The sequence below is a fragment of the Pseudomonas sp. P4795 genome, from assembly GCF_048822895.1.
Classification (GTDB): domain Bacteria; phylum Pseudomonadota; class Gammaproteobacteria; order Pseudomonadales; family Pseudomonadaceae; genus Aquipseudomonas.
Genome location: NZ_JBMFBT010000008.1, coordinates 57672 through 113622, shown reverse-complemented (window position 1 = coordinate 113622; position 55951 = coordinate 57672). Strand labels below are relative to the sequence as shown.

General features: G+C 59.3%; 52 protein-coding genes and 1 pseudogene (2 of these 53 only partly in view). 31 read left to right on the top strand and 22 right to left on the bottom strand.

The window, feature by feature from the left end; genetic code table 11:
* On the bottom strand, window positions 1–334 hold the 5' portion of the coding sequence (locus ACOI8A_RS22080; RefSeq protein ID WP_420649827.1) for a hypothetical protein. It extends 8 nt beyond the left edge of the window; the window shows 334 of its 342 coding nt (coding positions 1–334); its start codon is at window positions 332–334; its stop codon lies beyond the left edge, outside the window.
* A gap of 188 nt (window positions 335–522) precedes the next feature.
* Between ACOI8A_RS22080 and ACOI8A_RS22075 the strand changes: the two genes are divergently transcribed.
* A complete protein-coding gene (locus ACOI8A_RS22075; RefSeq protein ID WP_420649828.1) occupies window positions 523–1368 on the top strand; it encodes a Ku protein in 846 nt (281 codons plus the stop codon).
* Window positions 1369–1454: 86 nt separating this feature from the next.
* Here the strand turns inward: ACOI8A_RS22075 and lpxO are convergent, their stop codons facing one another.
* Window positions 1455–2354, bottom strand: a complete 900-nt coding sequence (gene lpxO, locus ACOI8A_RS22070) for a lipid A hydroxylase LpxO (protein ID WP_420649829.1) — start codon at window positions 2352–2354, stop codon at window positions 1455–1457.
* 311 nt (window positions 2355–2665) lie between these two features.
* Here lpxO and ACOI8A_RS22065 point away from each other — a divergent pair, with 311 nt between their 5' ends.
* Entirely contained in the window at window positions 2666–4252 is a 1587-nt protein-coding gene (locus ACOI8A_RS22065; protein ID WP_420649830.1) for an ABC-F family ATPase, read from the top strand.
* An 84-nt stretch (window positions 4253–4336) separates the two neighbouring features.
* Here the strand turns inward: ACOI8A_RS22065 and ACOI8A_RS22060 are convergent, their stop codons facing one another.
* The gene (locus ACOI8A_RS22060) at window positions 4337–5374 is read right to left on the bottom strand and encodes an alpha/beta hydrolase family protein (RefSeq protein WP_420649831.1); all 1038 of its coding nucleotides are present in this window, start codon (window positions 5372–5374) and stop codon (window positions 4337–4339) included.
* Window positions 5375–5542: 168 nt separating this feature from the next.
* A complete protein-coding gene (locus tag ACOI8A_RS22055) occupies window positions 5543–6154 on the bottom strand; it encodes an FMN-dependent NADH-azoreductase (protein ID WP_420649832.1) in 612 nt (203 codons plus the stop codon).
* 127 nt (window positions 6155–6281) lie between these two features.
* Between ACOI8A_RS22055 and ACOI8A_RS22050 the strand changes: the two are divergent.
* Together ACOI8A_RS22050 and ACOI8A_RS22045 are read left to right on the top strand one after the other, a co-directional pair.
* Window positions 6282–7190 (top strand): annotated as a pseudogene (locus ACOI8A_RS22050) (LysR substrate-binding domain-containing protein).
* On the top strand, window positions 7187–7546 hold the full coding sequence (locus ACOI8A_RS22045) for an MmcQ/YjbR family DNA-binding protein (RefSeq protein ID WP_420649833.1): 360 nt from the start codon (window positions 7187–7189) through the stop codon (window positions 7544–7546). The pseudogene ACOI8A_RS22050 and the gene ACOI8A_RS22045 overlap by 4 nt, the downstream one beginning before the upstream one ends.
* On the opposite strand, the gene ACOI8A_RS22040 is transcribed toward ACOI8A_RS22045, so the two are convergent.
* Together ACOI8A_RS22040 and ACOI8A_RS22035 are read right to left on the bottom strand one after the other, a co-directional pair.
* Entirely contained in the window at window positions 7543–7971 is a 429-nt protein-coding gene (locus tag ACOI8A_RS22040; protein ID WP_420649834.1) for a DUF1294 domain-containing protein, read from the bottom strand. The genes ACOI8A_RS22045 and ACOI8A_RS22040 overlap by 4 nt on opposite strands.
* The gene (locus ACOI8A_RS22035) at window positions 7968–8798 is read right to left on the bottom strand and encodes an undecaprenyl-diphosphate phosphatase (protein WP_420649835.1); all 831 of its coding nucleotides are present in this window, start codon (window positions 8796–8798) and stop codon (window positions 7968–7970) included. Before ACOI8A_RS22035 ends, ACOI8A_RS22040 begins: the two co-directional genes overlap by 4 nt.
* Window positions 8799–9106: 308 nt before the next feature.
* Here ACOI8A_RS22035 and ACOI8A_RS22030 point away from each other — a divergent pair, with 308 nt between their 5' ends.
* From ACOI8A_RS22030 to ACOI8A_RS21990, 9 genes are all read left to right on the top strand, one after another.
* Window positions 9107–10741 carry a methyl-accepting chemotaxis protein gene (locus ACOI8A_RS22030; RefSeq protein ID WP_420649836.1) on the top strand — a complete coding sequence of 545 codons (1635 nt, stop codon included), beginning with the start codon at window positions 9107–9109 and terminating at the stop codon, window positions 10739–10741.
* Between the two features lie 139 nt (window positions 10742–10880).
* Window positions 10881–11444: a nicotinamide riboside transporter PnuC gene (gene pnuC / locus ACOI8A_RS22025; protein ID WP_420649837.1), complete on the top strand. Its 564-nt coding sequence runs from the start codon at window positions 10881–10883 to the stop codon at window positions 11442–11444.
* Window positions 11441–11965 carry an AAA family ATPase gene (locus tag ACOI8A_RS22020; protein WP_420649838.1) on the top strand — a complete coding sequence of 175 codons (525 nt, stop codon included), beginning with the start codon at window positions 11441–11443 and terminating at the stop codon, window positions 11963–11965. The genes pnuC and ACOI8A_RS22020 overlap by 4 nt, the downstream gene beginning before the upstream one ends.
* A gap of 357 nt (window positions 11966–12322) precedes the next feature.
* Complete coding sequence (locus tag ACOI8A_RS22015; protein WP_420649839.1) at window positions 12323–12775, top strand: hypothetical protein; 453 nt, start codon at window positions 12323–12325, stop codon at window positions 12773–12775.
* Window position 12776: 1 nt separating this feature from the next.
* Complete coding sequence (locus tag ACOI8A_RS22010; RefSeq protein ID WP_420649840.1) at window positions 12777–13349, top strand: adhesin; 573 nt, start codon at window positions 12777–12779, stop codon at window positions 13347–13349.
* 68 nt (window positions 13350–13417) lie between these two features.
* A complete protein-coding gene (locus ACOI8A_RS22005; RefSeq protein WP_420649841.1) occupies window positions 13418–14395 on the top strand; it encodes a heme utilization protein in 978 nt (325 codons plus the stop codon).
* 63 nt (window positions 14396–14458) lie between these two features.
* Window positions 14459–15139 carry a C39 family peptidase gene (locus ACOI8A_RS22000; protein ID WP_420649842.1) on the top strand — a complete coding sequence of 227 codons (681 nt, stop codon included), beginning with the start codon at window positions 14459–14461 and terminating at the stop codon, window positions 15137–15139.
* Window positions 15140–15183: 44 nt separating this feature from the next.
* Complete coding sequence (locus tag ACOI8A_RS21995; RefSeq protein ID WP_420649843.1) at window positions 15184–15930, top strand: hypothetical protein; 747 nt, start codon at window positions 15184–15186, stop codon at window positions 15928–15930.
* A 45-nt stretch (window positions 15931–15975) separates the two neighbouring features.
* On the top strand, window positions 15976–17280 hold the full coding sequence (locus ACOI8A_RS21990; protein WP_420649844.1) for a hypothetical protein: 1305 nt from the start codon (window positions 15976–15978) through the stop codon (window positions 17278–17280).
* Window positions 17281–17369: 89 nt separating this feature from the next.
* On the opposite strand, the gene ACOI8A_RS21985 is transcribed toward ACOI8A_RS21990, so the two are convergent.
* Window positions 17370–18695 (bottom strand): sigma 54-interacting transcriptional regulator, encoded by a 1326-nt coding sequence (locus ACOI8A_RS21985; RefSeq protein ID WP_420649845.1) that lies wholly within the window; start codon window positions 18693–18695, stop codon window positions 17370–17372.
* A gap of 345 nt (window positions 18696–19040) precedes the next feature.
* Between ACOI8A_RS21985 and ACOI8A_RS21980 the strand changes: the two genes are divergently transcribed.
* From ACOI8A_RS21980 to nhaB, 3 genes are all read left to right on the top strand, one after another.
* Window positions 19041–19307: a hypothetical protein gene (locus ACOI8A_RS21980; RefSeq protein WP_420649846.1), complete on the top strand. Its 267-nt coding sequence runs from the start codon at window positions 19041–19043 to the stop codon at window positions 19305–19307.
* Between the two features lie 281 nt (window positions 19308–19588).
* On the top strand, window positions 19589–20878 hold the full coding sequence (locus ACOI8A_RS21975) for a hypothetical protein (protein WP_420651453.1): 1290 nt from the start codon (window positions 19589–19591) through the stop codon (window positions 20876–20878).
* Between the two features lie 74 nt (window positions 20879–20952).
* On the top strand, window positions 20953–22455 hold the full coding sequence (gene nhaB / locus ACOI8A_RS21970; protein ID WP_420649848.1) for a sodium/proton antiporter NhaB: 1503 nt from the start codon (window positions 20953–20955) through the stop codon (window positions 22453–22455).
* Window positions 22456–22622: 167 nt separating this feature from the next.
* On the opposite strand, the gene ACOI8A_RS21965 is transcribed toward nhaB, so the two are convergent.
* Genes ACOI8A_RS21965 through gnd form a run of 3 tightly spaced genes read right to left on the bottom strand, consistent with a single transcriptional unit; the run spans window position 22623 to window position 25929 of the window.
* The gene (locus tag ACOI8A_RS21965) at window positions 22623–23432 is read right to left on the bottom strand and encodes an HAD family hydrolase (protein WP_420649849.1); all 810 of its coding nucleotides are present in this window, start codon (window positions 23430–23432) and stop codon (window positions 22623–22625) included.
* Window positions 23429–24952, bottom strand: a complete 1524-nt coding sequence (gene zwf, locus ACOI8A_RS21960) for a glucose-6-phosphate dehydrogenase (RefSeq protein ID WP_420649850.1) — start codon at window positions 24950–24952, stop codon at window positions 23429–23431. The genes ACOI8A_RS21965 and zwf overlap by 4 nt, the downstream gene beginning before the upstream one ends.
* Window positions 24949–25929: a phosphogluconate dehydrogenase (NAD(+)-dependent, decarboxylating) gene (gene gnd, locus ACOI8A_RS21955; protein WP_420649851.1), complete on the bottom strand. Its 981-nt coding sequence runs from the start codon at window positions 25927–25929 to the stop codon at window positions 24949–24951. The genes zwf and gnd overlap by 4 nt, the downstream gene beginning before the upstream one ends.
* Window positions 25930–26202: 273 nt before the next feature.
* Between gnd and ACOI8A_RS21950 the strand changes: the two genes are divergently transcribed.
* The 4 genes from ACOI8A_RS21950 to ACOI8A_RS21935 all read left to right on the top strand — a co-directional run bounded on the left by ACOI8A_RS21950 (window position 26203) and on the right by ACOI8A_RS21935 (window position 31119).
* Window positions 26203–26385, top strand: a complete 183-nt coding sequence (locus ACOI8A_RS21950) for a DUF6026 family protein (protein WP_420649852.1) — start codon at window positions 26203–26205, stop codon at window positions 26383–26385.
* A gap of 211 nt (window positions 26386–26596) precedes the next feature.
* Window positions 26597–28345, top strand: a complete 1749-nt coding sequence (locus ACOI8A_RS21945) for a phosphoethanolamine transferase CptA (protein WP_420649853.1) — start codon at window positions 26597–26599, stop codon at window positions 28343–28345.
* A gap of 146 nt (window positions 28346–28491) precedes the next feature.
* The gene (locus tag ACOI8A_RS21940) at window positions 28492–30738 is read left to right on the top strand and encodes a TonB-dependent siderophore receptor (RefSeq protein ID WP_420651452.1); all 2247 of its coding nucleotides are present in this window, start codon (window positions 28492–28494) and stop codon (window positions 30736–30738) included.
* Between the two features lie 174 nt (window positions 30739–30912).
* Entirely contained in the window at window positions 30913–31119 is a 207-nt protein-coding gene (locus ACOI8A_RS21935) for a hypothetical protein (protein ID WP_420649855.1), read from the top strand.
* Window positions 31120–31198: 79 nt separating this feature from the next.
* Here ACOI8A_RS21935 and ACOI8A_RS21930 read toward each other — a convergent pair whose 3' ends face one another.
* From ACOI8A_RS21930 to ACOI8A_RS21910, 5 genes are all read right to left on the bottom strand, one after another.
* Window positions 31199–31696, bottom strand: a complete 498-nt coding sequence (locus ACOI8A_RS21930) for a GNAT family N-acetyltransferase (protein WP_420649856.1) — start codon at window positions 31694–31696, stop codon at window positions 31199–31201.
* A 94-nt stretch (window positions 31697–31790) separates the two neighbouring features.
* Entirely contained in the window at window positions 31791–32372 is a 582-nt protein-coding gene (locus tag ACOI8A_RS21925; protein WP_420649857.1) for a DinB family protein, read from the bottom strand.
* Between the two features lie 18 nt (window positions 32373–32390).
* Window positions 32391–33509, bottom strand: coding sequence for a cell division protein ZapE (zapE, locus tag ACOI8A_RS21920; RefSeq protein ID WP_420649858.1), 1119 nt, complete (start codon window positions 33507–33509; stop codon window positions 32391–32393).
* A 15-nt stretch (window positions 33510–33524) separates the two neighbouring features.
* Window positions 33525–34484 carry an agmatinase gene (gene speB / locus ACOI8A_RS21915; RefSeq protein ID WP_420649859.1) on the bottom strand — a complete coding sequence of 320 codons (960 nt, stop codon included), beginning with the start codon at window positions 34482–34484 and terminating at the stop codon, window positions 33525–33527.
* 15 nt (window positions 34485–34499) lie between these two features.
* Window positions 34500–35591 carry a polyamine ABC transporter substrate-binding protein gene (locus ACOI8A_RS21910; RefSeq protein ID WP_420649860.1) on the bottom strand — a complete coding sequence of 364 codons (1092 nt, stop codon included), beginning with the start codon at window positions 35589–35591 and terminating at the stop codon, window positions 34500–34502.
* 99 nt (window positions 35592–35690) lie between these two features.
* On the opposite strand from ACOI8A_RS21910, the gene ACOI8A_RS21905 reads away from it, so the two are divergent.
* The 3 genes from ACOI8A_RS21905 (at window position 35691) to ACOI8A_RS21895 (ending at window position 38802) form a co-directional block, all read left to right on the top strand.
* Complete coding sequence (locus tag ACOI8A_RS21905; protein WP_420649861.1) at window positions 35691–36584, top strand: LysR family transcriptional regulator; 894 nt, start codon at window positions 35691–35693, stop codon at window positions 36582–36584.
* Between the two features lie 219 nt (window positions 36585–36803).
* On the top strand, window positions 36804–38261 hold the full coding sequence (locus ACOI8A_RS21900; RefSeq protein ID WP_420649862.1) for a nucleobase:cation symporter-2 family protein: 1458 nt from the start codon (window positions 36804–36806) through the stop codon (window positions 38259–38261).
* Window positions 38262–38328: 67 nt separating this feature from the next.
* The gene (locus tag ACOI8A_RS21895) at window positions 38329–38802 is read left to right on the top strand and encodes an LEA type 2 family protein (RefSeq protein ID WP_420649863.1); all 474 of its coding nucleotides are present in this window, start codon (window positions 38329–38331) and stop codon (window positions 38800–38802) included.
* Between the two features lie 32 nt (window positions 38803–38834).
* Here ACOI8A_RS21895 and ACOI8A_RS21890 read toward each other — a convergent pair whose 3' ends face one another.
* Window positions 38835–39758 (bottom strand): carbon-nitrogen hydrolase family protein, encoded by a 924-nt coding sequence (locus ACOI8A_RS21890; protein ID WP_420649864.1) that lies wholly within the window; start codon window positions 39756–39758, stop codon window positions 38835–38837.
* Between the two features lie 83 nt (window positions 39759–39841).
* Here ACOI8A_RS21890 and ACOI8A_RS21885 point away from each other — a divergent pair, with 83 nt between their 5' ends.
* A complete protein-coding gene (locus ACOI8A_RS21885; RefSeq protein ID WP_420649865.1) occupies window positions 39842–40756 on the top strand; it encodes a LysR family transcriptional regulator in 915 nt (304 codons plus the stop codon).
* A 7-nt stretch (window positions 40757–40763) separates the two neighbouring features.
* Here the strand turns inward: ACOI8A_RS21885 and ACOI8A_RS21880 are convergent, their stop codons facing one another.
* Window positions 40764–41018 (bottom strand): hypothetical protein, encoded by a 255-nt coding sequence (locus ACOI8A_RS21880; protein ID WP_420649866.1) that lies wholly within the window; start codon window positions 41016–41018, stop codon window positions 40764–40766.
* A 153-nt stretch (window positions 41019–41171) separates the two neighbouring features.
* Between ACOI8A_RS21880 and ACOI8A_RS21875 the strand changes: the two genes are divergently transcribed.
* Window positions 41172–41489: a DUF883 family protein gene (locus tag ACOI8A_RS21875; protein WP_420649867.1), complete on the top strand. Its 318-nt coding sequence runs from the start codon at window positions 41172–41174 to the stop codon at window positions 41487–41489.
* A 108-nt stretch (window positions 41490–41597) separates the two neighbouring features.
* Here the strand turns inward: ACOI8A_RS21875 and ACOI8A_RS21870 are convergent, their stop codons facing one another.
* Window positions 41598–42629 (bottom strand): Ldh family oxidoreductase, encoded by a 1032-nt coding sequence (locus tag ACOI8A_RS21870; protein WP_420649868.1) that lies wholly within the window; start codon window positions 42627–42629, stop codon window positions 41598–41600.
* A gap of 188 nt (window positions 42630–42817) precedes the next feature.
* Between ACOI8A_RS21870 and ACOI8A_RS21865 the strand changes: the two genes are divergently transcribed.
* Window positions 42818–47602 carry a dermonecrotic toxin domain-containing protein gene (locus ACOI8A_RS21865; RefSeq protein ID WP_420649869.1) on the top strand — a complete coding sequence of 1595 codons (4785 nt, stop codon included), beginning with the start codon at window positions 42818–42820 and terminating at the stop codon, window positions 47600–47602.
* 60 nt (window positions 47603–47662) lie between these two features.
* Here ACOI8A_RS21865 and ACOI8A_RS21860 read toward each other — a convergent pair whose 3' ends face one another.
* Window positions 47663–47932 (bottom strand): PepSY domain-containing protein, encoded by a 270-nt coding sequence (locus tag ACOI8A_RS21860; protein WP_420649870.1) that lies wholly within the window; start codon window positions 47930–47932, stop codon window positions 47663–47665.
* A 153-nt stretch (window positions 47933–48085) separates the two neighbouring features.
* Here ACOI8A_RS21860 and ACOI8A_RS21855 point away from each other — a divergent pair, with 153 nt between their 5' ends.
* Window positions 48086–49087, top strand: a complete 1002-nt coding sequence (locus ACOI8A_RS21855) for a FecR family protein (RefSeq protein WP_420649871.1) — start codon at window positions 48086–48088, stop codon at window positions 49085–49087.
* Window positions 49088–49137: 50 nt separating this feature from the next.
* Here the strand turns inward: ACOI8A_RS21855 and ACOI8A_RS21850 are convergent, their stop codons facing one another.
* Window positions 49138–51483, bottom strand: coding sequence for an acylase (locus ACOI8A_RS21850; protein WP_420649872.1), 2346 nt, complete (start codon window positions 51481–51483; stop codon window positions 49138–49140).
* Between the two features lie 293 nt (window positions 51484–51776).
* Here ACOI8A_RS21850 and ACOI8A_RS21845 point away from each other — a divergent pair, with 293 nt between their 5' ends.
* Window positions 51777–52154, top strand: coding sequence for a fe2+ zn2+ uptake regulation protein (locus ACOI8A_RS21845; RefSeq protein ID WP_420649873.1), 378 nt, complete (start codon window positions 51777–51779; stop codon window positions 52152–52154).
* A gap of 18 nt (window positions 52155–52172) precedes the next feature.
* Here the strand turns inward: ACOI8A_RS21845 and ACOI8A_RS21840 are convergent, their stop codons facing one another.
* Both ACOI8A_RS21840 and ACOI8A_RS21835 read right to left on the bottom strand, forming a co-directional pair.
* Window positions 52173–52361 (bottom strand): hypothetical protein, encoded by a 189-nt coding sequence (locus ACOI8A_RS21840; protein WP_420649874.1) that lies wholly within the window; start codon window positions 52359–52361, stop codon window positions 52173–52175.
* A 101-nt stretch (window positions 52362–52462) separates the two neighbouring features.
* A complete protein-coding gene (locus ACOI8A_RS21835; RefSeq protein ID WP_420649875.1) occupies window positions 52463–52630 on the bottom strand; it encodes a hypothetical protein in 168 nt (55 codons plus the stop codon).
* Window positions 52631–52737: 107 nt separating this feature from the next.
* On the opposite strand from ACOI8A_RS21835, the gene ACOI8A_RS21830 reads away from it, so the two are divergent.
* The 3 genes in view from ACOI8A_RS21830 to ACOI8A_RS21820 are tightly spaced (at most 14 nt apart) and all read left to right on the top strand, a layout consistent with a single transcriptional unit that may run on beyond the window.
* The gene (locus ACOI8A_RS21830; RefSeq protein WP_420649876.1) at window positions 52738–53985 is read left to right on the top strand and encodes an MFS transporter; all 1248 of its coding nucleotides are present in this window, start codon (window positions 52738–52740) and stop codon (window positions 53983–53985) included.
* Between the two features lie 14 nt (window positions 53986–53999).
* A complete protein-coding gene (locus tag ACOI8A_RS21825) occupies window positions 54000–55130 on the top strand; it encodes an acyl-protein synthase (RefSeq protein WP_420649877.1) in 1131 nt (376 codons plus the stop codon).
* Window position 55131: 1 nt separating this feature from the next.
* Window positions 55132–55951, top strand: partial view of an acyl-CoA reductase gene (locus ACOI8A_RS21820; RefSeq protein WP_420649878.1) — the beginning only. The gene runs 1634 nt beyond the window's last position; the window shows 820 of its 2454 coding nt (coding positions 1–820); the start codon lies at window positions 55132–55134; the stop codon falls past the right edge of the window.

Below are 55951 nucleotides of genomic sequence, written 5' to 3'. Positions count from 1 at the left end.
TGCTGCCGGTGCTACGGGGCGCTGGATTGGGAATGAATTTGGGTGGCGTGCTCGGCACCGAGCGCATCGGCTGGCCATTGCCGATACCGCCGTTTTCGAGGGTCGGCGGGCGAGGCACCGGCACAGTGTTCGGGCCACGGACAGGCGGCGTACTCGGTTGGGTGCCCTGCATGCTGTTGGGATTGGCCCGGCGAATCGGGCTGTTGTAGGGATTGTTGCTGTTGCCGGTCGGACTTTGCGCCAGCAACAGCGCTGAGGACGCAGCAGTTACGTCTGCATGAGCCAGTCCGCCACTCAGGGCCAGGGCTGCGATGCCAAATAGAAAACGGTTCATGAGCGGCCTCTCTCGATGCGCTTGGACTAGAGCCTTCGAGTCCACGCTACGCCGTGGGTTCGGATTTGTTAACCCGTCACCGCTAAACAAGATGTAACACGACTTGACCGGCCGACCGCCGAGATCTAAACACTCGAAACTTTTGCGCCGCGCCGCAGGTCACCTGAACATCACTCGGAGGACGCACCATGGCTCGGGCAATCTGGAAAGGCGCAATCAGCTTCGGACTGGTGCACATCCCTGTGGCGCTGGTTTCGGCGACCTCATCGCAAGGCGTGGATTTCGACTGGCTGGACAGCCGCAGCATGGATCCCGTGGGCTATAAACGCGTAAACAAGGTCACCGGCAAAGAAGTGACCAAGGAAAACATCGTCAAAGGCGTGCAGTTCGAAAAGGGCCGCTATGTGGTGCTCAGCGAAGAGGAAATTCGCTCGGCGCACCCGGTGTCGACCCAGACCATCGATATTTTTGCCTTCGTCGATAGCGAACAGATCCCACTGCAAAACATCGACACGCCGTATTACCTGGCTCCGGACAAACGCGGTGGCAAGGTCTACGCATTGCTGCGCGAGACCCTGACCAAGACCAATAAAGTCGCCCTCGCCCGGGTTGTGCTGCACACCCGCCAGTATCTGGCAGCGTTGATGCCACTGGAGTCAGCGCTGGTGCTGGTAAAACTGCGTTGGCCGCAGGAAGTGCGCAGTCTTGATCAACTGGAACTGGGCAGCGAAGTGACCGAGCCAAAACTGGCCAAGGGTGAGCTGGACATGGCCAAACGGCTGGTGGAGGACATGAGTGCGGACTGGACGCCTGAGGATTACAACGACGAGTTCGAAGACAAGATCATGGCGCTGGTCGACAAGAAGGCCCACGAAGGCAAGATCGAGGATGTCGAGACGGCGACTGGCGAGGAACAGCGCAAGTCGGCGGATGTGATCGACTTGACCGAGTTGCTTAAACGCAGTCTGGGTGGGAAAGCGCCGGCCAAACCGAAGGCCAAGGCTGCGCCGGCCAAGAAGGCTAAAAAGGCTTGAAACCAGGCAGAAGGCAAATCTTCAGTGGTTTTGATGGCCTCATCGCTGGCAAGCCAGCGATGGCGTGCGCCCAAACAACAGCAATTTCAGATCAAAATGAAAACAGCGAGCAGCCCACCAAAGATCGCCCACTTTTCCATGTAATACCGCGTGCGATTACGCTTTTTCAGCTCTTTGCCGCGCAACCGCACTTTGTAGATCTTGGTAAACAGTCGGTTGATCCCCCCGGTGCGGTCACCCGCATCATTCGGCGCACCCGCCGCCGACATTACAGTGCGACTGAACCAACTGTTGAACGCCGCCGCCCAGCGATACTTCATCGGCCGCTCAACGTCACAGAACAGGATGATGCGGTTCTGCTCCGTGGTGTTCTCGGCATAGTGAATGAAGGTCTCATCGAACATCACCGCTTCACCGTCGCGCCAGTGGTAGTTCTCACCATCAACGTTGATGTAGCAACCGGCATTGTTCGGCGTGTCCAGACCTAAGTGATACCGGTAAGAACCGGCATACGGATCGCGATGGCGCACCAGTTTCGACCCCGGTGGCAGCTCGGCAAACATCGCAGCCTTGATCGAGCCGATGCTCTGCACCAATTCAGTGGTGCGTGGGCACAGCTTCATCGCCGACGGGTGGCTTTCGCCATACCACTTCAAATAGAAGCGCTTCCAGCCAGACTTGAAAAAAGAATTGAAGCCGACATCGTCGTACTGATTCGAACGCTTGATCTCACCGGCGCGCAGCAGATGCTGGCCTTCGGCGCGGATTTCTTCCCAGTGCGTCTGCAACGGGCTCAAGTCCGGAAAGTCCTTCGGATCGAGGTACGGCTTGTTGGGGATCTTCGAGAACAGATAAAGGAAGCAGTTGATCGGCGCCAGAAACGTCGAATGGTCGCTCAATTGGCGACCGAGCTTGTGCCGCACACGGCCACGTAGATGCACGTATGCAATGGAAATGACATAAACAGCGGCAATGATGAGTTTCACGGAAATCGTCACACGTCAGAAGTGAACAAACTGCGCGCCTTTTAGAGGCGTTAGGCGAATGGATGGCATTTTAGCCACAGTTTGTAACCAACCGTGAACACTCATCTGTGAAAAACTGTCCCGCGATCACCCCAAACGCTGATCGGGTGCTCACTGCCCTATCGTTTAAAGAGCCAGACCAGTACAATCGCCGCCAAACTTTAGCGCCCCCCTTGGTTGATGACGGGAATTCCCGCCTCAGCGCACTTCGACTCGGGCCAAGCGCTCCGGCCGCACCCTCGCTATCCAAGCATGCTCCACAGGAAAAACCTTTGATTTCTACAGCTAACATCACGATGCAGTTCGGCGCCAAGCCGCTATTCGAAAACGTTTCGGTCAAGTTCGGCGCGGGCAACCGCTACGGTCTGATCGGCGCCAACGGTTGCGGCAAGTCGACGTTCATGAAAATCCTCGGCGGCGACCTCGATCCGTCCGGCGGTCAGGTCATGCTCGAGCCGAACGTGCGTCTGGGTAAATTGCGCCAGGACCAGTTCGCCTACGAAGAATTTACCGTCATCGACACCGTGATCATGGGTCACGAAGAGCTGTGGAAGGTCAAAGCCGAGCGCGACCGCATCTACTCGCTGCCGGAAATGAGCGAAGAAGACGGCATGGCCGTCGCCGAGCTGGAAACCGAATTCGCTGAAATGGACGGCTACACCGCCGAATCCCGTGCCGGCGAGCTGTTGCTGGGCCTGGGTATCGGCATCGAGCAACACTTCGGCCCGATGAGCGAAGTGTCGCCGGGCTGGAAACTGCGCGTATTGCTGGCGCAGGCGTTGTTCTCCGATCCTGAAGTGCTGTTGCTCGACGAACCGACCAACCACCTCGACATCAACACCATCCGCTGGCTGGAAAACATTCTGACCCAGCGCTCCAGCCTGATGATCATCATCTCTCACGACCGTCACTTCCTGAACAGCGTGTGCACCCACATGGCTGACCTGGACTACGGCGAGCTGCGCCTGTTCCCGGGCAACTACGACGAGTACATGACCGTGGCGACCCAGTCCCGCGAGCAATTGCTGTCGGACAACGCCAAGAAGAAAGCGCAAATCTCCGAGCTGCAATCGTTCGTCAGCCGCTTCTCGGCCAACGCCTCGAAAGCCAAGCAGGCCACCTCCCGCGCCAAAGCGATCGACAAGATCCAGCTGGCCGAGGTCAAGCCATCGAGCCGCGTGAGCCCGTTCATCCGCTTCGATCAGAACAAGAAGCTGCACCGCCAGGCCGTCATGGTCGAAAAAATGGCCAAAGGCTTCGACGGCAAGCCGTTGTTCAAAGATTTCAGCTTCCAGGTTGAAGCTGGCGAGCGCGTGGCGATCATCGGCCCGAACGGTATCGGCAAGACCACTCTGCTGCGCACCCTGGTCAACGAACTGACCCCGGACGCCGGCAGCATCAAGTGGACCGACGCCGCCGAACTGGGCTACTACGCCCAGGATCACGCCCACGACTTTGAAGACGACATGACGCTGTTCGACTGGATGGGTCAGTGGACTCAGGGCGAACAGATGATTCGCGGTACTTTGGGCCGGATGCTCTTTTCCAACGACGAGATTCTCAAGTCGGTCAAGGTGATCTCCGGTGGTGAGCAAGGTCGCATGCTGTTCGGCAAGCTGATCCTGCAACGGCCGAACGTGCTGATCATGGACGAACCGACCAACCACTTGGACATGGAATCCATCGAAGCGCTGAACCTGGCGCTGGAAAACTACCCGGGCACGCTGATCTTCGTCAGCCACGACCGTGAGTTCGTATCGTCCCTGGCCACTCGAATCATCGAGCTGAGCCCGACCGGCGTGACCGACTTCAGCGGCACTTACGATGACTACCTGCGTAGCCAGGGCGTAGTGTTCTAAGGGCGGTACAAGCCTTTAGCTGCAAGTTGAAAGCCCGGTCCATGTGACCGGGCTTTTTGCATTCAAGGGATTGATCTGCGGCTTTTATTGATCCGCAGTCTGCATGCCGGCGCGGGTTGGCGCGCCCAGCGCATGCGAGAAGAAGCGCCCGGCTTCGGAAATCAGATTGCGATGGATGTCCTCGCGGTCGACTCCGTCGGCGTCGGTACACAGCGCCGGCATGGCGAGGATTTGCGCTTCATTGCACGGCGCCATGAACACAAAGTGACCTGCCCCGGCCAACAGCTTGAAGTCCGGCGCGGTCGGCAATTTGCGCGCAAGAGCCGCAGCGTTTTTGTCGAAGGCCACAAGCTTGTCGCCGTCGCCGCTATAGAGCAGCACCGGCACATGCACATCGGCCAGGGTATGCCGGCCGAATTTCAGGCTCAGTGGCGCCATCAGCAGCAACGCATGCACGCGTGGATCGGCCACCGGTTGCAGGTCATCGCGGTCGACAATCAACTCGCCCTTGGTGTTGCAGGCATCGCGGTCGTCCGGACGTTCTTCGCAGTAGCGGCGCAGGCGATCCAGATCCGGCTGCGCGCCCGAGAGAATCAACGCGGTTTCGCCGCCGGCCGAGTAGCCAATTACACCGACCTGATCGGCGTTCACAAACGGCGCGAGCATGCGGTCACCCAACGTGGCGGTAATCGCTTCGGAAATCTGAATTGGCCGCCCGTACAGATTGCTCAGAGTGCCAAGTCGGCTGTGATCTTTGGAGTTGTCGCCGGGATGAATCACTGCCACTACGACAAAGCCTTTACGCGCCAGCGAGGTGGCGAGGTCATGCAGCGCCAGCGGTGTGCCGGTGTTGCCGTGCGAGAGCATGAGCATTGGAAAGCGCCCGATGGCGATCCTGGTGTCTTCACCAGCCTCGACCGAATAGCCCTCAAGCAGGCTCTGGTGTTCGCGGTCGCTGGAAGGATAAAACGCGATGGCGCGCATCGGTTGCAGATCCAGCGGATCGAGGAAAGTCATCTCGTGATAACCGACGCTCCAGCGCGGGTGTACGCCCGGCGCAGCGTGCACTGAATTCAGGCTGCCAAGCAGGCAAATCAGTAACGTTGCACAAAGACGCATCATGGGATGGCCCACCCTGTTGATTGCGAAGATCGTCAGAACATTAATTGCATAACCCGCGCCAGATTATGTAACAGCCAGAAACAAAAAACTCCGTATTCGGCCCTTGCGGAACCAGAATACAGAGTTTTTTTGGAATTGCCTGAACGGAGGCTGTTCTTTACGCAGGCCTTACGCCGCGGCGAACAGTTGTTCGCTGATCTGCGTGTGGGCAGCGCTCAGTGCGTTGTTACGCACTTCATCACCATACGCCAGGCCTTCGGCACGCACGATTTCGATGTCGGTGATGCCGAGGAAGCCGAACAGCAGTTTCAGATATTCCTCGTGAGCAACGCCCGAAGCCTGACCGGCGTGGATACCGCCGGCGGTCGACACGATCACCACTTTCTTGCCACCGCACAGGCCTTCCGGGCCAGCTTCGGTGTAACGGAACGTCTGGCCGGCAACGGCGATGCGGTCAATCCAGGCTTTGAGCTGGGTAGGCACGGTGAAGTTGTACATTGGCGCGGCGACGACGATGGCGTCGGCAGCGATGAATTCGGCCAGCGTCGAAGTGCTCAGCTCGGCTTCGTGCTGTTGTGCGGCGTTGCGCAGTTCGGCGGTGGTGCCGGCAGCTACCAGTGTGGTCGACGAGAAGTGGCTGATGGCGTCGGCGGCCAGGTCACGGTAAGTGACGACAGCGCTTGGCTCGGCCGCTTGCCAGGCTGTGACCACTTCACTGCTCAACTGACGGGAAGCCGAGTTGTCGCCCAGAATGCTCGAATCGATATGCAACAGTTTCATGAGGAATCTCCTATAAGGAATCGTCGGGGTCGACGCGATGGAGACAATCCTACAGACGAAACCAATACTCGATTAGCCGCCGACAATGCGATAGTTTGTCCCACTGATAGAACAGTTGGATTTCCCCATGCAAGACCTCAATGATCTCTACTATTTCGCCAAAGTGGTCGAGGCCGGTGGATTCGCTGCCGCCGGCCGCTTGCTCGGTATCCCCAAGTCGCGGCTGTCGCGGCGAATTGCCGAACTCGAAGAACGCCTCGGCGCCCGTTTGCTGCAACGCACGACCCGGCAATTGAAACTGACGGCGGTCGGCGAACGTTATCTGCGCCATTGCCAGGCGATGTTGCTGGAAGCGGAAATGGCCGATGAAGCGGTGGCGAGTATGTCCAGCGAACCGCGTGGACGCTTGCGCGTGTCGTGCCCGACCGGGCTGGCGCATGAGATGTTGCCGTTGGTGATCAGCAGTTTCCTCGACAAATTCCCGCAGGTGCAGCTTGAGGTCATCCTGCTCAATCGCCGGGTGGACCTGATCAACGAAGGTATCGACGTCGCGCTGCGCGTGCGCGAACACGGCGATGAAGACCCGATGCTGGTCACCCGGCGGTTGCGTCAGGCACAAATGGTGGTGGTCGCCAGTCCCTCGTTTATTCAGGATGCAAAAATCCATCATCCGCAGGATCTGAAAAGTCTGCCGGTGCTCGGCGCGCTGGAACCTGATCGCCTGGTGCATGTGCGCCTGATCGATCAGAACGACGAAAGCTGCGATCTGGCGCTGGAAGCCCGGTTGGGCATTGACGATTTTGTGGTGCGCAAGGCTTGCGTGCTGGCGGGTCAGGGTTTCACGTTATTGCCGATGATGTATTGAGAAGCCGAACTGGAAAGCGGCACGCTGGTGCGCTTGTTGCCCGAGTGGTCATTGCCCGGTGGCTGGCTGCAAGCGGTGTATCCGCATCGGCGCGGGGTGATGCCAGCGGTGCGCGCGTGGATCGACCACTTGGTCGAATCGTTCAATGCCTGCGGGGAGCGGCTGATATGAAAAAAGCAAAGATGAGCGAAACGGATGTTGCCGACTTCTGCCTGGCATTGCCCGGCGCACGCGAGGATTACAAATGGGGCGGCGTGCGGGTGTTTTCAATTGCCGGCAACAAGATGTTCGCCTTGCAGGGGCTGCGCGGCGATTCACTGGCATTCAAGGTCGACAAGGATTTGTTTCTCGGCCATTGCGACCGTCCGGGCATTCACCCGGCGCCGTATCTGGCGCGGGCGCAGTGGATCATCATGCACCCGCCCTACCCGCTGGGCGCCGAGGAACTGCAAGGGCTGTTGCAGCGCTCGCATCAATTGGTGGTGGGCAAACTGCCGAAGAAAACTCAGGTCGGACTGCTGCTTTAGAACTTCGCCGCAAACTTCAAACCAATGAACAACTGATCAATCCAGAACACTTGGTGCAGCAGCACGATCAGCCAGAACAGCACTTGAAACGACACCTTGCGCGTCTTGTGCCGGAACACTTGCTGGGCGATCAATGCGCCGGGCCAGCCGCCGGCCAGTTCCACTGCGTGCAGGGCATTTTCCGGTATGCGCCAAGCGCCAGTACGGGCCTTGTGTTTGTCCGCCCAATACAGGAAAAACGCCAGCACGCTGACCACCGCATAGGCCGTCAGCGCTACCCGCGAGATCCCGTCCAGCCACATCGACGCGGCGCCAAACAGTGGCAACGCGCAGACGATCAGCAACACCAGCAGTTTCAACTTCAGGTACTGAATGTTGCTCCCCGATGAACGCTGATCCGGGCGGCGTGAGCGGGCATCATTCATGGCTTGGCTGCCGCCCAATCCACCCAGCCGAATTGCCAGGTCGCCAGAATCACCAGACCAAACACGATTCGGTACCAGGCGAACGCCGCATAACTGTGGCTGGCGATGAACTTGAGCAAGCCACGCACCGCGATCATGGCGAAGATGAACGCCGTGACGAAACCGATAGCAAATACCGGGAAATCCGCCGGCACGAACAGGTCGCGATACTTGTATCCCGAATACACCGCCGCACCTACCATGGTCGGCATCGCCAGGAAGAACGAGAACTCGGTGGCGGTCTTGCGCGACAGACCAAACAACAGGCCGCCGATGATCGTCGAGCCGGAACGCGAGGTCCCGGGAATCATCGCCAGGCATTGCGCGAAGCCGATTTTCAATGCATCGGTCCAGCGAATCTCATCGACGGTTTCGGCATGAACTTCATGCTGGCGCTGTTCGGCCCACAACATGATGATCCCGCCCACTACCAAAGCAGCAGCCACAGTGATCGGGTTGAACAGATACTCGTGGATCAGGTCGGCAAAAATCACTCCCAATACCACCGCCGGCAGAAACGCGATCAGCAGGTTCGCGGTGAACTTGCGTGCACTCGGCTGAGTCGGCAAACCGATAACCACATCAAGAATCTTGCGGCGAAACTCCCAGACCACCGCGAGGATCGCGCCGAGCTGAATAATGATGTTGAACGCCATGGCCCGCTCGCCACCGAAGTTGAGCAAGTCGGCAACGATGATCTGGTGTCCGGTACTGGAAATGGGCAAAAACTCCGTCAGCCCCTCTACAACTCCAAGAATCAGTGCCTGCAAGGCCGTCCAAAGATCCATTAATCCCCCAAGAAGCGATACCCGCTGGCATGCCCCGATAATATTTTTCTAACTGTTCACTGCGTCCAGCGTAGCTGGCTGTTTCTGTAGCGTTTTCCCGGCGCAGAGGATCGCTGCAAAACAGTCAAAATTGCGTGAAAAATCAATCTCGACTCAGGTTTTTCCGCGCGGGGCCGAAATCCTAACAGACACGCCGTATCAGCGCTGGTGCGCTGTACGACTTGAGTCGCGTATGCCCGGTCACACAAAACGTGGTTGGATGCTGGCGGTGAGTTATTACAAGAAAAAGAAATCGGAGTGACAGCGTTATGAACAGCTTGCGCAGTGTGTCGATCAGCCGACGCTTGTGGCTCATCTTGATTGTGGCCGTGGTGATGTTGTTGACCTTGGGCGTGTTGATGCTCAAGCAGATTCACGACGACCTCTATCACGCCAAAGCCCAGAAAACCCAGCACGTGGTGCAGACAGTCAGCGGTTTGCTGAACTATTACCAAGGCCTGGAAACCGCCGGCAGCCTGACCCGCGATGCCGCGCAAAAACAGGCGCTGACCGCCATTCGCGGCTTGCGCTATGACCAGAACGACTATTTCTGGATCAACGACCTCACGCCCGTGATGGTCATGCACCCGACCAATCCGAAACTTGAAGGCCAGAACCTCTCGGCGATCCGCGATCCGGACGGCTTTGCGGTGTTCAACGAGATGGTCGCGATCGCCAAGGCCAAGGGCGCTGGCATGGTCGACTACCGTTGGCCGAAACCCGGCGCCAGTGAGCCTGTAGCCAAGACTTCTTACGTGAAACTGTTCGAGCCGTGGGGTTGGGTGCTCGGTTCCGGAGTGTATGTCGATGACGTGCAGGCCGAGTTCCAGGGCCAGGTGATCAAGGCGTCAGTCGCGGGCCTGGTGATTGCGCTGATCATGGTGCTGCTGGTGGTCTTGATTGCGCGCAGTATCGTGCGCCCGTTGCAGGAAACCGTAAACGCCATGGCCAACATCGCCAGTGGTGAAAGCGACCTGACGCGCAGTCTCGACACCCACGGCCAGGACGAAGTCACGCAACTGGCGCATCACTTCAATGCCTTCACCGCCAAGTTGCGCGGGGTCATCGGCGACTTGCAGAAATCCGCCAGCGCCCTCGGCCAGTCGTCCAGCGAACTGGGCAACGATGCCACACAAGCCCAGCAACGCAGCCAGCAACAGTCGCAGCAGATGGAACTGGTGGCCACCGCCATCAATGAAGTCACCTATGGCGTGCAGGACGTGGCGAAAAACGCCGAACACGCCGCCAGCGAAATGCGCGACGCCGAGGCGCAGGCGCAGCAGGGCCAGATCAATATCGATGGCAGCCTGCAACAGATCGACAAGCTTTCGGGGACTATCGACCAAGCGGTTGAAGTGATTCGCACCCTGGCGGCTGAAAGCACGCAGATCGGCAGCGTGCTGGAAGTGATCCGCTCGATTGCCGAACAGACCAACCTGCTGGCTCTCAACGCGGCGATCGAAGCCGCGCGGGCCGGTGAACAGGGTCGTGGTTTTGCGGTGGTGGCTGACGAGGTGCGTTTGCTGGCGCAGCGTACGCAGAAATCGACCGCTGAAATCCAGACGATGATCGAACGTTTGCAGAATCACTCGGAAGCGGCTGTGAAAGTGATCGGCGACAGCAGCAAGGCCTCGCAATTGACCATCGAACAGGCGGGGCTGGCCGGTGCGAGCCTGAATGCGATTGGTCAGGCGCTGCGTAACCTCAACGGCCTGAATGCTTCGATTGCCAGTGCCACGCTGCAACAAGCGCATGTGGTTGAAGACATCAACCAGAACGTTACTCAGGCTGCCGGACTGTCACACAGCACGGCGCTGGCGGCGGAGCAGTCGAGCGTGGCCAGTGTGCGGTTGGGCCAGTTGAGCGAACAGCTGAACAGCCTCCTGCGCCAGTTCCGCGTGTAACAGCTAAAAGATCGCAGCCTTCGGCAGCTCCTACAGATTTTGGTGCATCTGTAGGAGCTGCCGAAGGCTGCGATCTTTTGATCTTGCCTGTCGACCCGGTACAATCCGCGCCCTCCTCTATTTCCTCCAAGGATCTCGCATGTCCGGGCTTGAACTGTTTGCTGCCGCCCTCGGGGTGATCGCGGTCTGGCTGACGGTCAAACAGAATCCTTGGTGCTGGCCGATCGGGCTGGTCATGGTGCTGCTTTACAGCTGGGTGTTCTTTGAGGTCAAGCTGTATTCGGACATGTTGTTGCAGGTCATCTACGCCGCCCTGCAGGTCTACGGCTGGTGGCAATGGACCCGCGCCGTCTCGATGCATGACGGGCGCCAGGTGAGCCGACTCGCCCCCCAGTCGATTGTCAAAGGCCTGGCTATCGGTGCCGTCGGCAGTCTGGCGCTGGGCGCAAGCATGGCCCACTGGACCGACGCTGCGCAGCCCTGGCTCGACGCCGCGCTGACCGGTTTCAGCCTGGTTGCGCAATTCTGGATGGCACACAAACGCCTGCAATGCTGGGCGCTGTGGTTCGTACTCGATGTGATTTTCGTCGGGCTGTTCCTCTATAAAGGGCTGTACCTGACTGCCGCACTGTATGCACTGTTCACCCTGATCGCGGTGCAAGGCTGGCGCGAATGGCGTGCCGATCCGGCGTTGCGCGCATGAAAGTCGTTGTCCTCACCGGCCCGGAATCCACCGGCAAGAGCTGGCTGGCGGCCGCGCTGCAAGAACAATTCGGCGGTCTGCGAGTGGACGAGTACGTGCGCTGGTTCATCGAGCAGAACCCGCGTGATACCTGCCTGGCGGATATCCCCGAGATCGCCCGTGGCCAGTTGCACTGGGAGGATCAGGCGCGCGCGCAACTGCCCCCGCTGCTGATTCTCGATACGCATCTACTGAGCAATATTGTGTGGAGTCAGACGTTATTCGGCGACTGCCCGGCATGGCTGGAGCCAGAGTTGCTCAGTCGTCATTACGATCTGCATCTGTTGCTCTCGCCGGAGCAGATCGACTGGACCGATGATGGCCAGCGCTGCCAGCCGCAACTGAGTGAGCGCAGGGCATTCTTTGACGCCACCTGCTCCTGGCTGCAATTGCATCAGCAACCCCTGCTGATAATTCAGGGAGACTGGCTCGAGCGTCGCCGCCAGGCTTGCGCTGCCGTGGCCGAGCTGCTGGCAGGCTGACCCATTCTGCGGGGGGTCTATGCCCCTGTTTTCCCCTGCTTTGGGGCACAAGTGTCCATTCCTGAAACACATCTGCGGGTGCAAAGTGCCCGTCTCAACGCCCTTCATCAGTTTGTCACGGGACTTGTTACGCAGATGAAACACCTGCGCGCAAACCCTTGTGCCAGAGCTTTGCAATGCCAATCGGCAGTTGCCGCGCCGGGTGCGTGTTTCACGGCTGAAACAGTTTCTGTATCAGCAGCGCGGCAACGCAACTCAAGCCCTTGAATCCACAGCAATTTCAAAAAGCGGCACAGCTTTCGCTCTCTCCTTCACAACGCTGAACAGGCCCAGCCCACTGAAGAAGGAATTGCCGCCGTGGGGAATATTCAAAAAGCCTTTACTTGCCTCGTGCTGATCGGATCAGCCGCCAGCCCTTTTATCAGTTTCAACGTTCAGGCCGAAGGCAATGGCGTGATCGTACTCAATCGTGACGTGCAACCGATCCCGATTGGCCGCAATGGCGGCAAAGACCCCTATCCGACCACCGTCAATGCCAACCCTTCGGCGCGCATCAACTCGACGTTGAACAGTACCGAGCTCAATGACGGTGATTTTGCCGGCGTCGCCAGCGGGTCCTCCATCCGCGGCAACATCAATACGCCAAGTTCCAATCTGCCCGGCATGAACACCTTGACCAACGGCAACAACGGGATGCCCGGCATGAGTGCGGGTCACGGCGGCGGTGCTGGCGGCTCGATTTCCAACACCGTCAACCGCGCGATGAGTTCCGGTCTTGCTCCACTGACCCGCATGGCTGGAGGCCAATAAGATGACTCGCTCTCTGCTCCTGCTTGCCTTGCTCGGCTGCACCAGCGCAATGGCCGATCCATCCTCGATCAACCAGGCAGACATCCAGAATTCCGGCGTCCAGTACAAAGGCAATTTCAACGTCAACCAGGCCGCTGGCGACCAGATGCAGCAGGCCAACGTCAAGGCGATCGCCATTGGCACTGAGTCAAACGCCAGCACCCGCGTGATTCAGAAGATCGACACACCCGCCGACCGCTCGATGAACGCCAGTTCAACCATCGGTGGCACCTCTTTCAGTAATGGCAACGGGATCCTGGGCGTGAACCAGGGCGCCGGTGCCAACAACCAGATGGCCAATGTAACGCGCGTCAGCATCAGTGCCGGCCCGCAGAGCATTGACGATAGCGCCCTGTCGCAACAGAACGTGGCGCTGTTACCGAGCTCAGGAGCAACTGGCACCCCAACCGGCAGTCGCCAGGTCACGACAAGTGATCAGGCCTTCACCGGCAGCCGAGGGGTGATTCAGGTGAACCAGAGTGCCGGGGTGGGGAACCGTATGGCTAACACCCTGAGCATCCGGGTCGCAGACTGACCCATATAAAAAGCAGTGCAATTAGAAAGTACCAACACTTAACCAACTAATAAGCACGGAGAAACACCATGAAACCTACAATGGCTCTCAAACCACTGGTTTTCGCACTTGCAGCAGTGATGGCAATCGCAGCACAGGCAGGCGGTCGTGATGATGATCACGGTCATGGTAATGGGCATGGCCCGAAAGGCCCTACCCTTGAACAACTTCTGCAAATTACCGCGGGTGCTGGCGCCGCTGTGCTCGACGAGCAAAACAGCGACGGCAACGAGGTGAACAACCAAGGCACCAAAAACACCGCCAATGCCAGTGACTCGCTCAACGGTTCCAACGGCAACATGGGCGCCAACGTGGCAGCCGGCGACGGCAACCAGCAAGACAACGCTGCAGCCTTGGCTACCGCCGACGAAAGCTTCATCTTCGGCACTGCTGTTGCTGTCTCGAGTGCGACTCAAGTCAACAACAACAACTATGTGAAAAACTCGTCGACTACCAATACTGCAACACTCAACAACGCTGGCAATAACGGTTCCGGCAACATCGGGATCAACGTGACTGCCGGCAACTTCAACCAACAGAAAAACAACCTGGCAATCGCCGTATCGGGTGGTCGCGTCGCGTCTGCCGCTGCTGCTGCCAACCAGTCCTCCACTGGCCTGGTTGTCGACAACAAAGGCGTACGTACCTACAAAACCGATACCCTCACCGGCACTTATGCAGCGGCTGGCGTGTTCAAAGCCAAAGGCACTGCAACCATCGAAGACGATAACGATCACGGCGGTTGGGGCAATCGTGGCGGCGGCCACGGCGGCAACGATGACCAGAAAGCCAAGTTCGAAGCCGTGGGTACCTTTGGCCTCGCTGGCGTGACCACTCAGCAAGTGCTGACCAAAGATGGCTGGAAAGCACCTGTCGTCAACAACGCCAACATGACCAACTCGATGAACAACTTCTCCGGCAACGGCGGAGCCAACGTCTCGGCGGGTGTGGGCAACCAACAAAGCAACTCGCTGTCCATCGCCGCAGGTTGCAAAGCCTGCATGTAATCGCGATCGAAACGAAAGCCCCGGAAACGGGGCTTTTCCTCAGTCCGCAAAGGCGTATCGATCATGCGTAAAACTGCCCTTATCGCCCTGCTTTGTCTGTCTGGCCTGAGTCAGGCTGCACAGATGCCGGTCGCTGCCCTGCCGGGTGGTGTGCTGGTCTACAAGGATGTGCAAAGCCTGCGTGAGCGCAAGTTTGCCGACATAGTCCAACAAAAAACCGATTTCAGTTGCGGCGCCGCTGCACTGGCTACGGTATTACGCCAGGCTTATTGGCTCGACGTCGATGAGGAGCACATCATCAAAGGCATGCTGGTCAACGCTGACCAGGACCTTGTTCGTACTCAGGGTTTTTCCATGCTCGACATGAAGCGCTATATAGAAAGCATCGGCATGCGCGCCAGGGGCTACAGGATTCCGCCGGAGAAGCTTGATTCAGTAACGATTCCGGTGGTGGTACTGATGGACATTCGCGGCTACAAGCATTTCGTGGTTTTGCAGCGAGCGGACAAGGATTGGGTTTACATCGGAGACCCGGTCTTAGGCCACAAGCGCTACAAACACGATGACTTTGTCAAAGGTTGGAACGGTATTGTGTTCGCCATCGTCGGCCCCGGATATGACAAGGCCAATGCCTTGCGCAGCCCTCCGCTGCCGTTGACCGCGAAAAACAAGCTGGATGGCTTCAACCCTGTCAAAGATGCTGAATTGATGGATTTCGGGTTCATACAGAGCGACTTCTTTTAATCGCCGATTATAAAGAGTGGGACTGGATGTCCCGGGAGCAGCAAATGAAAACCTCATACTGGCTGGCCGCCGCCTGCCTGGCAGCGAGTGCGTCAGGCTATGCCAATGCAGGATTCAAGCCCATCGAAATCAAGGACCAGGAGCTGGCCGAGCTGCGTGGTCGATATGTCATGCCGGGGCGAATCATCAGCTTCGGCATTGTCATGAGCAGTACCTGGCGCAACGCCAGTGGCGATCTGATCGGGGCAGCGACCTCGATGCAACTTCAGGCTGCATCAGTCAAACCTGAATTCTACGTCCAGACCATCAAAGAACACGGCAACGGCAGCACCCCGCAACTGGGGACTGGCGAAGTCATTGGTGGTGCCGGGCTCAACAGTTCCCAGGGGATAACGCAAAGCGTACGCGCCGCGGGTGATGGCAACACGGCCACCAACAACGTCGCGATCAACGTCAAGGAAGCCGCGCAGGCGCCCGCTTTGATGCCAACCCAGGGCCAGGCCTTGATGGCCGGGCAGACCATCACCGGCAGCAACGCCGCCGGCAATGTGGCGGTGTCGGCCACCAACGGTGGTGTACAAATGGCCATTCAAGCCTCGGGCAATCAGGGTACAGCGCTGCAACAGGTCGCTCAGGGCGGTTTGCTGCAAAATACCCGTCTGCTCGGTAGTGCCAACGTGGTCAACAACCTGACTCAACTCAACGTCGTGTTGAATAACAACGGCATGAGTGCCGGTGCACTGGACTGCAACCTGACCCAACTCAGAGCACTACGCAGTATTGGATATTGAACTACGCTGAGTCTCGATCATTGGGCTTAAAGGGACGGCTTATTCATGTATCGATCAGTATCACTGCGCGCCGCTGTATGTTTGAGCACTCTACTGCCGGCCGCCATGCTGCAAGCGGCACCTAATGCCGATGTAGAGGCTCTGAAACAGGAGCTTCTGGAGCTTAAGCAACGATACGAATCACAACAGAAAGCCCTGGCGGTACTCGAACAACGGGTCCGTCAGGTCGAAGATCAGCCCGCTTCCCCGCCACCAAAACGTCTGGCCAAGTCGCCATCCGACATGAAAGGCAATCGCGTAGCCACCGGGACGGGGGCTGCCGCAGCGTCGGGGGGCGCGGCGGGAGGCAGTGGCGCATCTTACGGTCAGTCCCTGGCCGATGATTCGCAGCCGGCGCAGAGCGTGTCCAACCTGTACGACGAGGCCAGCGGCTTCTTCGGTGGCGGCAAGTTCAGTGTCGAAACCGGCGTGACTTACTCGCGCTACGACACTCGCCAACTGATCCTCAACGGCTTCCTCGCGCTGGACTCGATCTTTCTCGGCAACATCAACCTCGACCGGATCAAGGCCGACACCTGGACCCTCGATCTCACGGGCCGCTACAACTTCGATAACCGCTGGCAGTTCGATCTGAACGTGCCGGTCGTGTATCGCGAATCGACGTATCAGTCGGGCGGTGGCAACCAGGGCGCGGCAGGTGTGACCACGGAAGAAACCGTCACCAAGGATCCAACCATTGGCGACGTCAACTTCGGGGTGGCTTACAAGTTCCTCGACGAGTCGGTCAACACTCCGGATGCGGTAGTCACATTGCGGGTCAAAGCCCCTACCGGCAAGGACCCGTTCGGGATCAAGCTGCGCCAGACCGATGCCAACTCCAACCTGTTCGTGCCTGACACGCTGCCAACCGGCAACGGTGTCTGGTCGATCACACCGGGCATCTCGCTGGTCAAAACGTTCGACCCGGCTGTGCTGTTTGGCAGTTTGTCCTACACCCACAACCTCGAGGAATCGTTCGACGACATCAGCTCGACCGTCAACCAGAAAAACCCTGGCAAGGTGCGCATTGGAGACAGCTTCCAGATCGGCGCTGGCGTAGCCTTCGCACTGAACGAGAAAATGAGTATGTCGTTTTCGGTGTCTGATCTGGTGCAACGCAAAAGCAAGCTGAAACAGGATGGCGGGGATTGGGAGTCCGTGGTCTCCAGTGATGCCAACGCCGGTTATTTCAACATCGGCATGACCGTTGCTGCCACCGACAACCTGACCATCGTGCCGAACTTGTCGATTGGCATGACCGACGATGCGCCGGACTTTTCCTTCAGTTTGAAATTCCCGTATTACTTCTGACGTAAAGCAAAAGATCGCAGCCTTCGGCAGCTCCTACAGGGTGTTCCCTATGTAGGAGCTGCCGAAGGCTGCGATCTTTTGATGTGTTTCTAACGTATTTGATGCTTGTGCAGTAGGCGATAAAACGTCGGCCGTGAAACCCCGAGCACTTTCGCCGCCACGCTCAGATTGTCACTGTGCCGATTCAACACATCGCACAACGCCTGACGTTCCGCTCGCGTCTTGTAATCCTCTAGCGTGCCCATCGGCGCAGCGATCGACTGCTGACTGATCAACCCAAGATCGCGCGCCTCAATCTGCCGACCTTCGGCCAGCACCAGGCCACGCCGCACGCGGTTAGCCAGCTCTCGAACGTTGCCCGGCCAATCGTGTTTACCCATGGCGATCAACGCATCTTCACTGAAGCTGCGCGGCCGGCGACCGGTTTCGTGGCTGTAGAAGTGGGAGAAATGGTTGGCCAGCATCGACAAATCGCCATGCCGTTCGCGCAATGGCGCGGTGACTACTTGCAGGACGTTGAGGCGGTAGTACAAGTCTTCGCGAAAGCGTTTCTTCTCGATTGCCGCTTCGAGGTCGACGTGAGTCGCGGCCAACACCCGTACATCCACCGGAATCGGCTGACTGCCGCCAACGCGCTCAATATGTTTTTCCTGGAGGAAGCGCAGCAGATTGGCTTGCAGTTCCAACGGTAGATCACCAATTTCATCGAGAAACAGCGTGCCACCGTTGGCCGCTTCAATACGCCCGACCTTGCGCTGATGCGCACCGGTGAAGGCGCCTTTTTCATGACCGAACAGTTCGGACTGGATCAGATGTTCCGGAATAGCGCCGCAGTTGATCGCCACGAACGGTTTGCTGTGGCGCTGCGACTGCCGATGCAGCGTGCGCGCCACCAGCTCTTTACCCGTGCCACTTTCGCCGCGGATCAACACCGGCGACTCGGTCGGCGCCAGTTTGCTCAGCAGTTTGCGCAGCTCGCGGATCGGTTTGCTGTCACCGAGCAACTCGTGTTCCGGCTGATCAATATGAATCGTGCCCTGCCCGCGCAGGCGCGCCATGCCGAATGCGCGGCCGAGGGTGACCTGCACCCGCGACACGTCGAACGGCAAGGTATGAAAATCGAAAAACCACTCGCAGACAAAATCTCCGACATTTTGCAGCCGCAGCACTTCCTGATTGAGCACGGCTATCCACTCGGTGCCACTGCGACTGATCAGCTCTTTGACGGCTTCGGGCCGTTCAAGGTGAAAAGGCTGCAAACGCAGCAGGCCGACATCGCAACTTCGGTCGCCGGCATGTTCCAGCGTACAACTGTCGACATCCCAGCCTGCCGCGCGTAATCCGGGCAATAGTCGATGACAGTCGTCACACGGATCGACCACCAATAAACGTCGTAACGCAGGCGCTTCGCTCATGACTGTTCCTTGGCGCCAAATTAAAAGAAATGATTGTAAAAACAGTCATTTGGCAGACCTGGCTGTAACATTAGCAAGAATTTGACGGCGCCTTGTATCGATTGCTTATAGGCGTACAACTCAAGCAGTTATAAGCAGCGGGGTTATTAGTTAGCTATCGACTTGAATCTTTCACCAGCCTTTCATTTGCTGTCTTAAAGCTGAGGGCGTGAAAGAAAAAATAAATTTCTTCGAATCTTGTGTGACCCGTCACCGGGTTGCGTGCATCAGTACAAGTAACCAGCCGAACGGTAAGCCCAACCGACGGCACATCACTTGATTGGGCACTATTAGAGAGAAGATCCCATGACCGCCCCGCTCCGTATCAACGAAGCTCTTTTGATTGCCAACCACGCGTTCAAACCCTACCAATGCGTGGCTTGGGCGCCACAAGACGGCAACGGCGAACTAAGCCTGACCGTTATCGACCGGACTAACTCGCACATCGGCCGTACGCAAATCCCGAGCAGCGCTTACTCCGATCCGGCTCAGCTTGAACTGCTGTTGCAACAGGCTCGCGCCGAATTGAGTGAAGACGGTTACTTGCTGCAATCGTGGTCGATGCCACACTGATTCAAACCAAAGCGGATGACTTTCGAGTCATCCGCTTTTTTATTGCCCGTTAGCAAAAACCTATACCCCGCCGCACGTTGTACAACTTGCGCCAGTGCTTTTATCGACGAAGTACTTGGCAGGCTTGCAACTGGTTCCAAAAGACACTGTTCTGGCACAGTGCGACCCTCCACCTGTTATTTCTGTCAGTTGTACTGGCGCTGATTCAGAGGTTGAATGTTTCGCTCATGCAGTTACCCGCCCGGCCCCGGGCGCAGGTCAACTTGCAAGGAGAAGCATGCATGCCATCCCGGAACGCCTTTGCGCTACCGACACTCGCCACCGACAGCGGACAACTTGACCCGGACTTTGCCAACCATGGCCTGGCTCAGGTGTATTTTGCCGACAGCACATCGAGCATGACGCAAGGCCTGGCCCTGGATACACAAGGGCGAGTGCTGGTAGCCGCCAAAGTCGCAATGGCTGACGGCAGCCATTTTGGTCTTGCGCGCCTGTTAGAGGATGGTTCGGCGGACTTGAGCTTCGGCGTGCAAGGCAGTGTGATCGACCAGTTTGCCCCAGGCTTCGAAGCCACCGGTGGCAAAGTCCAGGTACTGCCCGACGGACGCATTCTGTTAGTGGGCCTGCACTACCAAAACGACCGGCGCACCCTGCCCGCCCTCGCTATGTTCGACGCTAGCGGCCGGCCGGATACAAGTTTTGGCGACAATGGCGTGCAAATCGTCCGCCTGCCCGGCGACCTGTCCATGGGGTCTCGCGATCCGTGGTTGCCACCGGGCGTTCCCGGTGCCGAAGCGTGCGATTGCGCGGTTCAGAATGACGGTCGGATTTTGTTGATCGCCAACCATCATTACGATTTTTCCGACCAGGTCGGCATGCTGATTCGCCTGACAGCGGATGGCCAACTTGATCCAGCCTTCAACGGCCGCGGCTTCGTGATGATCCGCCACCTGTTGCTCAATACCTGGCTCGGCAGTCTGACGCTGCAAAACGACGGGCGGATTGTGGTGGCAGGTTCTATCGACTTCCCGCAACAAGGTCTGTTAGCGCGCTATCTGCCTGATGGGCAACTTGATCAACGCTTTGCCGTGGACGGCTTCATGGCGTTTAAAGCCAACGGTCAAAGCGCTCAAGTCAGTCAGGTAGTGGAATCTGCCGGGCATCTGCAGTGCTTTGGCAGCAGCCGGGATCCGATTCGCTGTATGGCGCTGGCCGTTCACACTAACGGCCGCCCCGATTTGCACCATAACAATGGTCAGCCGCACCTGCTGGACATCGGCCCCAGCGGCTGCCAATGGACCGCCGCGCAACGCATGGGTGATGGTCGCATCGTCGCTGTGGGCGCAACTATCGGCGGTGTCGAGGCTGATTTTGTTGTCGCTCGATATTTGCCCAATGGCCGGCTGGATCCGCAGTTCGCCGAGGCCCGTGGCTGGTTACGCACGCGCCTGGGCCGCAGTCTGGATACCGCCACTTCGCTGGCTGTGCAGGCATCAGGCGGGATTCTGGTTGGCGGTTACTCGCTTGATGGAAAGTACCGGGCCGTCGTAGCGCGATATCTGAATCAATAATCAGAAACTTCCCACACTTGATCTTCCGCGGCGCTTACGGCAACTTGCGCGCTTCTTAAAACAAGGAGCAGCCGATGTCCGGTTCAATGGCCCAGGCCTTCGCGCACAACTTTCTCGGGCACTCGCCGCGCTGGTACAAGGCGTGCATCGTCGGGTTCCTGATCCTCAATGCGCTGGTGATGTGGACCGTCGGCCCGGTCGCCGCCGGCTGGCTGCTGGTGATCGAGTTCATTTTCACCCTGGCGATGGCGCTCAAGTGCTACCCGCTGATGCCCGGTGGCCTGCTGCTGATCGAAGCGCTGCTGCTGAAGATGACCACGCCGCAAGCCCTGTACGAAGAGTTGCAGCACAACTTCCCGGTGATCCTGCTGCTGATGTTCATGGTCGCCGGCATTTACTTCATGAAGGACCTGCTGCTGTTTCTGTTCTCGCGCTTGTTGCTCGGCGTGCGCTCGAAAGCGCTGCTGGCGCTGATGTTCTGCTTTCTATCGGCGTTTCTCTCGGCATTTCTCGATGCACTGACCGTCACCGCCGTGATCATCAGCGCAGCGGTCGGCTTCTACTCGGTGTACCACCGCGTGGCGTCCGGCAACGACCCGCGTCAGGACAGCGAATTCAGCGACGATCAGCACCTGCCGAAGTTGCATCATGCAGACCTTGAGCAATTCCGCGCCTTCCTGCGCAGCCTGTTGATGCACGGCGCGGTCGGCACAGCGCTCGGCGGTGTGTGCACCTTGGTCGGTGAGCCGCAGAACCTGCTGATCGGCCATGAGATGGGCTGGCACTTTGCCGAATTCTTCCTCAAGGTCGCGCCGGTTTCGTTGCCGGTGCTGGTCGCCGGTCTGATTACCTGCGTGCTGCTGGAGAAACTGCGCTGGTTCGGTTACGGCACCTTGCTGCCGGACAACGTGCGCAGCGTACTGGCCAACTACGCTGCCGAGGACAACGCCGAACGCACCCCACGCCAACGTGCTGCTCTGGTGGTGCAGGGTCTGGCGGCGCTGATCCTGATTGTCGGGCTTGCGCTTCACGTCGCTGAAGTCGGATTGATCGGGCTGATGGTGATTGTGTTGATCACGGCGTTTACCGGCATCACTGACGAGCATCGCCTCGGCAATGCGTTCAAGGACGCCATGCCGTTCACTTCACTGCTGGTGGTGTTCTTCGCCGTGGTGGCGGTGATTCATGACCAACAGCTGTTTGTGCCGCTGATCCAGTGGGTACTCGCGCTGCCGGCGGATCAGCAACCGGGGATGCTGTTCATTGCCAACGGGTTGCTATCGGCGATCAGCGACAACGTCTTCGTTGCGACAATTTACATCACGGAAGTTAAACAGGCATTCGTGTCCGGGCACATGAGCCGCGAGCATTTCGAGACGCTGGCGATTGCGATCAACACCGGCACCAACCTGCCGAGCGTGGCGACACCGAATGGTCAGGCGGCGTTTCTGTTTTTGCTGACTTCGGCGATTGCGCCGCTGGTGCGCTTGTCTTACGGGCGCATGGTGTGGATGGCGTTGCCGTACACCGTGGTGATGGGGTTGCTGGGCTGGTATGGCGTGAGTTACTGGCTGTAACACCCAATCCTGTAGGAGCTGCCGCAGGCTGCGATCTTTTGATTTTTTTACAAAAGACAAGATCAAAAGATCGCAGCCTCGTTGCACTCGACAGCTCCTACAGTAATGCGGTCATGTGGTCATGTGGTTGCAGTCATGCAGTCATGCAGTCATGCAGAGATTTTAAGTCAGCGCGGGAGGATGTATTTCTCGATCGCTTGCGCCACGCCGTCTTCGGTATTGGAGCCGGTGACCACATCGGCCTGACGCTTGACCGTGTCCTCTGCCTGGCCCATGGCAATCGACAGCCCGGCGCAATGGAACATTGCCGGGTCGTTGCCGCCATCGCCAATCGCGGCAGTCTGCGCCAGCGGGATGCCGAGATGTTTGGCGATGGTCGCCAGTGCGCTGCCCTTGTTCGCTTCCAGCGCCGTCACATCCAGATAAACCGGTTGCGAACGCGACACCTGCGCCTGACCTTCGACCTTGGGCAGCAGCTGTGCTTCCAGCTCGATCAGCAGATCGGTGTTGTTGCTGGTCGCCACGATTTTGTCGATACGCTCAAGGTACGGCTCGAAGCTCTCGACCACCACCGGCGGATAACCGAGGCCATGCTGTTCGCGTGGCACCATCGGCCCGTGCGGATCTTTCAACAGCCAGTCGCCGCCGCTGAACACCCAAATCTCTACCTCCGGTTTATCGGCGAACAACGCCAGTGCGGTCAGCGCTGCGGTGACCGGCAAGTAATGCGCGGCTAACAGCGTGCCATCCGGATTGACGATGGTGCCGCCATTGAACGCCGCCGTCGGCAGATCAACGCCCAAGGCTTCGATCTGCTGCAGCATGGCTTTCGGTGGACGCCCGGTGGCGAGGCTGAACAACACGCCCGCCTCACGCAACGAACGCACCGCATCAATCGTGCGCTGGCTCAGGCTGTGATCGGGCAGCAACAGCGTGCCGTCCATGTCGCTCAGCAGAAAACGGATCGGTTCGCTCATCCGAGACCATGCCAGACGCGACCATCGCGAGTCAGCAGTTCATCGGCGGCTTGCGGGCCATTGTCACCGGCGGCGTAGGTCTGCACGCTCGCATCCTGCTGCCAGGCATCGAGGAACGGCTGCACCGCGCGCCAACCGTTTTCGATGTTGTCGGCGCGCTGGAACAGCGTCTGATCACCGGTCAGGCAATCGTAGATCAGCGTTTCGTAGCCGGTCGACGGCTGCATTTCGAAGAAATCCTTGTAGGCGAACCCCAGCTCGATGTTGGCCATGTTCAGCGCCGGCCCCGGCCGTTTGGCCAACAAGTCGAACCACATGCCTTCGTTGGGCTGAATCTGAATGCGCAGATAGGTCGGCTGCAATTCGTCGACCTCGGTATCGCGGAACTGCGCGTACGGCGCAGGTTTGAAGCAGATGACGATCTCGGTGTCGCGCACGCTCATGCGCTTGCCGGTGCGCAGGTAGAACGGCACGCCAACCCAGCGCCAGTTGTCGATCATGACTTTGAGCGCGACGTAGGTTTCCGTGGTGCTGTCGGGAGACACGTTGGTTTCTTCGCGATAACCGGGCAGAGACTTGCCGCCGACTTCACCGGCGCTGTACTGGCCGCGTACCGAGTTGGCGCGCGCTTCTTCGGTGGTCCATGGGCGGATCGCGCCGACCACTTTGGCCTTCTCGCCGCGCACCGCGTCAGCGCCGAAGGCTGCCGGCGGCTCCATCGCAACCATGGCCAGCAACTGGAACAAGTGATTGGGCACCATGTCGCGCAGCGCACCGGTGTGTTCGTAAAAACTGCCACGAGTTTCGACGCCGACGGTTTCGGCGGCGGTGATTTGTACGTGGTCGATGTAGTGGTTGTTCCAGAACGCTTCGAACAGGCTGTTGGAGAACCGGCTGACCAGAATGTTCTGCACGGTTTCCTTGCCCAGATAGTGATCGATCCGGTAGATCTGCTTCTCCGACATGACTTTGAGCAGGCAGGCGTTCAACGCCTCCGCCGTCTGCAAGTCGGAGCCGAACGGTTTTTCGATCACTACCCTGCGGAAAGCGTCCGGGGTTTCTTCGAGCAGACCGGCGCTGCCGAGACGGCGCACCACTTCGCTGAAGAACCGTGGCGCGGTGGCCAGGTAGAACACCGCATTGCCGGTGCCGCTGGCGGCGATTTTCGCCGCCAGCGCTGAATAAGTGCTGTCGTCCAGAAAGTCGCCCTGGACGTAGCTGATGCCTTTGGCGAGCTTGGCCCACAAGGCCGGATCAAGAATCTGATCGCCCTTGCCGACCTTCGCCGCCGCTTCGGTACGGATGAAATCTTCGAGCTTTTGCGCAAAGGCCTCGTCCGTGATGGCGTTGTGGTCAACGCCGATGATCCGCAGGCCATCGTCGAGCAGGCCGTCGCGACTCAGGTTGTACAGCGCCGGCATGAGCAAGCGCTTGACCAGATCACCGTGGGCGCCGAATAGAAACAGCGTGGTCGGTGGCGCGGGGTCTGCCTTGGATTTCCTGCGGATCGAGTGGGTCATTTTTTTGGTGTCTCCACATGGCCGCCGAAGCCGAAGCGCTGGGCCGAGAGGATCTTGTCGCCAAAGGTGCCTTGGCCACGCGAGCGGTAGCGCGAGAACAGCGAGTTCGACAGCACCGGAACCGGCACCGCTTGCTCCATCGCCGCTTCGATAGTCCATTGACCTTCGCCACTGTCGGCTACCGAACCGGAGAAACCGTCGAGTTTCGGATCGCTGGCCAGCGCGTCAGCGGTCAGGTCGAGCAACCACGACGAAACCACGCTGCCACGACGCCAGACTTCGGCGATGTCGGCCACGTTCAGGTCGAAGCGCTGATCTTCCGGCAAGCGCTCGCTGGACTTGGTCTTGAGGATGTCGAAGCCTTCGGCGAAGGCGGCCATCATGCCGTACTCGATGCCGTTGTGGATCATCTTGACGAAGTGCCCGGCACCGGCCGGACCGGCGTGGATGTAGCCGTGTTCGGCGCGGTGGTCGTCGGACTTGCGGTCCTTGGTGCGCGGAATGTCGCCCATGCCCGGAGCCAGTGCGGCGAACAGCGGATCCAGACGCTGCACAGTCTCGGCGTCGCCGCCGATCATCATGCAGTAACCGCGTTCCAGGCCCCAGACGCCGCCGGAGGTGCCGACATCGATGTAATGCAGACCTTTCTCGGCCAGGGTTTTCGCGCGACGGATGTCGTCCTTATAGTTGGTGTTACCGCCGTCGATGATGGTGTCGCCGGCTTCAAGCAGATTGCTCAGGGTTTCGATGGTGTCTTCGGTCGGCGCGCCGGCCGGCAGCATGACCCACACCGCACGCGGTTTGGCCAGGCCGGCGATCAGGCCGGGTAGATCAGCGACGCCGGTGGCGCCCTCGGCGGCCAGGGTCTCGACAAAGGCGGTATTGCGGTCGAACACAACGGTGGAATGACCGTTGAGCATCAGACGCCGTGCAATATTGCCGCCCATGCGGCCCAGTCCAATAATCCCGAGTTGCATGTGCTGATGCTCCTTACTACAAATAAAAGTGTGTCAAAGGTTATAGCCCAACGCGACTAATGGAGGTTAGTCCAGAGCACTGGGGTGAAGTTTCCGGGCATTGTGCCCGATCCAGACAGATAACGTCGGGAATCGTGCCGAAGACACACCGACCATGAGAAATAAAAAAGTTCCATTCATGGGCAAAAGAAATCAAAATCGCGGCCGATAGTAGATCAGCACCCGAAATCGGGGCTGATCTACAGTTGAGACAATCCATTTGCGAGGTGAGCAATGGGCACAGTACACACAGCAATCCAGCCACAAACTCTGTACGTCACCATCCGTCGCGATGAATTGCGTCAGTTGAAAGATGAACGCGATCAACTCAAGCACGAACTTGCGCAACTGCGCCAGCTGACCCAAGGCGCGCAACCGCAGCCCTTGCCGCGCGTACAGCGCGCGCCACACGCCTGATCTCCCCGCCCGCTTCGGGAACCGCCGACGCTGTTCCCGACATGCTGCACGCTTGGCAATTTTCGACAACTAACAAAGTTTTCACACTCGCTTTTCGATACTCTGGCGCATTCTGGCCGGGCGTATGCGCTCGGCCTTCGTTCGTCGGCTTCATGCTCTGGTTTTCCGGACGCGTCCGGCGGTAGGTGTGACGATTGAGCTGGAGTGCTGAATGGCATTGTTCAAACGCAGCAAAACGACTGCGACGGGTTTCGACTGGGCCGGGTTTCTCTGGCTGTTCGTGTTCTTCTGGTACTTCTCCGGCATCACCCAGCTACTGATCCAGTTGACCGGCACGTCAGGGTTCACCGGTTTCCGTCAGGCGTTCGTGATGAGCGCCGTCTGGCTCGCGCCGATGCTGCTATTCCCGAAACGCACACGCCTGATGGCGGCAGTGATCGGTGTGGTGTTGTGGGCCTGCTCCATGGCCAGCCTCGGCTACTTCTTTATCTATCAGCAGGAATTCTCGCAAAGCGTCATCTTCATCATGTTCGAGTCGAACATCTCCGAAGCTGGCGAATACATGACCCAGTACTTTGCCTGGTGGATGATTCCGGCGTTCCTCGCGCACACTGCATTCGCGTATTTCCTGTGGACCCGCCTGCGCCCGGTGTACCTGCCGCGTGGTCAAGCGTTTGTCGCCGCGATGGCAATTCTGCTGGCTGTGGTCGGTTATCCGCTGATCAAGCAAACCATGCGCACCGGCAGCCTCGCCGGCGGTTTCGAGAAGTTCGAAACCCGCATCGAGCCAGCCGTGCCGTGGCAGATGGCCGTGGCCTACCACCGCTACCTCGACACGCTGGCCGACATGCAGGGCATGTTGCACAGCGCGAGCAAGATCCCGCCGCTGCACAACCTCAAGGACGCCGGCGCCAATCAGCCTGCGACGCTGGTGCTGGTGATCGGCGAATCGACCAACCGTCAGCGCATGAGCCTTTATGGCTATCCGCGTAACACCACCCCTGAGCTGGACAAGCTCAAGGATCAGCTGTCGGTGTTCGATAACGTCATCACCCCGCGCCCGTATACGATCGAAGCGCTGCAACAGGTGCTGACCTTCGCTGACGAAGAAAATCCCGATCTGTACCTGTCGACGCCGTCGCTGGTGAGCATGATGAAACAGGCGGGTTACAAGACCTTCTGGATCACCAACCAGCAGACCATGACCAAGCGCAACACCATGCTCACGACCTTCTCCGAACAGGCCGACGAGCAGGTGTATCTGAACAACAACCGCAATCAGAATGCCGCGCAGTACGACGGCGATGTGATCGAGCCGTTCAACAAGGCCCTGACCGATCCGGCCGAGCGCAAACTGATCGTCGTGCATTTGCTCGGTACGCACATGAGCTACCAGTACCGCTATCCGCCGAGCTTCGACAAGTTCAAGGATCGCCAGGGTGTGCCGGCCGGTGTGCGTGACGATCAAGTGCCGACTTACAACAGCTACGACAATGCCGTGTTGTACAACGACTTCGTGGTGTCGAGCCTGATCAAGGATTACGCCAAGTCCGATCCGAACGGTTTCCTGTTGTACCTCTCCGATCACGGTGAAGACGTGTTCGATTCGGTCGGCCATAACACGCTGGGCCGTAACGAAAACAAACCGACCGCGCCGATGTACACCATTCCGTTCATGGCCTGGGCCTCGCCGAAATGGCGCGAAAACCATGACTGGAGCTTCGCTGGCGACCTTAGCCGGCCGTACAGCAGCTCGCATCTGATTCACACCTGGGCGGACATGGCCGGTTTGAGTTTCGATGAACTGGACCACAGCAAAAGCCTGGTCAGCGACAGCTTCAAGCCACGTCCGTTGATGATCGGCAACCCCTATGAGCGTCAGCAGCGGCCGTTGATCGACTTCAGCTTGATGAAGCCTAAACCGCCTGCTGAAGCGACCACTTCGGTGGTTCAGCAGTAACTCAAAAAGAGGCCGGAAACGGCCTTTTTTTACGCTTGCGCGCCACACAGAAATAACAATATTTCTCGTTTGATACTAAATCGCATCCATACGCTTCGTCTTTGAACAAACGGAATTTTTCCCTCGAAGACAAGGAGTCGGCTGCGATGTTCGCGCCCATCACCCGTTCCATGACCCTGACCCTCGGCCTGTGCAGCGCTGCGCTGAGCCCTGAATTGCTGGCTGAAACCGACGCCGAAAAACGCCAGGAGCCCGCGGCCCCGGCGCTGGAACTGGGGTCCACCAGCGTCACTGCCCAAGGGCTTGGCACCACCACCGAAAACACCGACGCCTACACCACCGGCGCCATGAACAGCGCCACGCGGCTGAACCTGTCGATCAAGGAAACTCCGCAGTCGGTATCTGTGGTCACGCGCCAGCAGATGGACGATTTCAAACTCGGGACATTGTCCGAGGCCATGAGCCAGACCACCGGCATCGTCGTCCAGCATCTGGATTCGGATCGCGTGAGCTATTCGTCACGCGGTTACGAGATCGACAACTTCCAGATCGACGGGATGCTCAACACATTCAGCCGCATGAAGTCCGATTCCGACACGATCATCTACGACCGCATCGAAGTGGTCCGCGGCGCGACCGGCCTGACCACTGGCGCGGGTGATCCGTCGGCCACCATCAACATGGTGCGCAAGCGCCCCACCGCCCAGTTGCAGGCGCTGGCCGGCGCCAGCGGCGGCAGTTACGACGATTACTACAGCTACGTGGACGTCGGCGGGCCGCTGGCGTTCGACGGTCGGTTGCGCGGGCGCAGTGTGCTGGCCTATCGCGACAGCAAGTCGATTCGCGACCACTATGCGCAGCAGCGCGAGGTCGGTTACGGGATTCTCGAAGCCGATTTGACCGACAGCACAGTGTTGGCGGTGGGTTACGACTATCAGGACAAACAGGTGCAAGGCACCGCGTGGGGCACGATTCCGTACTGGAATGCCGAGGGTGGCAAGGCTGGCCTGGGCCGCTCGACCAACATGGCCACGTCCTGGAGTTCCTGGCCGCTGCGCGACAAAACCGCATTCGCCACGCTGGATCAGCAACTGGCCGCTGGCTGGCATCTGAAAGCCGCGTACACCCATCGCAAAAGCGACAGCGACGGCAAGACCTACTACGGCGGTGGCGGTTTCCCCGAAGCTGACCGCAGCGGCATGAGCGCCTACATGGGCCACATGATCGGCGATCAAAGTATGAAGGCTTACGACTTCAATCTGGCCGGTCCCTACTCGCTGTTCGGTCGTGAGCACGAGTTGATGTTCGGCTACGGTGAAGCCGAGCGCCGCGAGAATTCTCCGTACACCGTCGATGGGCCGGTGCCGGCGGGTTACGGTCAGATTCGCGACTGGAAATACATGGGCGACATCGCCAAATTTCCGGATACGGTCACGGGCCTGACCGGCTCCAAAGCCAGCACGCGGCAGAAGGCCGGCTATCTGGCGACGCGCCTGAGTTTCACCGATGACTTGCACGCGGTGCTCGGCAGCCGTTACGGCAGCTGGGAAGGCTCGAAAACCGACAACAGCTACAGCGCCAACCTGCAACTGAGCGGCGTCGATACCACCCGTCAGCAACACAACGACATGTGGACGCCTTACGCCGGTCTGCTTTATGACCTGACGCCCGAGTACACCGCGTATGTCAGCTACACCGACATTTTCAATCCTCAGGAACAGCGGGACGCCAGTCGCAAATACCTCGATCCGATTGTCGGCAGCAACTATGAAGTGGGTCTCAAGGGCAGCCTGCTCGAGGAGCGTCTGAATCTGTCAACAGCGGTGTTCTGGAGCAAGCAGGACAACGTCGCCGAAGTCGACGACTCGGTGGCGCCGGACCCGGTGACCGGCGAGGAGTTCTACAAATCCGGCGGCAAGGGCAACAAGGTCAACGGCTTCGAAGCCGAAGTCTCCGGCGAAGTGCTCGACGGCTGGAACATGACTGCCGGGTACACCTACACCCACTCGGCCAACGGCGAGAAACAGCGCAGCAACACCAATCAGCCGCTGAACATGCTGCGCCTGTCCACGGCTTATCGCCTGCCGGGCAACTGGCACGCACTGACGGTAGGCGGCGCGGTGAATTGGCAAAGTGACGTCTACGGCAATTCCAGCCGCCCGGTCGGGCGTGGCGCCAACAGGCAGATCATCACCGAACGCGCGCGCATCAGTCAGGACGCCTACACCGTGGTCAAGCTGATGTCGCGCTATGAGTTCGACAAACACCTGTCGGCTTCGCTGAACGTCGACAACCTGTTCGACAAGAAGTACTACGACAACGTTGGCTTCTACAACGGCGTGTTCTGGGGCGATCCGCGCACCGTCACGCTGAGTCTCGACTGGAAGCTCTAAGCCTTGCCTCGCCTCGCCCTGCGCGCGCGGCGTTCGTCCGGTTTCCGTAGGAAACAATCAGTAAAACCTACACTGAACGGGCATTAACCCCGAGTTAATGCCCTCGGCGGACACTGCGCCCCGAGACCTTGATTCATGGACGAAAGGCTCCGACATTTTTTCGTAGGAGGCACCATGAAAACCACGACTGCAATCCTTGCCGGTCTACTCACTCTCGCATCGGCCAGCGCTTTCGCTGAAGGCGGCGCCGAGCGCATGCGACATCACTGGGAAAATTTCCCGGTCCATTCCGCGCAAACCCAGACTGACAGCAGAGCCAGTGAGCTACGGGTTCCGGACGACCAGACCGCCCAGGTGACCGAGTCCTACCGACCTGATTGAAACGCTTTACCGATGAACCTTCGACGGCTCCGCTCTGGCCTCGGAGAAGACAGGTTGGCGCCCTTTTGGGGCGCCTTTTTTATGCCTGCAGATTCTTGATCCAGAACAGCATGCGCCCGTGATCCGGGTCGAACATGCCCGCCGCAAAGCCGAACTTGGCATAAGAGCCCTGAGCCACGGCGTTACCTTCGAGCACTTCCAGAGTGATCTTGCAGCAGCCGCGTTGGCGGGCGATCTCTTCGACTTTTGCCAGCATCTTCTGACTCAGTCCCAAGCCGCGAAACTTGCTCGCTACGGCCAGGTCATGCACGTTGACCAGCGGCTTGCAGGCAAACGTCGAAAACCCTTCGAAACAGTTCACCAGCCCCGCCGGCTCACCGCCGACGAATGCCAGAACACTGAACGCATGCGGCCGCTTGGCCAGCTCTTCCGGCAGCCGTTGCAGCAGCTCAGGCGCCAGCGAATGACCGCCGCCAAACGGGTCTTCAGCGTAATGATTGAGCACCACGCCGATGGCTTCGGCATGCTCTGGATTGGTGTAACTGGCTTGCAACACGAGTATCTCAGCGGAATCCATTTCCAACCTCTAACGCACGGGCCCCGGCGCGCTCGATACGCGCTCGATACGCGCTGATAGGCCGACAGACCTTACCGCGCCTGACGACCGTTTGTCAGTGGCCCCAGACCAATTCTTCAGTCCAGCCCAATTCAGCGAAATCCTCGGCACGCAGTGCAGCCTCGCCGACACAGAAAAACTCATCCAGTTGCGGCGGTTTGACCGAGGTGCCGCTAAGCATCGCGTGCACCTGGCCGCGATGATGCAGTTGATGTTCGAACAGATGCGAGAGCATGCGCAAACGGCTGTCGTGTTGCGGCGTGTCGCGCGCGATGGTGACCAGGCGTGGCAGCTCGCTGTCGCGCATCTGTTCGCAGTAGGCGATCAATCGGCGGTCGACGTGGGCCTGTTCTCTTTGTAGCGCCGCGGCTTCGGTAAACGGCTCGTCAATGTTGAAAAACACATAGCAATCGGGATGTGGCTCGTCGCCGCGCAATTCGCGTTCCAGCGCGTCGACGTAGAACCAGTCGCAGGTAAGGATGTGATTGAGCGTCAGGCGGATGCTCGGGAAGAAGCTGACTCTGGGCGCTGCCAGTTCCACGTCACTGAGCTGATTCCACGCCTTGGCCAGTCGATGATTGGCCCAGGCATTCTGGTAGGCCATGGTCAGCAGATGATGCGACAGTGGCTGCGGCATGTGGCGCCCTCCTTGCTTTCAGTCTTCGGCGAAACGTTGCAGCTGCATCTCCTGCAAACGGCTGAGGGTGCGGCGGAACGGGAATTCCAGATAGCCCTCGGTGTACAACGCGTCCATCGGCACTTGGGCTTCGATGTACAGCGGCACCTTGCGGTCGTAACACTCGTCGACCAGCGCGATAAACCTGCGTACGCCGTCATCGTGAACCGACAATTGCGGCAGTTCGCGGTCGCCAGCCACTACCCGTTCAGCGCCATCCTCGGTGCCCCGAGCGATGCGCCCTTCGCGTTTCTGCGCGCTCAGGTTGGGCAGCTCGCTCAACAGAATAGTCCGGTAACGGTCGCACAGCGCGATGAAGTCCATGGCGGCGAACGGTTGTTCGCACAGGTCAGCGTAACGGCACCACAGCACCGCGTCGCTGGCGCGCACCACGTTCAGGGAACGGTAGCCGACCGGCACCGGTTCGGCACTTGAGGTTTGCCCCGCCGTGAGCGTCTGGAATATCGGCTCCAGCGCACTGCCCTCGCCCGGTGTTGCCACCCAGTAACGCTGTTCGATCACACCCGGATGCAGCCGATGATCCTCGGCGCCGTTCACCGCGACCACTTGCATGTGCTTTTCAATGGCGGCAATCGCCGGGACGAAGCGGTCGCGATTGAAGCCGTCGGCATACAGCTGATCCGGCGGCAGATTGGAGGTGCAGACCACCACCACGCCTTCGTCGAACATCACCTGAAACAGTCGGCCGAGGATGATCGCGTCGCCGATGTCATTGACGAACAACTCATCGAAACACAGGACGCGCACTTCTGCCGCCAGCTCGCGGGCGAGCGCGCGCAGCGGATCGGCAATCCCGGTCAACTGGAACGAGCGCTGATGCACCCAGCCCATGAAGTGATGAAAGTGCTGACGCCGTGCCGGCACGCGCAGGCTCTGATAGAACTGATCCATCAGCCAGGTCTTGCCGCGCCCGACCGGGCCCCACAAGTAAACGCCGGTGACCGAACGGGCACCGGCGTGCAAGGCTTCATGGCATTTTTGCAGCGCCCAGACTGCATGTTCCTGAGCTTCGTCCTGGACGAAGCCTTTCTGGTCGATGGCGTGTTGCCAGGCGCCTAAGGGGGAGTCAAAAGTCATGCGCCAGAGTATGCCTCAGACGTCGACTTTGTGCCTCGCGGCGTACAGGCAGAGCATTTCCATGGCCAAGGTCGCTGCCGCCAATGAGGTGATATCCGCATGGTCGTAAGCCGGTGCGACTTCCACCACGTCCATGCCCACCAGATTGATCACGCGCAAGCCGCCGAGGATTTCCAGCGCCTGCACCGTGCTCAAGCCGCCGCATACCGGCGTTCCGGTGCCAGGCGCAAAAGCTGGATCAAGACAATCGATATCGAACGTCAGGTACACCGGGTTATCGCCGACCCGCGCACGAATCGCTTCGACAATCGCCGCGCAACCCTGGCGATGCACTTGCCGCGCATCCAGCACCTGAAAGCCCTGATGATCGTCATTGGTGGTGCGCAAACCGATCTGCACCGAGCGCGCCGGATCCACCAGACCTTCTCGCGCCGCGTGCCAGAACATGGTGCCGTGATCGACCCGCTTGCCCGCCTCGTCCGGCCAGGTGTCGCTGTGCGCGTCGAAGTGGATCAGCGACAACTTGCCGTACTTGCGCGCATGCGCCTTGAGCAGCGGATAACTGATGAAGTGATCGCCGCCGAACGTGAGCATGGCGCTGCCAGAACTCAGAATATGCTCGGCGTGCGCCTCGATGCTTTCGGGGATGCTGTGCGGCGAGCCGTAATCAAAATCGCAATCGCCGAAATCGATCACCGCCAGATGATCGAACGGATCAAATGCCCACGGCCAGTGACGTTCCCAGGCGATCCCGGTGGACGCCGCGCGAATCCCGCGCGGCCCGAAACGTGCGCCGGGACGGTTGCTGGTGGCGGTGTCGAACGGTACGCCGCTGACCGCCACATCCACACCGCGCAAATCGCGGCTATAACGCCGGCGCATGAAACTGGTAATGCCGGCGTAGGTGCTTTCGGCGGCGGTGCCGTAGAGACTGTCGCGGGTCATGGCCTGATCGTTTTGCATTGGCACGTCCATCGGTGTGCTCCTGTGTTATTGGCGGCTACGGAAAGTGGTCCACAAGCGGGTGCGCTGACGCAGATCCTTGAGGCTCATGTTGCGGTCGGCGTACAGCCGCTCGCGTACGTCGGGCTGCGGAAAGATGTCCGGATCGTTGCGCACCGCCGGGTCAACCAACGATGCAGCCGCCTGATTGGCCGTGGCGAAGAACAGCGTGTTGCTCAGCGCTTCCACGGACTCTGGACGTAACATGAACTCGATAAAGGCCCGCGCAGCCTCGGGGTGTGGCGCGTCTTTGGGGATGGCGAGGTTGTCCTGCCAGACCAGCGTGCCTTCCCTGGGAATCCGGTAAGCGACTTCGAACGGCTTGTTGGCCTTGCGTGCCTGATCGGCGGCCATGCTCGCGTCGCCGTTGTAGGTCAGCGCCAGACACACGCTGCCGTTGGCCAGATCGCTGATCTGCCGGCCAGTTGCGACATACAGCACCGACGGCTGCAGCTGTTGCAGCAGGGCTTCGGCGGCGGCCAGATCCTGTTTGTCAGTACTGTAGGGATCCTTGCCGAGGTAATGCAGCGCGAGGCCGATGACTTCCTGGGGCGAATCGAGCACGGCGATTCCGCAATCCTTGAGCTTGCTCGCGTATTCCGGCTTGAACAGCAAGTCCAGACTGTTGAGCGGGACATCAGGCAAGCGCTGTTTGACCGCTTCGACGTTCATCCCCAACCCGAGCGTGCCCCAGGTGTATGGCACGCCGTAGCGGTTGCCGGGATCGACCGCCGCGAGTTTTTCCAGCAGATCCGGATCGAGATTGGCGTAGCCCTTGAGTTCGGCATGCGGGATTTCTTTCAACGCGCCGGCGGCCAGTCCACGGGCGAGCACGCTGGAGGACGGCACCACCACGTCATAACCGCTGCCGCCGGTGAGCAGTTTGGTTTCCAGCACCTCGGACGAATCGAAGGTGTCGTAACGCACGTGAATTCCGGTTTCCTGCTCGAAGCGCTGTAAGGTTTCCGGCGCCACGTAATCGGCCCAGCTGTAGAGATTGAGGGTCTGGTCCTCGGCCTGGGCGGTGACCGCCAGAGTGAGCAACAGCGCGGGGAAACACAGTTTGAACACGGGAGCCATGACCAGCACCTGACCGGAGGAAGTGGATGCACAGTGCGCCGTCGGATACATTCTCGAAATATCAAGTTTGTTAACCTGACTTTATCGATAGGTAATGTGATGCTCGGGCAACTTCACGATGTCGATTTGCAATTGCTGCGCCTGTTTATCGGCGTGGTCGAATCCAAGGGGTTCAGCGCTGCGCAAGGAGAGCTGGGCCTGAGCCAGTCGAGCATCAGCCAGCAGATGGCCAAACTGGAAACCCGCCTCGGTTATCGGGTGTGTAACCGGGGCAAGGGCGGGTTTAGCCTGACCGCCAAAGGCGAGCAACTGCTGATCGCGGCGCGGGCGTTGTTCGAATCGATCGAGACTTTCCGCCATCAATCCAACGGCGTCGCCGGTCGATTGATTGGTGAGGTACGGGTGGGGCTGTCGGAAGCGCTTGATCAATCGGTACTGCAACGCGTCGCCGAGGCGATCCGGCACTTTCGTGAGCGCGATGAGTCGGTGCGCATCGAGTTGATCAGTGCAATGCCCGGTGAGATGGAGCGGTTGCTGCTGCAACAAAAGCTGGATCTGGCGATTGGTTACTTCTCCCAGGTGCAAAACGCGTTCGACTATCGCCAGTTATTCAGCGAAAACCAGCATTTGTACTGCGCACCCGGCCACCCGCTGTTCACCAACGAAGCGCCGGACGACGCGGCGTTGCAGGCCTGTGACCCGGTCGATCATCCTTATCGGTTTTTACGCAGCGACGAGCCGTTCAAAGGCAAGGCCAGTTCGGCGCGTTCGGAACAGGTTGAAGGCACACTGGCGTTCATTTTATCGGGCAAGCATGTGGGTTATCTGCCGAGCCACTTTGCGCGCAGTTGGCAGGACAAGGGTTTGTTGCGCTCGGTGCGCGAGGGGGAATTGAGTTTTGAAGTGGCGTTTCACCTGGCCCGGCACCGGGCACAAGTGCCGGGGGATGCGCAGAAGGCATTCGAAGAAGATCTGCTCGCAGCGTTTGTTTAAAGATCCAAAGATCGCAGCCTTCGGCAGCTCCTACAATTTTGTGGTCGACCGTGATTTGCCGAATTCTGTAGGAGCTGCCGAAGGCTGCGATCTTTTGATGTTCCCCGCAATAAAAGCTGACCTTTCAGGCAGTTTTAATGCGTTGCCCTCTCCGTCCTGTTCCGGCATCCTGCGCCTCCATTTTCCGACCCGGCCCCGCTTCGCGGCACGCAAACCACCATGACCGTCTCTGAAAAAGCCCTGCGCAACAACGATTTGATCTACGGCCTCGACGACCGTCCGCACCTCACCGCGACCGTGTTTGCCGCGCTGCAGCACGTGTTGGCGAGCTTCGTCGGCATCATCACCCCGACTCTGATCATGGGCGGCGCCCTCGGCCTGCAAAGCGAAATCCCCTACCTGATCAGCATGGCGCTGTTCGTCTCCGGCCTCGGCACCTTCGTCCAGGCGCGGCGTTTCGGGCCGGTAGGCTCAGGTTTGCTGTGTCTGCAAGGCACCAGTTTCTCGTTTATCAGCGTGATTCTCAGCGCCGGCTTCATGGTCAAGGCGCGTGGTGGCGGCACCGATGAAATCCTTTCGACGATCTTCGGCGTGTGCTTTTTCGCCGCGTTCATCGAAGTAGTGCTCAGCCAGTTCATCGGCAAACTGCGCATGCTCATCACCCCGGTGGTCACCGGCACCATCATCACGTTGATGGGCCTGTCGCTGATCAAAGTGGCGATGACCGACATTGCCGGCGGTTTAGGCGTGGCGGATCTGGGTGCCTCCAGCCATCTGTTTCTGGCGGCACTGGTGCTTGGCACCATCGTGGTGTTGAACCGGGTTGATGTGCCATTCCTGCGTCTCGGTGCAATCGTTATCGGCCTGACTTTTGGTTATGTGGTGGCGTGGCTGATGGGCGTGGTCGACTTCGCCAACATGCCCGAGGTGCCGCTGTTCAGCGTACCGGTGCCGTTCAAGTACGGATTCAATTTCGACTGGGTGGCGTTCATCCCGATCGCGGTGATTTTCCTCGTGTCGCCGCTGGAAGCCGCAGGCGACCTGACCGCCAACTCGATGATCTCGCGTCAGCCGGTCAAAGGTCCGCTGTACATCCGCCGGATCAAATCCGGGCTGCTCGCCGATGGCCTGAATTCGGCAATGGCCGCAGTGTTCAACAGCATGCCGATGGTGACCTTCGCGCAGAACAACGGCGTGATTCAACTGACCGGTGTGGCCAGTCGTTACGTGGCGTTTTTCATTGCCGGTCTGCTGGTGCTGCTCGGGCTGTTCCCGATGATCGGCGCGGTGCTGCAACTGATGCCAAAACCGGTGCTCGGCGGCGCGGAGTTAGTGATGTTCGGCACCGTCGCCGTAGCCGGGATCAAGATCCTCGCCGAGGCTGGCCTGCATCGACGCAACATGCTGATCGTAGCGATTTCGCTGGGCATGGGCCTGGGCATCGCCGCGGTACCGGAGGTGCTGCGCGACCTGCCGCAAGCACTGCGCAACATCTTCGAATCGCCGATCACCGTCGGTGCGTTGTGCGCCATCCTGCTGAATATTTTCCTGCCGGAGGAGTTTATCGAGCTGGAAGAAGACGACTTCGACCCGGAAGCTTCTATCCTGCAAGTGATGGAAAACCCCGCCCAGGCTGAACCCGCGAACGCTGAAGCGGTCGCACAGTTGAGCCGCTGACTCTCCGCCCCTGACACAAAGGGCTGAGCCGGCAACGGCTCAGCCCTTTTTTGTCGAGAGACTGTTTATGCGCCGCTTGCACGCCGTCATCCTTTCCCTGCTCATGCTGTCCCTCAGCGCTTGTGCGCTGTTCCCCAACCGCGACCCGGTCAACATCAACGTGGTCGGTCTCGAACCGCTGCCGAGTCAGGAGCTGGAAGTGCGCTTCGCGATCAAGCTGCGGGTGCAGAACCCCAACGACACCGCCATCGACTACAACGGCATCGCGCTGGACCTGGACGTCAACGGTCACTCGCTGGCATCGGGTGTGAGCGATCAGAGCGGCACGATCCCACGCTTTTCGGAAACCGTGGTCAGCGTGCCGGTGAGCATCTCGGCATTCTCGGTACTGCGCCAGACCCTCGGCCTGAGCCAGACACAAACCCTCGACAACCTGCCCTACGTGCTGCGCGGTAAACTCGCCGGCGGGTTGTTCGGCACCATGCGTTTTGTCGATACCGGCAAGCTGAGTTTGCCCAAAGCCACTGCGGCCACTTGGTAATACAGCTCCCACAGTTTTCGTACATCGAACGGTTATGTGTTGAAACGCACGCCCGGCCTCGCGCGTTCATCGACGCTGAGTTCGAATACATCCGGCCGCGCATAGTGGCCGACCACGTCGTAGTCGTAGCGGGCGCGGATCAGTTCCTCGGTGTCAATTTCAGCAGTCAGCAAACCGGCCTCACCGCGTAACGGGCCAGCGAGAATGTCGCCCATCGGCCCGACGATCACGCTGCCGCCGGCAATCAGTGGCCGATCCGCCGGCCAATTGGCAATCTCGACACCCAAGTCGCTCGGCGAATCCTGCACCTGACAGGCGCTGACCACAAAGCAGCGTCCTTCATGGGCTATGTGGCGCATGCTCACCTGCCACATCTCGCGCTCATCCACGGTCGGCGCGCACCAGACTTCGATGCCTTTGGCATACATCGCGGTGCGCAGCAGCGGCATCATGTTTTCCCAGCAGATCACGGCGCCGAGCTTACCGACCTGGGAGTCGAACACCGGCAGCGTCGAGCCGTCCCCCTTACCCCAGATCAGCCGTTCGGTACCGGTCGGCATCAGTTTGCGGTGTTTGCCGACCAGACCGGCCTGAGGGTCGAAATACAGCGCCGTGCAGTGCAAAGTGCTGCCAGCGCGCTCAATCACGCCGATCACCAGATTGGCGCCAGTCCTAGCGGACAGTCCGGCCAGCGCTTCGGTTTCAGCGCCGGGAACATCTATCGCATTGGCGAAATACCGGGCGTAAGCCTCGCGCCCCTCCGGCAAGCGGTAACCGAGTTGCGTACCGAAGGCTTCACCTTTCGGATATCCACCGAGCAAGGCTTCGGGCATCACCACCAGAGCCGCGCCGGATTCGCTGATCGCCGCTTCCCAACTGAGGATCTGTTCCAGGGTTTCACCTTTGCCACCGGGCAAGGCGCCAATTTGCAGGGCTGCAACGATTGATTTGGTCATCGCGATACTCCATCAGAATCAAGTGTTGCTGATTCTCCGGCCGGACGTGATCATGAATAAAGCCCGATCCGCTGCTGAATGATATGAGCCAAATGAATATCGCCAATATTGATCTCAACCTGCTGAAAGTCTTCGAAGCGCTGCACGAAGAATCCAGCGCCAGCCGCGCCGCGCTCAGGCTCGGTGTCACGCAATCGGCGGTCAGTGCGGCACTACGCCGATTGCGCGAGGTGTACGGTGATCAATTATTTGTGCGCACCGGGCGTGGTCTGGCGCCGACGCTCAAGGCCAATCAATTGAAACCGGTGGTCAGCGAAGCACTGAATAAATGCCGGCAAAGCCTGGCAATGGTTGATCCAGCAGCCAATCACTTCGAGGGGCGTTCGGTCACGCTGGGTTTGTCGGATGATTTCGAGATTGCCTACGGACGACGCCTGATCGAAGAAATCGCCCTTCGCGCACCGAAACTGCGACTGATATTCCGCCAAACCCACAGTCAGATCGTCGGCGCTGCGTTAATGGAGCGCAGCATCGATCTGGCGATCACGGCGGGCGGATTCGCCGAGCGTCTGCTCAGTCGTCAGGTGCTGGGTGAAGGGGGTTATGCGTGCCTGGTGGATCCGGCGAGCCTTGCGCCTGGCCAGCAGCAGATCGATCTGGAGGAGTTCGTGGCCCGGGAGCACATTCTGGTGTCGTCCGGCGGATTTATCGGGATTACCGATGAAGGTCTGGCGGCGTTGGGCCTGAGCCGCCGGGTATGCGCCTCGACCACGCATTTTGCCGCGTTGCCGCATTTGCTCCGAGGCAGCGCGGCCATAGCGACAATCCCGACACATGCGGCACAGGCAATTGCGTCGATCACTGGATTGGCCCTGCTGCCCTGCCCGCTGGCCTTGCCTCGCTACCCGATTGAACTGGGCTGGCGCACCAGCACGCAGATCGACCCAGTGCTGCTGAAGGTGCGCGAAGCGATTACCGCCAGTTTCGCCGGAGTCTGAAGACGCGTTACTTGCTGGCAGCCACCAGGCGGTTGATTTCGCTGCGCACCATGTTGGCGAATTCCGGCGGCGACATGCCGTCCAGTTCGGCCCGCACCCACTCCGACCACTTACCCTTGCGCTTGGCGCGCTCACCGAACAAGCGAGCAGCTTCGCCTTTGGCTTTGCCCAGATTGTTCTGCCAGAGTTCGAACAGACGGGATTTCTCGTCTTCCAGCGCGGCGCGCTCGGCGAGGGATTTGTCGGCCAGATTGAAACTCATGGGGAAATACCTGCTGCGTAAAATGGCGACATCTTACACGCTGAACAGAAATCTCCCGCGCTGGTTTTTCTTTCAGGCGCAAAATCGCTGCAACTTTTTGCACCGCCAAACACTCCATTGTTCACTGTCCATTCAACTGCAAGGAGTCACCCAATGGCCCGGAAAACCGCCACGCAAGCCGCTCAAGACCAAATCAAGGATCAGGCCTTCAGCGAACTTCAGGCTCTGATCGAAGAGTCGGAAAAACTGCTCAAGAGCAGCGCCTCACTGGTTGGCGAAGAAGCGGAGTCGCTGCGTGGGCAAGTTGCCCTGAAACTGCAGCAGGCGCTGGATTCGGTGTCCAGCGTGCGCGAACGCACCAAACCGGTGGTGGAAGCCACCGAAAGCTATATCGGCGGGCATCCATGGCAAACCGTGGCGATCTCGGCCGGTTTTGGTCTGGTGGTCGGTTTGTTGCTTGGCCGTCGCTGAGCCCCGAAAAACTCGCTGGCGCCCTGTAGGAGCTGCCGCAGGCTGCGATCTTTTGATCTTGTTCTAAGGGCAAAGTCAAAAGATCGCAGCCTTCGGCAGCTCCTACAGTTATGTTCCAGCCAATTCCTGTAATTGCGCCAGGGTTTGCGCATCCAGCACGATCCCTTCGGCCAACGATTTCGCCCGCTGCAAATGCCGACGATCACCCGGCAAGCGCTTGAGCCCTACCCCATGCATCTGCCTGACCAGTTCCTGACTGCGTTCGGCAAAACTTTGTCCGGCGGTTTTGTCCGGATCGATGACGATCAGCAATTGTCCGGTCCACGGCGTCTTGGCGCCTGGATGCTGCGACCAGTCGAATTCGAAGGAAAAATTGCCCCCGGTCAGCGCCGCCGCCAACAACTCGACCATCATCGATAACGCCGAGCCTTTGTGCCCGCCAAACGGCAGCAGCGCGCCGCCCTCGAGAATCGCTTTCGGATCGCAGGTCGGCAGGCCGAGACTGTCGACGCCCATGCCGGCCGGCAGCTTCTCACCTTTGCGCGCAGCGATCTGCACGTCACCGTGGGCGATGGCGCTGGTGGCCAGATCGAAGACAATCGGTGCGCCACCGGCACGCGGCGCAGCAAAGGCAATCGGGTTGGTGCCGAACAGCGGCCGGTCGGCGCCATGCGGCACCACGCAGGTCATGCTGTTGACCACGCTCAGCGCCACCAGCCCTTCATCGGCGAACGGCTCGACGTCCGGCCACAGCGCGGCAAAGTGGTGGGAATTGCGGATCGCCAGCACCGCGATGCCGGCACTGCGCGCCTTCTCCACCAGCAACCCACGCGCCGCCGCCAATGCCGGCTGGGCAAAACCGTTATCGGCGTCGACGCTGACAAATCCCGAGGCAACGTCCTCGACCTTGGGCACTGCCTGGCCATTGACCCAGCCGCTGTCGAGGGTCGAGACATAACCGGGAATCCGAAACACCCCGTGGCTGTGGGCACCGTCGCGTTCAGCATTGGCGCAGTTCGCGGCCAAAGTACGCGCGACTTCGGCGGAGGTGCCGTGCCGGGTGAAAATCCTTTCAAGCAGTTGGGTCAGTTCGTCGAGGGAAAGCGTCGACGAATTCGCATGATCGTGTGGCGCAGACATCTGAAGCTCCAGAATAATTATTGGAGGGAACAACAGCGAACGAGCAAGCCGCGAGGGGATTAATCACGTGCGGCCAGTGGCCTGTCAACCCCGCAATATCTATCTACCACCTGCGCGGTCATCGCCGGTTCTAGCCTTGAGCCTCGACCCACGGTACGTACGAACGTGCCCCCCTGCGAGACTCGACCATGTCAGCACCGAGCAAACCGTTGTTATTCCCCGAAGCCTTCAACTCCCCCGGCCTGTGGCGCGAACTGGGGCTAACCCACGACCTGTCGGAACAGGATTTCAAGTGGCTGGCTCACGCCAAACTCAGCTCCGCCACCCTGCGCAGCGAACAGACTCCGGCGATGCACGCCGAGCGCATCATGCTCAACTTCGGCGACCAGATCCCCCTGCCCCTGCCTGGCGCGTTTGTCCTCGGCGAAACACCAGGCGACAAAGGCCTGATCCTCTACACACCGTACGACGGCATCAAGAAATACGCGGACCGTGCGAGCCTCAAACTGCAGCTCGAACAACGCCTGAACGACGCCGACGATCAGGACAATCTGCTCGCGTTTCTGGCCATGGCCCAGCGCAAACGCCTGCTGGACGCAGACAGCCTTTCACTGACGTTCAGTACCATCGAGGGTGATGTATTCGAAGATCAGACCTCGGCCATCCGCCAAGGCCAACTGCTGAATGCACAAGCGATGCGCGAGGAACTCAAGCAACTGCCTGCCCTCACTGCACTGCTGGACAGCGCATTGGACGAACTGCTTAAAGCGCACTTCGGGGCCTTGCAGCAGAGCCGAACGCGCGTCAGTTTTTACACGGTCGGCGACGACGCCGCAGCAACCGACAAACATTGGCTCGAATCAATGAGCCTGAGCGACGCGGTGTTGCTGCACTATCGCCACCAACGCTGGCCGGGCGCCGCGCTGCGCGAGTTCGCCAATCCCGCCCGGCAGGCGGCAGATAAAGATCAGCAACAATGGGAGGACGCCGTCAAAAGTGCGTCAAGCAAATTGCCGGCACTGTTGTTTCGGCAGTTGGAGCGTTACTGGGACGCCCCGTCTGCCGACGGTTCGCCGCGACGGGATTTCTTCGCCCAGGTGCTGCAAGATCAAGCCTGCGCCGAATGGATGGGCAAACGCGAGACCGGCATTCTTGAGCCGGCGCAGTTCGATGCGCTGCATCAGTTGATCAGACCGACGGCCAGCGGCCCGCATCGGCCGGTGACGGAAACCGTGCGGCTGTGGGAGCACCCGGCCAACTACGTCGAACTCGCCGGTTCATTGTTGATCAGCGGCTCCAATGCCTATCTGTACACGCCGGCGCAGGGCCTGCAACTGCTCAACGATTACCAGGATCTGAAACAGACGCTGCAGAGCAAGTTCATGGCCAAGGGGCACGAAGAGGAGTTATATGGCCTGCTCGGTCTGGAGGAGCGTAAGCGTTTTATCGGTTTCCACGAGCCGCAGGTATCCGGCGAGCGCATGGCCGGCACAACCTTCAAAATGCTTTTTGAATTGATCATCACCAAGCAACGCCAGAACATCGACTACGCCTTGCAGGTATTTCGCCACAGCGATGGCCACGTCAACCTGCAAGCGCTGTTCGACAAGAGTCTGGACATCCGCTCGATGATTCATCAGCGCTTGCTCGAACTCGACAGCGCAGGACGCTGGAGCACCCATCCGGTGTTGTCCGGCAATCAGCAGCCGTCGTTGGTGCTGGCGGACAAGGCCCTCGCCGCGATCAAGACCTTCGCCAGCCTTGAAGGTCCGTTGGAGGAAATGCTCAAGACGCAACCCATGGCGACCATGGATGTCCAGCGGCCATTTCTCGAACAGATGCGCGCGGATCTGGCGCATGCCTGGTCTGTCGGGGTAAACGCTGAAGCCCGGCTTCGCGCGCTGAGCGGCACTCTTGCGGCCTCAGTGCAGGCGATCGTCAACACGGTCATCAATGCCGATCAGCCGACCCGCGCATTGCGCCCGGCGCTGGATGGCTTTCGCCCGGATGCCTATGCGCTCACGCTCAAATCCGCCGGCCAACAGAGCTTGTTGCCACTCGCTCACTGCCTGCTGATGACCGAGCGCGGCGGCCTCGACGTGCAACACTCCGGGCGCGCGGTGCTATGGACGCCCGCACTGGGTCTGGAAGTGTTTGCCACCGTAGCGGTCGCCCAGCGCATGCTCGACCGGCGCTTGCTGCACAGCGTGCAACGTTTGTCACTGCTGGAAAACCTTCTGCCCACGCAGCATCTGCCCCATCAGCGCTACACCTTGGGCGAATTTCAATTCATCGAACACAACGTACTGCACAACCGCATGCAATCGACCATCGAGCACTTTCTCGGTCGCTGCGAACAGCTGCGCAAGCGCGTCACCGATCCAGTCAAGCGCAACGCAGCCCTGGCCTTGCTGCGCGACGTGCCATTGCACACCAACCTCAAACGCTCCACCGAACATGCCCGGGCCATCGCCACGCAGCAGACTTATCCCGCATGGCTGGGCATGGCGCCAGTCGCCGAGCAGAAGCTGCACGTCGAGCTTCTTGAGCAGTGGCAACAAAGTGTCGTCGACGCCAAGGATTACCTGAGCGGCGTTCCGTCGCTGGTCGGATATGTCGAACAAGCGTTGCAAACGCTGCTCGACAACCGCTTCCCCGGCAGTCAACTGAACCCGCACCACATCGAAATCACCCCCAACCTGGCATTGGCCGGGCCGGCCCGCACGCTGGTGGAGTTCGCGCTCAATCACATCAACATCGCCCAGGGGACGGGTTTCAAAGTAGCCTCCAAAACCACCGACGCGTTGCCGGCCGGGCTGGATCAGAGTGCGGTTACGCAGCTGCTGTTGTCGCTGACGATACCCGCAACCTTTGGCAAAAAAGTCACCGATGCGTTGTCGGTCGGCACTGTCGACGGCCTTGCGCGCAAACAGCGCTTCTTCCGTCAGTTGCCGTGGCAACTGCTGCAACATGCGCATGCCCTGAAACTGCAGCAACATTTGTCTGATACCGCGTTCAGTTTCATCCGTCAGGTACTCGACATGCCCGACGCCATCGCCCGTGCTGCCGTGGCGGGTGCCCACGCGATTGCCTGTCCGCTGGCGCTGGTGAAAACCGTCGGTGCGCAGGCGGTCACCGCACTGGGTTTGTATGTGTTTGCTCCCGGTGTCGGGCACAAGGGCCCATTGATACTTTATGCGCCCTATACCGAGCAGGCTTTCCATGAATTCGCCGATGAACAGACATTGATCAGCGCGCTCAACACCAGCGGATCTCTGCAAAACCTGCTGCTGCGGCGCTTGCCCGAAGCGCAGCAAGCAGTGTTTCGCAACTTGCTCACCGCCACACTCGGTCAGACCAGCGAGATCAAGCTGGCCAATGTTGCGATCGGTGGCAATCTGCTCGAGCAGCTGTATCAGGACAATCTCGGGTTGTTGACGCAGATGCTCGGGGCGCAGAAGCACAGCGACGGGCAATTTGACTGGGAGACCGCCAAAGTCCTGTTCAGCGATGAAATCAGACAATCCTCGGAGATGCTCCAGGGCAAACTCGCGTATTTCCGTTTTCTCTGGCAGGCCTACGACGAATTCAAAGACTCCGCCGAGGCGCTGCAGAACCATCACTGGAAACGCGCACTGAAGTCGTTCATCGAAGGCGCGGCGCAAATGGTGCTGGTGGGCCTGCTGCCGGAATTGTCTGCCGATTCCGGACTGGCTGAAGCAACCGTTGAAGAGACCCAGACACCCCTTGCCCCGAACCTGGCGCAGATTGAATCAACCGCGCCGCAACGCACTGCGCTGCAATCTTTCGAAGTCACCGACGTCGCACTCAAGGATCTGAAGCACAGTGCCACCGATGCGGTTTACCGCCAGACCTCGAACAACCGCAATTACGCGGAGGTTGATGGCAAGGTCTATGGAGTGGTCAGCAGTAGCGAGGGCTGGCAACTGGCGCGCGATGACAAACGCGGCCCGACGCTGGTCAAGAGCGGCTCGCGCATGGTGCAGGTCACAGCGGGGCAAACCGTGCATTACGGCAAAGCCATCTCGAAAATGGTCAACCGCAGCACCTACTCAACCGTGCGCCGGACCATGTTGAATATCGAAGCCGAGGGAATGGAAGAAATCAACCAACGCTTTCCGGAAAAGGCCAGAGTGCTGGGGCATGCGGTCGATCTCGCGCGGTACTATGCGTTCAACTGCCTGCACAACCTGGCCATCCTCGACATCGCTGTCTCTGAAGGGCGAGTCAACCGTTTTCTCATGGATCTGTTTGACGTGCCGCAAATCACCGCACCGATTCTGGTCAAGATCAAAAACACCATCGAGCCGCTTTGCAACGCGTTGGTGGACCCCAATGATGAACTGCTCAACACCAAGCGCTTTATCGTCGGCTCGACCCGATATATGCATGACGTGATTGCCTTCGTGCTGGATGGCGACCAACAGAAAAAAGTGCATTTCACCCAACACTTTTTTGACCAGCAATTGCATGACTACGCAAATGTCACTGCGCGCTGGTTCGATATAGACGGCCATGCACAAGCTGCAACCTTGATCCACGAGTTTGCCCATCAGTTCAGCAAAGCCTGGGACATTGCCACGGTCAGGGCACGCGAGCCCTTTGCTGACCTCATTTCGAGCGCAACCCGGAACGGCTCGAATATGAAAATCGATCTGCAGGACGCGCAGAAAATGGCCTTGTCACTGGCGACGCCGCGTGCACAGTTGTTTGCGCAGTGGAACACCAAGGTCAAGGACTGGATCAGCTTCGAAAGCATTCCGGATGTGAAACACATGAGCAGCGACATCCTGAAACTGACCAACAGCAAGACCATGAACGAGGCGCGCAATGCCTTCCTCGATCGACAGTCACCGGACGTGCGCATCGACGTCATCTTGCGCAATGCCGATTCCATCGCGCGGTTGATCTGCGAAGTCGGCCGGCAACTGGATACAGTGCCGACACCTTGATACAGGCAAAAAAAAATGCGCAGGTGCAATACCTGCGCATTTTGCTGGTGATGCGCTGAATCAGTCTTTCTGATCGCGCAGTACATTGCCGGAGGCGCCGTCGATGCGGAACTCGTAGACCACGCCGTCAGCTTTGCGCCCCTCGCCTTTCCAATAGCCGTTGTTGTCGGCTTCAATCTCGTAGACCTCAACATAACCGGCCTTGGTCTTGACGGTTTCGATGGCTTTTTCGATGGTGATCCAGCCAGCGCCCGGGCGGTCGGCCAGCGCGGCACCGGCACTCAACAGACTGGCAGTAGCAACCACGGCAGCCAAAGTTCTTTTGATCATTTTTTCACTCCATTTGTGGATAGTGGTAACAGGACGTCCTGGTTTTTGGGCGCCTGAGTGAAAAATAAGTTCCACTTTGATGGGTAATTGCCATGAGTGATGTTCTCGGCAGACTCCGCTGAAGGGTAGAATGCGCGAAATCAGGATGAGTCAATGACCCAAGACACCCTCTCGGAAGCCGAATACGATGCCATTACCGATGCCGCCGCGCATTGGTGCATGCGCATGCATGCCGTCGATTGCAGTGCTCAAGAGCGCCACGCCTTCGAACAGTGGTTTGCTGCGCATCCGCTGCACGCATTCGAGTACGAAGCCATGCTGGAAATCTGGCAAGTCGCCGAGCACTTGCCGCGCCCGGAGTCTGCGCTGGTCGCGCCAATCGGCAAACCGCTGAAATCCTGGCGCCATTACGCGTTGGCAGCTTCGGTCTGCGCGCTGGCATTGCCGCTCGGCGCATTCGCGGGATGGAATCTCGGCTGGCTGCCCAACAGCTTCGAGCATTTCGCATCCACTGATAACGTCCGCCACGTAACGCTCGGCGACGGCAGCCAGGTCGAGCTCAACCTCAATACCGAGTTGACCTTCAGCAACTACAAGGATGAGCGCCGGGTCACCCTGAAAAAGGGTGAAGCGTTCTTCGAAGTCAGCCACGACATGAGCCATCCGTTCATCGTCAAGGCCGGCGAAGGCCGGATTCGCGTCACCGGCACACGTTTCAACGTCTGGCTGTACGAAGATCAGGTCAAGGTCAACCTGGTCGAAGGTTCGGTGCTGGTGACCAGCAATTCGCAGTTGTCCGGCGATGGTCTGCGCCTCGGGCCATCGATGCAGGCTCGCTACAAGCCTGGCGACTACATGCCGCAAATCAGCCAGACCTACGCCAACGACAGCTCATTGGCCTGGCGTAACGGCAAGCTGGTACTGGATAACCTGGCGCTGAGCGAGGCGCTGCCGCTGATCAACCGCTATCTGGACAAGCCGCTGATGCTTGGCGAAAGCAGCGTGGGCAATATCCGCGTGGGTGGCATCTACAACGTCAAGGAACTCAACAGTCTGGTGAGCTCTTTGCCACGCGTGTTGCCGGTCTATCTGACGCGCAACAAGGAAGGCAACCCGGTGATCAATTCGATGCCGCAACAACCGCCAAAAAGCTGAAGGCCGCGTCCCGAGAGGGAGGCGGCCTTCTTGCGCAGCTGGTCTAACCGTTACTGACTGACCACCTTCCCCGCTACGTCCGACGCTTCGCGCACGGACTGCACCTGATACTGCGGATCAGCCTTGATCTGCTGTTCGGTGAATGGCAGTACGCTCCACTGCTTGTTCGAGAACGCTTCGGTCTGATCGCGCGAGTACTTCGAGGCCGGATCGCTCGACAGCGAAAACGCCAACAGGCCCTGAGCGTGCGGCCCATCCCTGTCGAACGTCACCACTTGCAGATAACTGGTGCCACTGACCACTTCGAGTTTGCCATCTTCGCGCGGCACGCTCTGGATCGCGTTGTAGATCCCCAGCGTACCCGGACCGCCATGAATCGGCGTTTGCTGGCCGCCGCTGCTGACCACTTGCACATCGCCCCAACGGGTCGTAGGTTTCAAGCCCATTTTTTCGCTCGAAGCGACTGACGCCAGCATCGCTTCGCGCACGGCTTTGGCCACTTCAGGTTTTTCTACCGCCAGCCCGCGCGGGGTGTGTTGCGCATCCTTCGGATCAAACGCCACGCGCCAGACATCAGGGGATTGCTGCAACGTCTGCATGATGCTGTGGAAGTGCATCAGCCCGATTCCCGAATCCAGGTTGGCCCGACCGTCCCAATCCTTGAGGCTCACACACACCGGTTTTACCGCAGGCGCATCCGCGCCCAGATCACCGGCACAGAACTTGAGCAGATCCGGCACCACCTGAGTCGCGAGGTACACCTGATCGTCCATGACCATGTGTTGCAGGTCTTTAACCGACACAGCGCCGTGTTTGCTCAAGACACCCAGTCGATCCAGTGCAAAACGTGAACGCAAGCCCAGCGGCTGGCCTTCCTGGCTGATCAGCGGTGAAAATCCGGTCAACGGCTGCGCCGGGTTGGCCAGCCAGGCCGAGTCGTTGGAGTGCTGCACGAAATCTTTGCGCAGCAGCTGCGGCAACTGGCTGGAGGCGTAGATGCCTTTCTGCGCCGCTTGCGGATCGATGTCCCAGGCACAGGCGCTATTGGAGCCGTCGAGCACGATCATCTCCAGGCCAATACGCGGATCGCTACACTTGGCCAGTTTGTCGGCGCTGACGTTCGGCACCACCGACAGGTTCATGTACAGCGTCTGGCCCTGGTCATCCACTGCCAGGGTGTTGACCCACGGAATGCCCTGAATCTTGTGCACCGAATCCTGCAAATCCTTGAGATTGTTGGCGCGGTTCATCGAGTACCACTGTTTGAGCACGCGGTCGTTATCGAGGTTGGCGTCGCGCAGGCTGTAGGCGTATTGCTTGTCCCAGTCGAGTTTGCCCGGCCACTGCACGATCGGGCCGAACTGTGAACTGTAGATATCACGCGCCATCGGCACGAGCTGGCCGTCGGGCTGTTTGACCTGCACCGTCACGGTTTGCTTGGTCAACGGCAGGGATTTGCCGTCGAGCAGATAATGCGTTGGATCCTTCGGATCAAATTGCAAACGGTACAAGGTGAAATGCTTGGACGAGTCAACCGTATGCGTCCAGGCAACATGCTGGTTGAACCCGATGTTGATCATCGGCAACCCCGGCAACGCCGCACCCATCACATCGAGCTTGCCAGGAATGGTCAGGTGCATCTGATAGAAGCGCATGCCACCGACCCAAGGAAAGTGCGGGTTGGCCAGCAACATGCCGCGGCCGTTGAACGAGCGCTCGCTGCCCACAGCCACCGCGTTGCTGCCCCGGTCCAGTGCAAAGCGTTGCATACGCGCATCAGCCAGCTCATAGGAACGGGTGTGGTTTTGAACCTGAGCGGTCGCCTGCGGTGGCGTTGCCCCCGCCAGTGCTTCGGCGAACTGACCGACACCGCCCTCGACCAGCAGCCGCCGGGTCAGCTTGACCAGATCTTCGGCGGCGATGTCACGTACCCACTCGCCCTGACATTGCTGCGGCAGGCCCTGCTGACGGCGTTCGGCCAGATAGCGGTTGTAACCGGCGGCATAACCTTCCACCAGATCACGCACCTCGACAGGCTGCGCCTGCCAGAAGGCCTGCACCGCTTGCGGGGTGTTGAGCCAGGTGAAAAAAACGTCGCTGACACGGTTTTCGCGTTCTTCAACGGTCAACTGCTCTGGCCCGAAGTAACGTGAACGTTCGCCGTTGACGGTGACGATCTCGTTGGCCAGCAGGCAAAGGTTGTCCTGCGCGTAGGCATAGCCGATGCCAAAGCCAAGGCCGCGTTCGTTTTCAGCGCGGATATGCGGGACGCCGAACGCTGTCCGGCGGATATCCGCGCCGGTCTCGGTGTACGGGTTGAACGCCTGTGCGGACAGACTCAGTCCTAGGAATATGCCGGCTACGGCCACGCCGGTTAACTGTCTGGTATTGATCACGCTCGCTCCTGATGAAGAATGCCGAAGGGCGTGTTGTGCTCAAGTACGAGGGCACGCCGGATCCGTTCTGAAAACACCCACGCGTCCACGCGCCATGAGCCTTCCCAAGAAACGAAGCCGGAAAAAAAAATTTAGCCCCCAGAACCAGGGTTTTACGCCGTGATTACGGAGAAACGACGAATCGGCGACAAATTTTCTACATGTTGCCGTTCATGATTTTGCGAGCTGATTCGTCTTATACCCAGAGAGCAACCAAAAACTTTTCCTGAGCAGGCTCTGAAAGGAGTAATCGCATGTACACCCCACACCTACCAACGGACGGTAGCCAGGCACCGCAAGGGGCTTCAATGGGTTCCAGCGCCAGCGTTTTCAAACATCGGGTCGAACGTCATGGTAATGAGCGCATTCGTGTGCTGCTCAAGAGTTTCGGCCTGCGCACCAGCCTGATCCGGCTGAAAGTCCTCGATGCCTTGCTGGTTGCCGCCGAGGACGAGCGTCGCCTGGGCGTGCGCGGGGTGCATACCCAGTTGCTCGAGCTCGACATTCCGCTGTCGTTTCTCAGCGTGCGTGAAGTACTCAAGCGTCTGTGCGCCGAAGGCGTGATCACCTTCAATGCCGACAAGAGCTACAGCCTGCACCCGCAAGCTGCCGCGGTACTCAACAGCGATTGACGCCTGCGACAGGCGCCGTCAAGGCTTGACCTTGCGGCGCATCACGCCATTGATCACTACCACGATTACCGCCACGCCGATGGCGACGTACTGAAACATCTGCTCAGTGATTTTGCCGGCGTTTTGCAGCCAGGACAGGCCGAGCATGATCGCCAGTACCGTCAGGGCAATCAGAATCGAATATTTCAAGCGTTGCGAGTTGGTCATTACAGGTTCCTGAAACTTGGAAATGTATCCGGTTTGTATCGGCATGCATGCCATGCGCTTACCGTGTTACGGGGATGCGCCGCCGCAAACGGGGTCTCATGTTACAGCCGACGAAGAGCTTTGGCTTCATGCGGCGTTAAATCCGGCAGCAACTGCAAAAAAATGTTTAGCACCTCAAGCTCTGCCTGCATGAATGTGGGCAGGGTTTGTGGCTTCATCATCCCCGGCCTGTAGTCCCATTCGCCCACCTGCGTGCGACTTATGTGCATTGCAACACCAGGCAAACTGAAGACATTTTTCGTCGTACCTGCAGCGTAGGAAAATCCGCGCCTGCGCCCCTACCCTTTGTGCTCCCAATCAAACGACATGGAAGCGTATGCAAAGGACACTGATCACTATCCCGCAGTTACAAACGCTCGGCTTTTGCCTGGCCATCACCTTGTTCGAGTTGCTGACTTATATGGCCAGCGACGTGATCATGCCTGCCATGCTCACGGTCACTGCAGAGTTTGCGGCCGACCCCGCGCATATCCCCAACGCCTTTAACCTTTATCTGATCGGCGGCGTGTGCCTGCAATGGCTGATCGGTCCACTGTCCGATCATTTCGGCCGGCGTCCGCTGCTGTTGATCGGCTGCGCACTCTTCGCGGTGTCCTGTGCAGCCGCGATCGCTGCACCCGGCATCGCAGTGTTCAACGCACTACGACTGGTGCAGGGCATGGGCATCGGATTCGTCGTGGCGGTCAGCTATCCGGCGCTTCAGGAAGTGTTCAGCGAGGCAGATGCCGTGCGCCTGATGGCCCTGCTCGGCAACGTCGCCCTGCTGTCGCCACTGCTCGGCCCTCTGCTCGGCACTCTGTTACTCCAATGGCTGAGCTGGCGTGGACTGTTTCTCGGCTTGGGCCTTGCCGCAGCGACAGTCTGGCTGTGCCTCTACGCCTGCATGCCGGAAACCATCGGCGTCATGCGCCGCGATGGCGGGCAGCAGGCACCGATGCGGTTTTCCGGGCAGGCGTTGCGTCGACGGTACCTGGCGCTGTTGCGCAACCGCCAGTTCCTAGGCGCGTGCCTTGCCCTCGGGCTGATGAGTTTGCCGCTGATAGCCTGGATCGGACTTGCGCCGCTGTTGCTGGTGCAACTGCTGGGCTTGTCCACGCTGGAATATGGCCTGTGGCAAATCCCGATTTTCTCGGCAGTTATCTGCGGCAATCTGATCCTTGACCGTTTACTGGCTTCACGCGAACTGGCGCATTTGATTCGCCTCGCCTTGTGGCCGTTCTGCCTTGGCTTGTTGCTGTTGCTCGGCAGCGCACTGTTCGGCACATCCCTCGGACTGCTGATCAGCGGTCTTGCGGTGTATGCCGTGGGGCTGGGAATGAGCAACGCCGCGCTGTACCGCCTGGCGTTGTTTTCCAGTGATGACAGCAAGGGTTTGGTCTCCGCCGCCGTCGGCATGATTTCGATTGCCGTGATGGGGCTTGGCGGTTCGCTGATTGCAGTCATTGGCGGCGCAACCGGCCTCGAATCCTTTGCGCTGTGCGCCGCACTCAGCGGCCTGTCGAGCCTGCCGCTGCTTTACCGTTTTCTACAGAAAACTTCCCCGCCCATCGCATCTACCAAATAACAACAAGGATTTCCATGACTCAACTCCCCCATAGCGACGCGCTGTGTGCGTTGCCGCATCCCTATTGCCCGGATTCCGTGCCGGAAGGCTTGTTTAACCAGGCTATGGCCGAAATCTGCCGGTTTCACAGCCAGCACACACCAGGTTATGCGCACTGGCTGAAGGCCAATGGACTCGCCGTGCAGGATCTCGACGGCCTCGATGACTGGTCGCGATTACCGCCGATCTATGCCAACTTTTTCAAGCAACAACAAGTGCTCAGCACCGCCGGCCGCGACGCGCTGGAGCTTACCTCGTCCGGCACCAGCGGCCAGCAGAGCCGAATGCGCTACGACGAGCGCAGTCTGCGGGCGGCGCAGTACATGGTGCAGCGGATCTTCGATCATTACGGCTGGGATACCCCGCAGACACCGTGCAACTACTTGCTGCTGAGCTATGAACCGGAAGGCGACATCACTTTGGGCACCTCTTACACGGACCAGTTTCTATGTCGATTCGCGCCGGTCAATCAGGTGGTTTATGCACTGCGGCGCACCGCCAGCGGGCATGAATTCGACGGTTTCGGGGTAATCGCAGCGTTGCAGGCCTTCGCTGCTCAAGGCTTGCCGGTGCGGATCATCGGCTTCCCGGCGTTCCTCTGGCAGGTGCTGCAACGCATGCGCGCCACCGGGGTGGCGGACCTGAAACTGGCGCCTGATTCACTGGCGTTGTTTGGCGGCGGCTGGAAAGACCGTGCCGCGCAAGAAATTCCCCGTCAGCAGTTGTACCAGCGGATGCACCAACAACTGGGCATGGATCTGGCTCGCTGCCGTGACGGTTACGGCGCGGTCGAGCACCCGGTGCCTTATGTCGAATGTGCCAACCATCATTTTCATGTGCCGGTGTATTCGAAGGTTTTCGTGCGTAATCCATCCGACGCAAGCGTTCTGCCGTACGGACAACCGGGGCTTCTCGGTTTTGTCTCGCCGTACATTTCATCCAGTCCCGCACATGCAGTAGTCATGAGCGATCTCGCCACTCTGTACCCGGGCGAAAGTTGCGGTTGCGGCCTGACTGGCGACTGGTTCGAACTGCATGGCCGCGCCGCGACCACGGCGGGCAGAAGTTGCGCGATGGCGGCATCCGAACTGCTGGGGAGACACTGATATGTACCTTATCAACGGCCAACTGCACGACGATTGCAACCTCGAGTCTGTACTCGAGCAGCTGCACCTTGAACTGCCGCAGCATTTGAGTAGCGAGCTAAACAGTACGACCGTGATCACGGCAGTCACCGCCTTCGCTGCGCGACTACAGACAGCAGAAACCGCACTGCCCCTGGATCCGGAACAACGTCTGGCACTGATCGAGTTCTGCCAGCCGCAAGCACTGCTGCGCAAGCTTCGACGCGAGCTGGGAGAGCATCCCGAGTCATTGCGGCGGATCGACTATCGGCAGTCGCGCTTCGAACGCTGGAGTCCGTTGGGACTGGTGGTGCATATCACACCGGGCAATGCCCCGCTGCTGGCATTCTGCGCGGTGGTCGAGGGTCTGCTGGCGGGCAATATCAACTGGCTGCGGCCCAGCAGCAGTGATCGGGGTCTGACCGCGCAACTGCTCCACGCACTGCTGCAGTGCGACCCCAGCGGCCAATTGGCCGGCCACATCGCCGTGCTGCCGACCACCACGAACCAAATCGCCGAACTGTGCAAAATGGCCAACGGCGTATCGGCATGGGGTGGCGAGTCGGCGCTGCAAGCGATACGCCAGCAAATTCCGGCGGGCTGTCGCTGGATTGACTGGGGGCACCGCATCAGTTGCGCGTATCTGACGCCGGACGCAGTCGCGCCCCAGGTGTTGGATAGCGTGGTGGATGAAGTTTGCCGCCTCGATCAGCAAGCCTGTTCCAGCCCGCAGTGGCTGTTGGTGGGCAGCGACGACGAAGCTGTATTGCGCGCAATCGGTGCGGGCCTGGCCGCTGCTTTCG

Bases quoted from the DNA above. Each gene is read 5' to 3' on its own strand.
- ACOI8A_RS22075 (WP_420649828.1), top strand. From the start codon at position 523: ATGGCTCGGGCAATCTGGAAAGGCGCAATCAGCTTCGGACTGGTGCAC.
- ACOI8A_RS22060 (WP_420649831.1), bottom strand. From the start codon at position 5,374: ATGATGCGTCTTTGTGCAACGTTACTGATTTGCCTGCTTGGCAGCCTG.
- ACOI8A_RS22055 (WP_420649832.1), bottom strand. From the start codon at position 6,154: ATGAAACTGTTGCATATCGATTCGAGCATTCTGGGCGACAACTCGGCT.
- ACOI8A_RS22045 (WP_420649833.1), top strand. From the start codon at position 7,187: ATGAAAAAAGCAAAGATGAGCGAAACGGATGTTGCCGACTTCTGCCTG.
- ACOI8A_RS22040 (WP_420649834.1), bottom strand. From the start codon at position 7,971: ATGAATGATGCCCGCTCACGCCGCCCGGATCAGCGTTCATCGGGGAGC.
- ACOI8A_RS22035 (WP_420649835.1), bottom strand. From the start codon at position 8,798: ATGGATCTTTGGACGGCCTTGCAGGCACTGATTCTTGGAGTTGTAGAG.
- ACOI8A_RS22030 (WP_420649836.1), top strand. From the start codon at position 9,107: ATGAACAGCTTGCGCAGTGTGTCGATCAGCCGACGCTTGTGGCTCATC.
- pnuC (WP_420649837.1), top strand. From the start codon at position 10,881: ATGTCCGGGCTTGAACTGTTTGCTGCCGCCCTCGGGGTGATCGCGGTC.
- ACOI8A_RS22020 (WP_420649838.1), top strand. From the start codon at position 11,441: ATGAAAGTCGTTGTCCTCACCGGCCCGGAATCCACCGGCAAGAGCTGG.
- ACOI8A_RS22010 (WP_420649840.1), top strand. From the start codon at position 12,777: ATGACTCGCTCTCTGCTCCTGCTTGCCTTGCTCGGCTGCACCAGCGCA.
- ACOI8A_RS22005 (WP_420649841.1), top strand. From the start codon at position 13,418: ATGAAACCTACAATGGCTCTCAAACCACTGGTTTTCGCACTTGCAGCA.
- ACOI8A_RS22000 (WP_420649842.1), top strand. From the start codon at position 14,459: ATGCGTAAAACTGCCCTTATCGCCCTGCTTTGTCTGTCTGGCCTGAGT.
- ACOI8A_RS21995 (WP_420649843.1), top strand. From the start codon at position 15,184: ATGAAAACCTCATACTGGCTGGCCGCCGCCTGCCTGGCAGCGAGTGCG.
- ACOI8A_RS21990 (WP_420649844.1), top strand. From the start codon at position 15,976: ATGTATCGATCAGTATCACTGCGCGCCGCTGTATGTTTGAGCACTCTA.
- ACOI8A_RS21985 (WP_420649845.1), bottom strand. From the start codon at position 18,695: ATGAGCGAAGCGCCTGCGTTACGACGTTTATTGGTGGTCGATCCGTGT.
- ACOI8A_RS21980 (WP_420649846.1), top strand. From the start codon at position 19,041: ATGACCGCCCCGCTCCGTATCAACGAAGCTCTTTTGATTGCCAACCAC.
- ACOI8A_RS21975 (WP_420651453.1), top strand. From the start codon at position 19,589: ATGCCATCCCGGAACGCCTTTGCGCTACCGACACTCGCCACCGACAGC.
- nhaB (WP_420649848.1), top strand. From the start codon at position 20,953: ATGTCCGGTTCAATGGCCCAGGCCTTCGCGCACAACTTTCTCGGGCAC.
- ACOI8A_RS21965 (WP_420649849.1), bottom strand. From the start codon at position 23,432: ATGAGCGAACCGATCCGTTTTCTGCTGAGCGACATGGACGGCACGCTG.
- zwf (WP_420649850.1), bottom strand. From the start codon at position 24,952: ATGACCCACTCGATCCGCAGGAAATCCAAGGCAGACCCCGCGCCACCG.
- gnd (WP_420649851.1), bottom strand. From the start codon at position 25,929: ATGCAACTCGGGATTATTGGACTGGGCCGCATGGGCGGCAATATTGCA.
- ACOI8A_RS21950 (WP_420649852.1), top strand. From the start codon at position 26,203: ATGGGCACAGTACACACAGCAATCCAGCCACAAACTCTGTACGTCACC.
- ACOI8A_RS21945 (WP_420649853.1), top strand. From the start codon at position 26,597: ATGGCATTGTTCAAACGCAGCAAAACGACTGCGACGGGTTTCGACTGG.
- ACOI8A_RS21940 (WP_420651452.1), top strand. From the start codon at position 28,492: ATGTTCGCGCCCATCACCCGTTCCATGACCCTGACCCTCGGCCTGTGC.
- ACOI8A_RS21935 (WP_420649855.1), top strand. From the start codon at position 30,913: ATGAAAACCACGACTGCAATCCTTGCCGGTCTACTCACTCTCGCATCG.
- ACOI8A_RS21930 (WP_420649856.1), bottom strand. From the start codon at position 31,696: ATGGATTCCGCTGAGATACTCGTGTTGCAAGCCAGTTACACCAATCCA.
- ACOI8A_RS21925 (WP_420649857.1), bottom strand. From the start codon at position 32,372: ATGCCGCAGCCACTGTCGCATCATCTGCTGACCATGGCCTACCAGAAT.
- zapE (WP_420649858.1), bottom strand. From the start codon at position 33,509: ATGACTTTTGACTCCCCCTTAGGCGCCTGGCAACACGCCATCGACCAG.
- speB (WP_420649859.1), bottom strand. From the start codon at position 34,484: ATGGACGTGCCAATGCAAAACGATCAGGCCATGACCCGCGACAGTCTC.
- ACOI8A_RS21910 (WP_420649860.1), bottom strand. From the start codon at position 35,591: ATGGCTCCCGTGTTCAAACTGTGTTTCCCCGCGCTGTTGCTCACTCTG.
- ACOI8A_RS21905 (WP_420649861.1), top strand. From the start codon at position 35,691: ATGCTCGGGCAACTTCACGATGTCGATTTGCAATTGCTGCGCCTGTTT.
- ACOI8A_RS21900 (WP_420649862.1), top strand. From the start codon at position 36,804: ATGACCGTCTCTGAAAAAGCCCTGCGCAACAACGATTTGATCTACGGC.
- ACOI8A_RS21895 (WP_420649863.1), top strand. From the start codon at position 38,329: ATGCGCCGCTTGCACGCCGTCATCCTTTCCCTGCTCATGCTGTCCCTC.
- ACOI8A_RS21890 (WP_420649864.1), bottom strand. From the start codon at position 39,758: ATGACCAAATCAATCGTTGCAGCCCTGCAAATTGGCGCCTTGCCCGGT.
- ACOI8A_RS21885 (WP_420649865.1), top strand. From the start codon at position 39,842: ATGAGCCAAATGAATATCGCCAATATTGATCTCAACCTGCTGAAAGTC.
- ACOI8A_RS21880 (WP_420649866.1), bottom strand. From the start codon at position 41,018: ATGAGTTTCAATCTGGCCGACAAATCCCTCGCCGAGCGCGCCGCGCTG.
- ACOI8A_RS21875 (WP_420649867.1), top strand. From the start codon at position 41,172: ATGGCCCGGAAAACCGCCACGCAAGCCGCTCAAGACCAAATCAAGGAT.
- ACOI8A_RS21870 (WP_420649868.1), bottom strand. From the start codon at position 42,629: ATGTCTGCGCCACACGATCATGCGAATTCGTCGACGCTTTCCCTCGAC.
- ACOI8A_RS21865 (WP_420649869.1), top strand. From the start codon at position 42,818: ATGTCAGCACCGAGCAAACCGTTGTTATTCCCCGAAGCCTTCAACTCC.
- ACOI8A_RS21860 (WP_420649870.1), bottom strand. From the start codon at position 47,932: ATGATCAAAAGAACTTTGGCTGCCGTGGTTGCTACTGCCAGTCTGTTG.
- ACOI8A_RS21855 (WP_420649871.1), top strand. From the start codon at position 48,086: ATGACCCAAGACACCCTCTCGGAAGCCGAATACGATGCCATTACCGAT.
- ACOI8A_RS21845 (WP_420649873.1), top strand. From the start codon at position 51,777: ATGTACACCCCACACCTACCAACGGACGGTAGCCAGGCACCGCAAGGG.
- ACOI8A_RS21840 (WP_420649874.1), bottom strand. From the start codon at position 52,361: ATGACCAACTCGCAACGCTTGAAATATTCGATTCTGATTGCCCTGACG.
- ACOI8A_RS21835 (WP_420649875.1), bottom strand. From the start codon at position 52,630: ATGCACATAAGTCGCACGCAGGTGGGCGAATGGGACTACAGGCCGGGG.
- ACOI8A_RS21830 (WP_420649876.1), top strand. From the start codon at position 52,738: ATGCAAAGGACACTGATCACTATCCCGCAGTTACAAACGCTCGGCTTT.
- ACOI8A_RS21825 (WP_420649877.1), top strand. From the start codon at position 54,000: ATGACTCAACTCCCCCATAGCGACGCGCTGTGTGCGTTGCCGCATCCC.